Source organism: Martinezella rhizogenes (genome assembly GCF_000799715.1).
GTDB lineage: Bacteria > Pseudomonadota > Alphaproteobacteria > Rhizobiales > Rhizobiaceae > Rhizobium > Rhizobium rhizogenes_C.
The window spans coordinates 400,916-457,220 of record NZ_JUHG01000013.1; the positions used below are offsets into that span (position 1 = coordinate 400,916).

53 protein-coding genes and 1 pseudogene (2 of these 54 cut by a window edge) are annotated in these 56,305 nt (G+C 61.4%); 28 read left to right on the plus strand and 26 right to left on the minus strand.

The window, feature by feature from the left end; all coding sequences use genetic code 11:
• Positions 1-584: the end of a trifunctional transcriptional regulator/proline dehydrogenase/L-glutamate gamma-semialdehyde dehydrogenase gene (gene putA, locus EX00_RS13790; RefSeq protein WP_047458586.1), read on the plus strand. It extends 3,121 nt beyond the left edge of the window; the window shows 584 of its 3,705 coding nt (coding positions 3,122-3,705); the start codon falls outside the window, past its left edge; it ends in the stop codon at positions 582-584.
• A gap of 76 nt (positions 585-660) precedes the next feature.
• On the opposite strand, the gene EX00_RS13795 is transcribed toward putA, so the two are convergent.
• From EX00_RS13795 to EX00_RS13825, 7 genes are all read right to left on the minus strand, one after another.
• A complete protein-coding gene (locus tag EX00_RS13795; RefSeq protein ID WP_047458589.1) occupies positions 661-1,077 on the minus strand; it encodes a DUF3830 family protein in 417 nt (138 codons plus the stop codon).
• Positions 1,078-1,208: 131 nt separating this feature from the next.
• Complete coding sequence (locus EX00_RS13800; protein WP_047458591.1) at positions 1,209-1,937, minus strand: amino acid ABC transporter ATP-binding protein; 729 nt, start codon at positions 1,935-1,937, stop codon at positions 1,209-1,211.
• Complete coding sequence (locus tag EX00_RS13805) at positions 1,934-4,852, minus strand: FAD-dependent oxidoreductase (RefSeq protein ID WP_047458594.1); 2,919 nt, start codon at positions 4,850-4,852, stop codon at positions 1,934-1,936. Before EX00_RS13805 ends, EX00_RS13800 begins: the two co-directional genes overlap by 4 nt.
• 10 nt (positions 4,853-4,862) lie before the next feature.
• Positions 4,863-5,753, minus strand: coding sequence for a 4-hydroxy-tetrahydrodipicolinate synthase (gene dapA, locus EX00_RS13810; RefSeq protein WP_047458597.1), 891 nt, complete (start codon positions 5,751-5,753; stop codon positions 4,863-4,865).
• A 16-nt stretch (positions 5,754-5,769) separates the two neighbouring features.
• Positions 5,770-6,465 (minus strand): amino acid ABC transporter permease, encoded by a 696-nt coding sequence (locus EX00_RS13815; RefSeq protein ID WP_047458600.1) that lies wholly within the window; start codon positions 6,463-6,465, stop codon positions 5,770-5,772.
• A 72-nt stretch (positions 6,466-6,537) separates the two neighbouring features.
• Positions 6,538-7,374 carry an ABC transporter substrate-binding protein gene (locus tag EX00_RS13820; RefSeq protein WP_047458601.1) on the minus strand — a complete coding sequence of 279 codons (837 nt, stop codon included), beginning with the start codon at positions 7,372-7,374 and terminating at the stop codon, positions 6,538-6,540.
• A gap of 111 nt (positions 7,375-7,485) precedes the next feature.
• Positions 7,486-8,133 (minus strand): GntR family transcriptional regulator, encoded by a 648-nt coding sequence (locus EX00_RS13825; protein ID WP_047458605.1) that lies wholly within the window; start codon positions 8,131-8,133, stop codon positions 7,486-7,488.
• Between the two features lie 128 nt (positions 8,134-8,261).
• On the opposite strand from EX00_RS13825, the gene EX00_RS13830 reads away from it, so the two are divergent.
• Positions 8,262-8,921, plus strand: a complete 660-nt coding sequence (locus EX00_RS13830) for a GntR family transcriptional regulator (protein ID WP_047458608.1) — start codon at positions 8,262-8,264, stop codon at positions 8,919-8,921.
• Between the two features lie 123 nt (positions 8,922-9,044).
• Here the strand turns inward: EX00_RS13830 and EX00_RS13835 are convergent, their stop codons facing one another.
• From EX00_RS13835 to EX00_RS13855, 5 genes are all read right to left on the minus strand, one after another.
• Complete coding sequence (locus EX00_RS13835) at positions 9,045-9,791, minus strand: ATP-binding cassette domain-containing protein (RefSeq protein WP_007695124.1); 747 nt, start codon at positions 9,789-9,791, stop codon at positions 9,045-9,047.
• Positions 9,784-10,848 (minus strand): ABC transporter permease subunit, encoded by a 1,065-nt coding sequence (locus tag EX00_RS13840; RefSeq protein ID WP_155294065.1) that lies wholly within the window; start codon positions 10,846-10,848, stop codon positions 9,784-9,786. The genes EX00_RS13835 and EX00_RS13840 overlap by 8 nt, the downstream gene beginning before the upstream one ends.
• Before the next feature lie 107 nt (positions 10,849-10,955).
• On the minus strand, positions 10,956-11,945 hold the full coding sequence (locus EX00_RS13845; RefSeq protein WP_047458616.1) for a substrate-binding domain-containing protein: 990 nt from the start codon (positions 11,943-11,945) through the stop codon (positions 10,956-10,958).
• Positions 11,946-12,170: 225 nt separating this feature from the next.
• Positions 12,171-13,586, minus strand: coding sequence for an ROK family protein (locus EX00_RS13850; RefSeq protein ID WP_047458618.1), 1,416 nt, complete (start codon positions 13,584-13,586; stop codon positions 12,171-12,173).
• Positions 13,579-14,520 carry a tagatose-bisphosphate aldolase gene (locus EX00_RS13855; RefSeq protein ID WP_047458620.1) on the minus strand — a complete coding sequence of 314 codons (942 nt, stop codon included), beginning with the start codon at positions 14,518-14,520 and terminating at the stop codon, positions 13,579-13,581. Before EX00_RS13855 ends, EX00_RS13850 begins: the two co-directional genes overlap by 8 nt.
• A gap of 239 nt (positions 14,521-14,759) precedes the next feature.
• Here EX00_RS13855 and EX00_RS13860 point away from each other — a divergent pair, with 239 nt between their 5' ends.
• From EX00_RS13860 to EX00_RS13870, 3 genes are all read left to right on the plus strand, one after another.
• On the plus strand, positions 14,760-15,668 hold the full coding sequence (locus EX00_RS13860; protein WP_007702459.1) for a sugar-binding transcriptional regulator: 909 nt from the start codon (positions 14,760-14,762) through the stop codon (positions 15,666-15,668).
• A gap of 15 nt (positions 15,669-15,683) precedes the next feature.
• Complete coding sequence (locus tag EX00_RS13865) at positions 15,684-16,355, plus strand: HAD family hydrolase (RefSeq protein ID WP_047458623.1); 672 nt, start codon at positions 15,684-15,686, stop codon at positions 16,353-16,355.
• A gap of 201 nt (positions 16,356-16,556) precedes the next feature.
• A complete protein-coding gene (locus tag EX00_RS13870) occupies positions 16,557-17,588 on the plus strand; it encodes a LacI family DNA-binding transcriptional regulator (protein WP_047458625.1) in 1,032 nt (343 codons plus the stop codon).
• Between the two features lie 17 nt (positions 17,589-17,605).
• On the opposite strand, the gene EX00_RS13875 is transcribed toward EX00_RS13870, so the two are convergent.
• Both EX00_RS13875 and EX00_RS13880 read right to left on the minus strand, forming a co-directional pair.
• Entirely contained in the window at positions 17,606-18,559 is a 954-nt protein-coding gene (locus tag EX00_RS13875) for an alpha/beta hydrolase (RefSeq protein WP_047458626.1), read from the minus strand.
• 20 nt (positions 18,560-18,579) lie between these two features.
• On the minus strand, positions 18,580-19,728 hold the full coding sequence (locus EX00_RS13880) for a Gfo/Idh/MocA family protein (RefSeq protein ID WP_047458628.1): 1,149 nt from the start codon (positions 19,726-19,728) through the stop codon (positions 18,580-18,582).
• Positions 19,729-19,906: 178 nt separating this feature from the next.
• On the opposite strand from EX00_RS13880, the gene EX00_RS13885 reads away from it, so the two are divergent.
• The 18 genes from EX00_RS13885 (at position 19,907) to EX00_RS13970 (ending at position 39,022) form a co-directional block, all read left to right on the plus strand.
• Positions 19,907-21,253: an ABC transporter substrate-binding protein gene (locus tag EX00_RS13885; RefSeq protein ID WP_047458629.1), complete on the plus strand. Its 1,347-nt coding sequence runs from the start codon at positions 19,907-19,909 to the stop codon at positions 21,251-21,253.
• A gap of 25 nt (positions 21,254-21,278) precedes the next feature.
• Positions 21,279-22,187, plus strand: coding sequence for a carbohydrate ABC transporter permease (locus EX00_RS13890; RefSeq protein WP_234709015.1), 909 nt, complete (start codon positions 21,279-21,281; stop codon positions 22,185-22,187).
• Positions 22,184-23,020 carry a carbohydrate ABC transporter permease gene (locus EX00_RS13895; RefSeq protein ID WP_047458633.1) on the plus strand — a complete coding sequence of 279 codons (837 nt, stop codon included), beginning with the start codon at positions 22,184-22,186 and terminating at the stop codon, positions 23,018-23,020. The genes EX00_RS13890 and EX00_RS13895 overlap by 4 nt, the downstream gene beginning before the upstream one ends.
• Positions 23,021-23,024: 4 nt before the next feature.
• Entirely contained in the window at positions 23,025-23,843 is an 819-nt protein-coding gene (locus EX00_RS13900; RefSeq protein ID WP_047458635.1) for a sugar phosphate isomerase/epimerase family protein, read from the plus strand.
• A gap of 11 nt (positions 23,844-23,854) precedes the next feature.
• On the plus strand, positions 23,855-24,931 hold the full coding sequence (locus tag EX00_RS13905) for a Gfo/Idh/MocA family protein (protein ID WP_047458637.1): 1,077 nt from the start codon (positions 23,855-23,857) through the stop codon (positions 24,929-24,931).
• Positions 24,931-25,749, plus strand: a complete 819-nt coding sequence (locus tag EX00_RS13910; RefSeq protein WP_047458639.1) for a sugar phosphate isomerase/epimerase family protein — start codon at positions 24,931-24,933, stop codon at positions 25,747-25,749. Before EX00_RS13905 ends, EX00_RS13910 begins: the two co-directional genes overlap by 1 nt.
• Positions 25,749-26,579 (plus strand): alpha/beta fold hydrolase, encoded by an 831-nt coding sequence (locus tag EX00_RS13915; protein WP_047458641.1) that lies wholly within the window; start codon positions 25,749-25,751, stop codon positions 26,577-26,579. Before EX00_RS13910 ends, EX00_RS13915 begins: the two co-directional genes overlap by 1 nt.
• Positions 26,576-27,301, plus strand: a complete 726-nt coding sequence (locus tag EX00_RS13920; protein ID WP_047458643.1) for a ribulose-phosphate 3-epimerase — start codon at positions 26,576-26,578, stop codon at positions 27,299-27,301. Before EX00_RS13915 ends, EX00_RS13920 begins: the two co-directional genes overlap by 4 nt.
• Positions 27,298-28,335 carry an ROK family protein gene (locus EX00_RS13925; RefSeq protein WP_047458645.1) on the plus strand — a complete coding sequence of 346 codons (1,038 nt, stop codon included), beginning with the start codon at positions 27,298-27,300 and terminating at the stop codon, positions 28,333-28,335. Before EX00_RS13920 ends, EX00_RS13925 begins: the two co-directional genes overlap by 4 nt.
• Complete coding sequence (locus EX00_RS13930; protein WP_047458647.1) at positions 28,328-29,413, plus strand: ABC transporter ATP-binding protein; 1,086 nt, start codon at positions 28,328-28,330, stop codon at positions 29,411-29,413. The genes EX00_RS13925 and EX00_RS13930 overlap by 8 nt, the downstream gene beginning before the upstream one ends.
• A gap of 120 nt (positions 29,414-29,533) precedes the next feature.
• Positions 29,534-31,177, plus strand: coding sequence for an ABC transporter ATP-binding protein (locus EX00_RS13935; protein ID WP_047458649.1), 1,644 nt, complete (start codon positions 29,534-29,536; stop codon positions 31,175-31,177).
• A 269-nt stretch (positions 31,178-31,446) separates the two neighbouring features.
• Positions 31,447-31,932: a MarR family winged helix-turn-helix transcriptional regulator gene (locus tag EX00_RS13940; RefSeq protein ID WP_047458651.1), complete on the plus strand. Its 486-nt coding sequence runs from the start codon at positions 31,447-31,449 to the stop codon at positions 31,930-31,932.
• A gap of 24 nt (positions 31,933-31,956) precedes the next feature.
• Complete coding sequence (locus tag EX00_RS13945) at positions 31,957-32,655, plus strand: SDR family NAD(P)-dependent oxidoreductase (RefSeq protein ID WP_047458654.1); 699 nt, start codon at positions 31,957-31,959, stop codon at positions 32,653-32,655.
• 2 nt (positions 32,656-32,657) lie between these two features.
• Entirely contained in the window at positions 32,658-33,989 is a 1,332-nt protein-coding gene (locus EX00_RS13950; protein ID WP_047458656.1) for an NAD(P)/FAD-dependent oxidoreductase, read from the plus strand.
• Positions 33,990-34,069: 80 nt separating this feature from the next.
• Positions 34,070-35,743, plus strand: coding sequence for a peptide ABC transporter substrate-binding protein (locus EX00_RS13955; RefSeq protein WP_047458659.1), 1,674 nt, complete (start codon positions 34,070-34,072; stop codon positions 35,741-35,743).
• An 81-nt stretch (positions 35,744-35,824) separates the two neighbouring features.
• Positions 35,825-36,775 (plus strand): ABC transporter permease, encoded by a 951-nt coding sequence (locus EX00_RS13960; RefSeq protein ID WP_047458663.1) that lies wholly within the window; start codon positions 35,825-35,827, stop codon positions 36,773-36,775.
• Between the two features lie 10 nt (positions 36,776-36,785).
• The gene (locus EX00_RS13965; protein WP_047458665.1) at positions 36,786-37,685 is read left to right on the plus strand and encodes an ABC transporter permease; all 900 of its coding nucleotides are present in this window, start codon (positions 36,786-36,788) and stop codon (positions 37,683-37,685) included.
• A gap of 14 nt (positions 37,686-37,699) precedes the next feature.
• Positions 37,700-39,022: an NAD(P)/FAD-dependent oxidoreductase gene (locus EX00_RS13970; RefSeq protein WP_155294066.1), complete on the plus strand. Its 1,323-nt coding sequence runs from the start codon at positions 37,700-37,702 to the stop codon at positions 39,020-39,022.
• A gap of 15 nt (positions 39,023-39,037) precedes the next feature.
• Here the strand turns inward: EX00_RS13970 and EX00_RS13975 are convergent, their stop codons facing one another.
• From EX00_RS13975 to EX00_RS14005, 7 genes are all read right to left on the minus strand, one after another.
• Entirely contained in the window at positions 39,038-40,681 is a 1,644-nt protein-coding gene (locus EX00_RS13975; protein ID WP_047458668.1) for an FGGY-family carbohydrate kinase, read from the minus strand.
• 2 nt (positions 40,682-40,683) lie between these two features.
• Positions 40,684-41,412, minus strand: coding sequence for an SDR family oxidoreductase (locus EX00_RS13980; protein ID WP_047458671.1), 729 nt, complete (start codon positions 41,410-41,412; stop codon positions 40,684-40,686).
• 24 nt (positions 41,413-41,436) lie between these two features.
• Positions 41,437-42,687 carry a sugar ABC transporter permease gene (locus tag EX00_RS13985; protein ID WP_047458673.1) on the minus strand — a complete coding sequence of 417 codons (1,251 nt, stop codon included), beginning with the start codon at positions 42,685-42,687 and terminating at the stop codon, positions 41,437-41,439.
• Positions 42,684-43,505 carry an ATP-binding cassette domain-containing protein gene (locus tag EX00_RS13990; RefSeq protein WP_047458675.1) on the minus strand — a complete coding sequence of 274 codons (822 nt, stop codon included), beginning with the start codon at positions 43,503-43,505 and terminating at the stop codon, positions 42,684-42,686. Before EX00_RS13990 ends, EX00_RS13985 begins: the two co-directional genes overlap by 4 nt.
• Before the next feature lie 91 nt (positions 43,506-43,596).
• Positions 43,597-44,682: an ABC transporter substrate-binding protein gene (locus EX00_RS13995; RefSeq protein WP_047458677.1), complete on the minus strand. Its 1,086-nt coding sequence runs from the start codon at positions 44,680-44,682 to the stop codon at positions 43,597-43,599.
• Positions 44,683-44,844: 162 nt separating this feature from the next.
• Complete coding sequence (locus EX00_RS14000; RefSeq protein WP_047458679.1) at positions 44,845-45,729, minus strand: AraC family transcriptional regulator; 885 nt, start codon at positions 45,727-45,729, stop codon at positions 44,845-44,847.
• A 514-nt stretch (positions 45,730-46,243) separates the two neighbouring features.
• On the minus strand, positions 46,244-47,227 hold the full coding sequence (locus tag EX00_RS14005) for an AraC family transcriptional regulator (RefSeq protein ID WP_047458681.1): 984 nt from the start codon (positions 47,225-47,227) through the stop codon (positions 46,244-46,246).
• A 533-nt stretch (positions 47,228-47,760) separates the two neighbouring features.
• On the opposite strand from EX00_RS14005, the gene EX00_RS14010 reads away from it, so the two are divergent.
• From EX00_RS14010 to EX00_RS14020, 3 genes are read left to right on the plus strand one after another with little or no spacing between them, the layout of a single operon-like run.
• Positions 47,761-49,257: a sugar ABC transporter ATP-binding protein gene (locus tag EX00_RS14010; RefSeq protein ID WP_047458685.1), complete on the plus strand. Its 1,497-nt coding sequence runs from the start codon at positions 47,761-47,763 to the stop codon at positions 49,255-49,257.
• A 16-nt stretch (positions 49,258-49,273) separates the two neighbouring features.
• A complete protein-coding gene (locus tag EX00_RS14015; protein ID WP_047458688.1) occupies positions 49,274-50,341 on the plus strand; it encodes an ABC transporter permease in 1,068 nt (355 codons plus the stop codon).
• A gap of 43 nt (positions 50,342-50,384) precedes the next feature.
• Complete coding sequence (locus EX00_RS14020) at positions 50,385-51,479, plus strand: ABC transporter substrate-binding protein (RefSeq protein ID WP_047458691.1); 1,095 nt, start codon at positions 50,385-50,387, stop codon at positions 51,477-51,479.
• Between the two features lie 66 nt (positions 51,480-51,545).
• On the opposite strand, the gene EX00_RS14025 is transcribed toward EX00_RS14020, so the two are convergent.
• The 4 genes from EX00_RS14025 to EX00_RS14040 all read right to left on the minus strand — a co-directional run bounded on the left by EX00_RS14025 (position 51,546) and on the right by EX00_RS14040 (position 54,791).
• Positions 51,546-52,532 (minus strand): LacI family DNA-binding transcriptional regulator, encoded by a 987-nt coding sequence (locus tag EX00_RS14025; protein WP_404944018.1) that lies wholly within the window; start codon positions 52,530-52,532, stop codon positions 51,546-51,548.
• Positions 52,533-52,696: 164 nt separating this feature from the next.
• Positions 52,697-53,029, minus strand: coding sequence for a hypothetical protein (locus EX00_RS14030; protein WP_047458697.1), 333 nt, complete (start codon positions 53,027-53,029; stop codon positions 52,697-52,699).
• The gene (locus EX00_RS14035; RefSeq protein ID WP_047458699.1) at positions 53,026-53,913 is read right to left on the minus strand and encodes an NAD(P)-dependent oxidoreductase; all 888 of its coding nucleotides are present in this window, start codon (positions 53,911-53,913) and stop codon (positions 53,026-53,028) included. The genes EX00_RS14030 and EX00_RS14035 overlap by 4 nt, the downstream gene beginning before the upstream one ends.
• 119 nt (positions 53,914-54,032) lie before the next feature.
• Positions 54,033-54,791 carry an SDR family oxidoreductase gene (locus EX00_RS14040; protein WP_047458701.1) on the minus strand — a complete coding sequence of 253 codons (759 nt, stop codon included), beginning with the start codon at positions 54,789-54,791 and terminating at the stop codon, positions 54,033-54,035.
• A gap of 170 nt (positions 54,792-54,961) precedes the next feature.
• Here EX00_RS14040 and EX00_RS31065 point away from each other — a divergent pair.
• Together EX00_RS31065 and EX00_RS14050 are read left to right on the plus strand one after the other, a co-directional pair.
• A pseudogene (locus tag EX00_RS31065) lies at positions 54,962-55,153 on the plus strand (2-hydroxyacid dehydrogenase); the annotation flags it as partial.
• A gap of 10 nt (positions 55,154-55,163) precedes the next feature.
• Positions 55,164-56,195: an L-idonate 5-dehydrogenase gene (locus tag EX00_RS14050; protein ID WP_047458705.1), complete on the plus strand. Its 1,032-nt coding sequence runs from the start codon at positions 55,164-55,166 to the stop codon at positions 56,193-56,195.
• 72 nt (positions 56,196-56,267) lie between these two features.
• On the opposite strand, the gene EX00_RS14055 is transcribed toward EX00_RS14050, so the two are convergent.
• Positions 56,268-56,305, minus strand: the end of a protein-coding gene (locus EX00_RS14055) for a GlcG/HbpS family heme-binding protein (RefSeq protein ID WP_047458707.1). 382 nt of this gene lie beyond the right edge of the window; 38 of the gene's 420 nt are visible here — the last part of the coding sequence; its start codon lies beyond the right edge, outside the window; it ends in the stop codon at positions 56,268-56,270.

Genomic DNA, 56,305 nt, shown 5'->3' on the forward strand with positions numbered 1-56,305 from the left:
GGGATGCGAGCGTCAAGACGGATCAGGCCGCAAACGAGTTCCTGACCTGGCTCGACGGCAAGGGAGTACCGCAAGCAGCCGAGCGGGCGCGCGCTATCGCCAGCGGGTCATCGCTGGGCCTTAACATCGAAATGCCCGGTCCCGTCGGCGAGCTGAACCTTTATCAACTGCATCCTCGCGGGAAAGTATTGCTCATGCCGCAAACGGCGCTTGGCCTCTACGTTCAGCTTGCGGCAGCCCTTGCCACCGGCAATTCCATCGTGGTGGACGCCTCGTCGGCGCTTCAGGACGAGCTTCGCGGTCTGCCGGAAAAGGTCGCCAACCGCATCTCCTGGTCGAATGACTGGGCAGCGGATGGCCCCTTTGCGGGCGCGCTGATCGAAGGAAATGCGGATCGGATAAAGGTAGCGGTGCAAGCGATTGCAGCTCTTCCGGGACCGTTGGTTCTTGTCCAGGGCGCATCGAGCGACGAGATCGCGAAAGGACCTGATGCCTATTGCCTGAACTGGCTGCTGGAGGAGGTAACGACCTCCATCAACACGGCAGCAGCGGGCGGGAATGCAAGCCTGATGTCGATCGGATAGTGCGCGTTATACGCACCGATCAAGCAAGCCGATCACGGACGTTGGATGGTCCGTGATCGTGTTCGCTAGCGAAGCCTCAGCCCTCGACCGTCTCGAAGAGGATTTTCTGTGCGCCTTCCCACAGGGTCAGGCGGCCAAGTTCCGGCAGCTTGTCGAGGTTGGACGTTACCGTAATGAAGTGATTGCCGGCAAGCTGGCCCATTTTCGACGAGAAATCGACGCCGCCATAGGCAAGCAGGATTTCGGTTTCGCTGATGCCGCCCGGATAGAGAATGATATGCCCCGGCGCGGGATGGCTGGTGTGGTTTTCATATCCGACGCCGAAATCAAGGTCGCCGAGCGGAATCCAGACGCCCTCACCCGACCAGCGAACGTGCACGATCTGGCCTTCGAACGGCATCTGCTTCAGGAAAACCTCCGAGGTTTTCGGGGCCTTTGCGGTTTCAAGCACGGCATCGAATTCGAAGGGGCCGGCGGTAATCTTCAATTTCATCGGATGTCTTTCCTTACGTTGGTAATGTCATTTGTCGGTCCCGTCTGAGCGGGGCAATATCAGCGGTGTCCGGACACGGTCGCAACGGTGCCCTTCTGAGTGATGAAGTCGAAGGCGGTCATGTCGCCTCCTCAGTGCTGCAGGATCTTGCCGAGAAACGCTTCCGTCCTCGGATTATGCTTGCCGGCGAAGAAGTCTTCGCTCGGGCGGTCCTCGACGATCTCGCCCTGGTCGATGAAGATCACGCGGGTGGCGACGCGACGGGCAAAGCCCATTTCGTGGGTGACGACCATCATCGTCATCCCATCTTTCGCAAGGCCGGTCATGACATCGAGCACTTCCGAAATCATCTCCGGATCGAGCGCCGACGTCGGCTCGTCGAAGAGCATCGCCAAGGGATCCATGGCGAGCGCCCGCGCAATCGCCACGCGCTGCTGCTGGCCGCCGGAAAGCTGGCTCGGATACTTGTTGGCATGATCAGCCAGCTCGACGCGATCGAGAAGCTGCATGGCCTTGGTCTTGGCGATCGTCTCGCTGCGCCCGAGCACGATCTTCTGCGCCAACATCAGATTGTCGATGATGGTCAGATGCGCGAAAAGCTCGAAATTCTGGAAGACCATGCCGATGCGGGTGCGCAGGTTCGGCAGATCCGTCTTCGGATCCCCCACCTCGATGCCGTGGACGCGGATGGAACCCTTCTGGAAAGGCTCCAGTCCGTTCACGCATTTGATTAGCGTCGACTTGCCGGAGCCCGACGGACCGCAGACGACGACAACCTCGCCGCGATCGACCTTGACGGAGCAGTTCTTCAGGACTTCGTAATTGCCGTAGAATTTGGAGACGCCACTGATTTCGATCATGAGCGGCCTTTCGCGAAACGAGTGATGGAAAAGGGTTGCAGCGCCCTGCCGGTTTCGCGACCAAGGACGAGCTGCGCGGTCAGCTGGCCGACGATCGGGCCGAGCGTATAGCCGTTGGATGTCACGGCGCTGAAGTAGCCGGGCTGCGACGGATGCTCGCCGAGGATCGGCGCTCCGTCGATATTGATATTCATCGCCGCCCAGCTACGGATGACATGCAGCTTGCGCAGCGCCGGGACCACATGCTGGGCAACCCAGAGATTGCCCTCAAGGCTCGACAATAGCGGTCTTGGATGCTGATGCACCGGATCAAGGCCGGCCGTCCAGCCTCCGCCGATGACGAAATTGCCGTTGGCCGCCTGCTTCAAGGTCAGATGACGATCGGCATGGGCAACGAGGCAAGAGATCAGCGGAGCGGCCGCTTCCGTCACCACCATCTGCAACGGCGCGCCGAAGACGGGAATATCGAGGCCAAGCATCGATCCGATCCGCGCTGAGAAGGCGCCGGCCGCATTGACGATGCGTTTTGCCTGGATAGTCCCGCGCGATGTCGTGACCTCAAAGCCGGCCGGACCGGGCACGATGCCGAGGACCTCGCATGTTTCGAAGATGCGCGCGCCCTTCGCCCGTGCGGCTTCGAGAATGTGCTGGGTGGCGACGAGCGGATTGATCTTGCCTTCCTGCGAGCAATAGGCGGCACCCACGAACTGAGGCGACAAAGCCGGTTCCAGCGCGCGCAATTCCTCTTGGCCAATCAGCCTGCAATCGATGCCAGCCCGCTGCTCGACGCCGACTTTCTCGGCGAGGAAGCGCATATGCGCCTCGGTCTCGGCGACCATCAAGCCGCCCGTCACCTTCATCTCGAAATCGCAGCCAAGTTCATTCTGTAGAGCGGCCCAGAGAGCAATGGAATCACGCTGCAGCGGCAGCGTCTGCGCCGCCGCACTACCACCGCCTTCGGCACGCGCGCCGTGATCGAAGGAGAGAAGCTGCGCATGCAGGCTGCCGGCATTGCCGCCCGAGGCCAGCGAATTCGGAAAGGCGCGCTCCAATACGGTGACCTCTTCGCCCTCGCGGGCGAGAAAGAGGGCCGTCGACAAGCCGGCGATCCCGGCGCCGATGACCAGTGTCGAGGTCTGTGACACGGGCAACGGTTCGCGGCTTTCCAGCGGCGGTCTTTCCGGCAGCATCGCCCGCTTGTGGCCGCCCCATTCCGGTTTTTCGACCGCGAGTGCTGCCAGCGGCACCGGCCGCAGGGGCATTTGCGGCGCCAGAAAGCCGCGCGTCTCTCCGGCGGTGCGTTTTTCTCCCGCAACGGCCGCAATCGCATGTCCGCAATAGCGGCTCTGACAGCGCCCCATCCCGGCACGCGACAATCGCTTCAGTGTCGCAATGTCCTTGGCGCTTTTCTCGCCAAGCGCCCTCAGCGTGCCATAGGTAACGCCCTCGCAGCGACAGATGACGGTGTCGTCGGGTGGTAGTTTGTCGCCAACTGGACGAGCCGATTTGAAGACGGTCCAAAGCATTGCCTGAAAGGCCCGGTGCCGCGCCAGCCTGCGTTCAGCGAGCGGATCGGACGCGACGTCGAAACCCAATTTGCGGGCCACAGCAATCCCGGCAAGCCGGCCCTGCGCCATGGCAATATGCGCGCCGCCAAAACGGGCGGCTTCTCCGACCACATGGATATGGGTAAGCGTGCTCTCCCCATCATCCTTGGTAGTGGCAACGAGATCGCCATCGATGACGTCGTGGCCGCAACCGAGCAATCTGGAAAGTTCGTTTGAGGATGCAAAACTGCCACCGATCAGAACCGTGTCGACCTCAAGCCTGGTTTCGCCATCCGGTCCAATGACCGTGATGGTTTCGACGCCCTCTTGTCCGTCTATCGACGCAATCCGGCTTTCCCACAGGATCGGAATACCAGCCGCCCGCAAGGCCGCGACCTGCCACAATCCACCTGTTGCCAGTGCCTTGTCGGCGGCCAGAAGCTTGAGCGCCGCCAGCGGTTGCTTCCACGGCGCCGGAGCAGTTTCCACCAGTGCGACGACGGAGCCACCCGCCTTGCGGATCTCATTGGCGACCTGGATGTTGAGGGGGCCGTTGCCGGCAATGACGATCCGTCCGCCGGGCACCGTGCCGTAGCTTCTGAGCAGCGTCTGCGCCGCTCCGGCGGTCATGACGCCGGGGCGTGTCCAGCCGGGAATTGCCGGCGGCCGTTCATAGGCGCCGGTGGCGATAACGATCATTCGCGGCTTGCAGTAAAAGGCACCTTGCGGACCGTAACAGGCGATCCTTGCGCCGTTCTCCTCATTGGCAGCACCCCAGACGAGCGTTCCGCCGATCATCGACACGCCGGCGGCTTGGGCGCGCCGGATCAGATCGGCACCCGATCGAGCCTGTTCATCGCCGCCAAGACGCAATGCCGCCTTCGAGGTCGAGGGCTGCTTGAAATATTGCCCGCCGGCGATAGCGCGCTCGTCGACCAAGGTCACGCTCGCTCCGACGCTCGCGGCCACCTCGGCGGCAGCCAGACCGGCAGGCCCTGCGCCGATCACCAGCACGTCCATCTCGAGACAGGGGATCGCTGTCGGCACGTCGCAAAGGTCGGCATGGTCTGCCGTGGGCGCCGGTTTTGAGGCCGGTCGGCGAACCTGCATTCCTTCCTTGACCGATGTCATGCACGCACGCTGGCTAACCTTGCCGTCAACCGTGACAAGGCAGTCCTGACACGTGCCCATGCCGCAGAAGAGACCACGAGCCTCGCCCTTGAGGCCCCGTGAAAAATCATGCCGTCCGCCTGCCTCGATCGCCGCGGCGATCGTCATCCCGCGCTCGGCATGCAGAGCCACACCGTCGACGAAGAACTCGACGGGTGGTTCCGATCCGGAATAGGGGTTGGCAAGGGAGGCGGACATTTCTCGATCCTCAGGCGCTGAACGTCAGACCAAAGTCCGAAACCAGCTTTTTCATGGCTGCATCCTGCTCGGGCGGCAGCGGCAGGCGCGGCGGCCGTGGTATTCCCGCAGCAAAGCCCATATGCGTCAGCAGTGACTTCGACCCGGCAACATAGGCCTGCCCACCCACCGCCTGGATGACCGGCAGCCACTTCAGGTAAAGCGCGCGCGCTTCATCGGTATTCTTCTCATCGGCAGCGAGCTCGAAAATGCGGGCCATCGGCCCCGGCGCCACGTTCGAAGCGACAGCAACCCAGCCTTCCGCTCCCATCACGAAGGATTCGAAGCCGAGAATACCGCCGAAAACGGTCATATTCTCGCCCGCCAGACGGATGATGTCACGCACCCGCGTCACTTCGAGAGTGGATTCCTTGATATAGTCGCAGCCCTTGATCTCGGCGATACGCTTCACCAGCTCCGGCTTCAGATCGACATTGGCCGTTGCCGGGTTGTTGTAGACCATGATCGGAATGGAGATCGCGGATGCCACAGTGCGATAATGATGAACGAGCTCGTCATCCGTCGGCGTAGAGTAGAAGGGCGGAATGATCATGACGCCATCGGCGCCCATCGCCTCGGCCTTTTGGCTCAGACGCACACATTCGCGCGTATCTTCCGCGCCGGTGCCAATCAGCACCGGGACGCGGCCGGCAACGGTCTCGATGACCGTCCGTGCCACGCCATCGCGCTCCTCTTCGCTCAGCGACAGGAACTCGCCGGTCGACCCCAGCGGGATGAGGCCATGAATGCCCTCGCGCACCTGCCAGTCGGTGAAGGCGGCCATCGCCTTCAAATCCACGGCGCCGTCTGCATCCAATGGCGTGATCATCACGGTATAGACACCGCGAAACTTCCTAGTCATGTCAGATATCCTGGTTCTAGCGCTTTTCGGTGATGGAAAGCCGGGGGTTGGTGGCTTGACCGAAGCGCTTCTCGATATGGTTCTGGACGAAATCCCAGAGCGTGGTCAGAAGAAGGTAGTAGATGGCCGCCACCGCGAAGAGCTCCAGCACCATGAAGTGCTCCTGGATGAGCACCTGGGTGCGCCGCAGAAGCTCCTCCATCGAGATGACCGAGGTCACGGAGGTCGTCTTCAGCAGGCCGTTGACGGAGTTTCCAAGCGGCGGAATGATCACCTTGAAGGCTTGCGGCATGACGATGTGGCGCATGATCTGCCGCTCCGTCATCCCGAGAGCCCGGGCAGCACGAGCCTGCCCTTCCGGGACAGCCTCGATGCCGGCACGGATGATTTCGGCGAGATAGGCGGCTTCGTTGAGCGCAAGCCCGATCAAGGCCGCCTCGATCACGGTGAAGCGAATGCCGAACTGCGGCAGCGCCGTGTAGAGGGCGATGAGCTGGACGAGCAACGGTGTGCCGCGAAACAGCCAGATGTAGATCTTGGCGAGGATCTTGGCCAACCGGAACGGTGATCGCCGCATCAGGGCAAGGACAAATCCGAGGATAAGACCCGCCGTCAGCGACACGACGGTCAGCCAGATGGTCGTAAAGACCCCACCGAGGATGAAGGGATTAAACAGGTATCCGAAGAAACCCGACCAGCTCCAAAGCGTCATGAACGTAACTTTCTGCTCAAGGCGAGCGCGGAAGATCCGCGCATCGCCATTTCGATGAACCGATCAATCCGATCAGCGGCCGGGACCCTTCACGGAATAATCACTGGACACCATAGGCAATCCGTATTTGTCGAACAGCGCCTTCAGCGATCCGTCAGCCTTCATCTCCTTGAGCGTCGCCGATACGGCATCGGCAAGCGCCGGGCTCTTGAAGGCGACGGCGACCGGTGCGGGATAGAGACCGCTCAGAGCGCGCTTGAAGTCGCCCCGCGCATCATAGTCCTTGGCGACGGCATCGATCGACACCACGCCGTCGACCTGACCGGCACGCAGGGCCTGATAGGCGAGCGCGAAATTGTCGAAGGTCTGGATCGTCAGGCCCTTCTTGCCGGCATCGCGCAATTCCTTGTCGAGGAGGCGCGTCTTGGTTTCCTCGAAACCGCCGATCTCGACGCCGATCGTCATGCCGTCCAGATCGCCCTTGCTGGCAACCTTCTTGTCGGATTTCGGTGCGATCGAAACGCTGATCGCCTGATCCTCATAGGGGATCATCTGCATGATCTTTGCGCGTTCCTCGGTGAAGAAGATGCCGGTGTTGATCATGTCCCAACGGCCGGCCTGCAGGCCGGGCACCATCGCGGAGAATTCGATGCGGACATATTCCGGCTCAAGGCAGAGACGCTTGGCGATCTCGGTGCCGAGCTCGACGCGCATGCCCTTCAGCTCGCCGCTGGAGTCGATGAACTGCAAGGGTGGCAGCGTCGGATTAGTCGACATGGTGAGCTTGCCGGGCGTGATCAGCTCGCCGGCCGCGACCTTCGGCGTGCAGGATTGGGCAAGGGCAAACGATGTTGAGAGCGCTAGGAACGATGCGGCGAGAACGCCGCGGGACAATTGAATTCGGAGCATGATGACCTCTGGAGCTGGTTTTCTTATTGGCGTCCCAAAGTTTGCATTCATATGGGATCCCACTTTTATACAAAACTTTACCGCCGATGCAAGAGCTGTTGGGACGGACCATCAGTAATTTGTCAGAACGCCCTGCCGAACCGCCTCGAGATGGCGCGCCATCGCTTGCCGCGCCGCATCGGAATCATGCGCCGAAAGTGCTATCAGGATCGCCCGGTGCTCGGCGACACCGGGCTTTGCCCGGACCACCGCCATCTGCCTTTCGAAGATCGTCGTATAGCGCCGCATTTCGCCGATCGTGGCGGCCATGAAAGAATTGCCGCTGGCGGCGGCGATGGATCCATGCAGCGCATCGTCGAACTGCCAGACGAGCTCCGGGTCCGGATCCGGCTCGACCTCAATCGCATCCAGCATCACCGAGAGCGACATCAACTCCTCCTCGGCCATATGCGGAGCCGCCAGGGCAATGGCGCTTGGCTCAAGCAGCAGCCGCATCGCGAGGCTGTCGAGATAGTCCTTCAGCGTTATGACCCGGACGCAAAGTACCCCCTTGTCGTTGCGGACCAACAGCCCCTCCCCTTCGAGGCGGCCGAGCGCGTGGCGCATCGGAGAGCGCGACACGGCATGCTTGCTTGCAAGCCGCCTTTGCTGCACCACCGATCCGCCCAGCAGCCGGGCCGAGAGGATGTCGGCTAAAAGCAGACGATAGGTTTCCTCGGCAAGGCTTGCCTCTCCCTCGTCGTTCAGGCGATTGTCCATGAGTTCCCTTTTTGCTTCTTTGCGAGATCGGCTATCATATGTAACAGCTGCCTATACGAAGAAAGTGCGTTGTCGTGCGAAATGCGGGCGGCACGGGAAATGAGGTAAGGGTGACAGATATTTCAATCATGCCAGCGACGCCGTCGTCCACGGGCGGACAGCACAATCTTGCCTCGCTGACCTACAAGGCCGTTTCCGACATGATTCGCCATCGCCGGCTGAAGGGCGGACAGGTCATCGTCGAGGCAAGGCTCGCCGAAACCCTCGGCATTTCCCGCACCCCATTGCGGGAGGCGCTACAGCGGCTGGAAGGCGAAGGGCTGGTGCGCAAGGGCGATGGCCGCAACTACGTCGTGCGCCAGGTGGATATCGGTGAATATTTGCAAAGCCTGCGGCTGCGATTGCTGATCGAGCCCGAGGCCGCCGTGCTGGCGATCCCCAATATTCCGCGCCGGCAACTGATCGCCGTCAGGCGCGAGATCCATGAGCTTCTCGACGCGACCGCCTATCATACCGACGCGCATTGGGTCTCCGACGATAACCTGCACAATCTGATCATTGACCATTGCGGAAATACCGTCATGGCGAAGGTGCTACGGGAGCTGCGCGCCACCACGCGCCTGTTCGAGATCGACCGCCTGAAGGATCGCCTGAAGCCCGATTCCACCGAACACCTCGTCATCATAGAGGCCGTGGAACGTGGCGACGCCGAGCAGACCCGTGCCGCCGTCGCCCTCCACATAGAAAGCCTGATCGCCTTTACCCGCCAGCATCTGGGCGTCGCCTGACGATAGACATGATCGGCGGGCCCAGAGCAATTCCAGGAAAAGTGTGCTGCGGTTTTCCGTCCGGAATTGCGTCAGAACAAAGAGCTAGAGCGTTTCTGCGCTTCCGTGAAGCGTTGAAACGCTCTAGCCGCCGATCATCAGCTTGACGACTTCCTCATGCGTGGTTTCGCTGATCTGGCGTTCTCCCGCGACGATACCGCGACGAAGGACGACGATGCGGTCGGAGACGGCAAAGATGTCCTGCAGGTTATGCGAGATGAAGATCACTCCGCGTCCCTGCGCTTTCAGCGACTTGATGAGTGCCACGACCTTGCGCTGTTCCGGCACGCCAAGGGCCGCGGTCGGCTCGTCCATGATAAGGATGCGGGCATTCCAATAAACCGCTCGCCCGATCGCCACCGCTTGACGCTGACCACCGGAGAAGTTGCTGACCGGCGCGTCGAGCCTTTTTACATGGAAATCGAGCTGCGCCATCGTCGCGCGCGCCGCCTCCGCCATCGCCTTCCGGTCGATGACAGGCAGAAAGCCGAAGAGCTTCTTCATCGGCTCGCGGCCAAGGAAGATGTTGGCGCCGATTGTCAGATTGTCGGCAAGCGCCAGATCCTGATAGATCGTCTCGATCCCCTTTTCCCGCGCATCCTGCGGCGAGGAGAAGGTGACGGGCTTTCCTTCGATCAAGATTTCGCCTGATGTCGGCGGATAGACGCCCGAGATCGCCTTGATCATCGTCGTCTTGCCCGCACCATTGTCTCCCGCCAGCGCCACGACTTCGCCGGGGCGGACGACCAGGGAGCAATTGTCCAAGGCATGGACGGCACCGAAATAGCGCGAGAGGTTGCGGACTTCGAGAAGGGGCGTTGCGCTATTCATCCTGTTTTGCTCCGCTGAACCGGCGCTGCGCCTGATCGATAAGCACCGAAATGATGATGACGACGCCGACGGCAATGAACTGCCAGAAGGGCTCGACATTCATGAAAACCAAACCGTACTGGATGACGGCAATAACTAGCGCCCCGGCGACCGTGCCGATGATCGTTCCCGAACCGCCGAACAGGCTGGCGCCGCCGATGACGACCGCGGCGACGCTGTCGAGCAGCAGCGGCTCGCCGGCCTGGGCAGCGCCGGCCGTGAAGCGGGCGGCATAGAGCGCGCCGCCGAGACCGGCGCAGACCGCCGAGAGCATGTAGAGCCGCAGCAGATGGGACTTGATATCGATACCGGCGCGGCGCGCGGCCTGTGCATTGGCGCCGATTGCATAATTGTGCTGGCCGAAGCGCGTCTGGCTCAGCAGGTAGTGCATGATCAGCACGAAGATAAAGGCGACAATGACGAGATAGGGCACGCCATAGAAGCGGCCGTTGCCGAGTTCGGCGAAATAGGAGTTCTTGACCGGAACGGTGGTGCCGCCGGCCAGCAGAAAGGCCGTGCCGCGGGCGACGCCGAACATGCCAAGCGTGCCGATGAAGGGCGGAACCTTGAGGCGGGAAATCAGCATGCCGTTAATAAAGCCGGGCACGGTGGCAGCGAGCATCGCGACAAGAATGCCGAGCACCATCGCCATTGGCAGCGGCATATAGAGGCCGGCAATATTGGTGACGTGGGCGGCGACGACCGCCGCAAGACCCATGATGAAGCCGGTCGAAAGGTCGATGCCGCCGGATATGATGACGAAAGTCTGGCCGATTGCCAGCAACAACGGCGCCACGGCAAAAACCGCGACCGACTGCCAGTTGAAGGATGAGCCGATAAAGGTGCCACCAAAATCGATGCGCGCCCAGATCTCGAACGTCACGATCAGCGCGGCAAGGAAGAGCCACGCGCGCAACTGCGCGATATAGTTGATAATGGTTTTTGCCTGATCGCCGTGGTCCGCCTGTGGCGCCACATGCTGGTCCGCCTTGCGGGCCTCGGTATCTTCAGTCGTCATGGATGAATCCAAATTCGAGCGAGGACGTACAGAAGTCGTCACGCCATTTCCTCCATTATGATCAGAGACGTGCCCCGCCCCTTGGACGAGGCACAGACTTCATCCGATTAGTCGGAGTAGATGAACTTCGCGACGTTCTTGTCGGCGACGTTCGATTTGTCGATGACCGTGAAGCCGGTGCCGATGGCAGTCGGGATCGAGTTGCCGGTCAGATGGGCATAGGCCGCCATCACGCCGAAGTAGCCGATTTCGGCCGGGTGCTGGGCAATCGCCAGATCAACGAGGCCGGAATTGATGTTGTCGACGATCGTGGTCGGCGCATCGAAGGCGACGACGCGGATCTTGCCTGTCTGGCCCGCCTGCTGGACGCCGTTCGCGGCGCCAAGAGCGGAAAACAGGTTGGCGCCGAAAACGCCATCAAGGTCCGAGTTGCGGGCATAGACGGCCTGCAGCTGCGACGCCGCCTTGTTGGCATCGTCGTCATTATACTGCGTGTCGAGAACGGTGATGTTTGGAAATTTCTTCATCTCGTCCTTGAAGCCCTGCTCGCGCTGGTCGGTGGTCGAGATGCCGGGCTTGACGTTCGAAACGTAGACCTTGCCCTTTTCGCCCACGGCCTTGGCCAGCGCACGCGCTGCGATCGCGCCACCAAGCAGATTGTCCGAGGCGATGTAGGAAAGCGGAAAATCGGCATCGCCGCTTCCCGTCTGGTAGACGCCGCTTCCGATGAAGGTATCAACCGTGATGACCGGGATACCCGCATCCGCAGCCTTCTTCAGCGGCTGGACCAATTGATCCTTGTCGGTCGGCGCGATCAGGATCGCGTCAGGCTTCTTGGCGATGATCGCGTCGAGAACCGGAACCTGCGTGACCGGGTTGAAGTCCGGCGCGCCCTGAAACACCAGCGTCGCACCCACCGCTTTGGCGGCGGCCTCGGCACCCTTGCGCATGGTGATGTAGAAGGCATCCGTCGTCAGCCCCGGAATGAGGGCGATGGTAAACTTTTTGTCCTGCGCCTTGACGCCTCCGGCAACAGCCGCCACGCCGGTGGCAAGCGTCGCCACGGCGCTAGCCTTGAGAAATGAACGTCGTTCCATAATTTCCTCCCTTGAAAGCCGAACATCTCCCTTGTCCGGCGGAATGGATAATCAGTGGCTTATAGCGGGTCGTCAAGTAATATTTTTCTGCAACGAATTTCCGCCATCTATTTGAAATAGCTTGCCAATCAGGAGGATCGGCAAAGCGATGCGCTTCGTCGGCAACGGAGCGTTGCGCGACGTTTTGAAGTCATATCAAGCTTTCATCTGCCGCCGGGGCGGCGGCTACTTTCTTGGCCGGCCAAACATCTCCGAAATCCAGGCCATTATGCTGTCCATGTCCGGTTCCTTCGTCTGGTCGACCGTCCTCAGCGCGCCGCACGCCATAGGCTCGGCGCGATCGGCAAGCACCGCCAACTCCGCGACATATTCGGCTCCCGGATGACCCGGCAGCCGGTCTTTCAGCCGGCTGGCATAGCGTTCCGCGGCCACCACGCCAGGCACCTTGCACCAAAGCTCCGCGACTCGATCGACGCCGGCATCCTCGATATAGGTTTCAAGCAGCGCCTTCGGCTGAAAGCCGAACCATGCGTCGACGATGAAGGTGGACCCAGCCGGCGCCTCGCGAATGAACGACCAGATCGCCTGGTAGCTCGCCTTTCCCAAAGTCCGGTTGAAATCCCGGTCGACGTCGCCGATGTGCTCCAGGAAAGGATTCTTGATGCCATCCAGAGAAAGGACCGGCCAACCGGTGCGTTGCGACAGCGATTTTGCCAGCCGGCTCTTTCCCGAAGCCGGAACGCCGTTGACGAGCACGACGCGCTTTTCGGCGGCCGCGCCCATATCGAAGGTTGATAAGGCTGCTCCGATGACGCCGGCGTCGTCCCCGAGTTTCGCGGGCAGGATCGTCGGCCGGAACCATGGTGCCACCGCTGGAAGATCGGCAAGGGCGCGCGCCGCATCGCAGCCGAGCCCCCCTCCCAATAGGATGACGTCCGGATCCATCGTTGCCGCGATATTGTCGAGCGCGGTGCGCAGGGGGGATGCCCATGCGCGCAAGACCGCTCTCGCCGTGCCGCTTCCCTCGGCCGCCATTTCGAAAATCTCGCCGATGGACGTAGCCGAAAGCCCGGCTTCGTTCATATGCCGACGCAGCGCCGTTCCCGAGCTGAAGGTTTCGACGCAACCGCGCCGTCCGCACGCACAAAGCGGACCATCCTGCAGCACGGAGATATGGCCCAGTTGCCCGGCCGTCATATGGCCATGATAGATGCTGCCATTGTGGGCGACGGCGCCGCCGATGCCCGTTCCGATGGTCAGCATCGCGACGCTCTGGTATCCCTTGGCGCCACCGACGCGCATTTCGGCGATGAGCGCCATGTTGCAATCATTTTCGATGACGACCTTCTTGCCGAGGCGCGTCTCGAGCCGATCGGCAAAGTCGATGCCGGCCAGGTTGAGGATACCGCCGGAGAGGATCGTGCGGCTGGCCGCATCGACACGACCGGGAATGCCGACACCGATGCCGGCTGCTCCCGTCACATCAAGCGCTTCGACCATCGCCACGACGCGTTCGACCACATGCAAGGGATCGGCGGGTGTCCGATCCGATAGCTTCTTCAGAATCTCGCCTCGATCGGAGACGAGAGCGGCACGAATATTCGTGCCGCCAATGTCCACGCCAATGGCTGTCTCAGGCATGTTCTTTCTGTCCCCGGCCGACGGTTTCAGACTTGCTACCCTTGAAATGGGTGGCGATCACAGCCTGAATTTCGCGAAGACGCGGAACCGCGACGGTTTCCAGTCTATCCCTCGTGACGGCGCGGTCGAGCGAAATGCAATCTTTCCACAGCGAACGGCCGGCAATCACGCCGGAAGCGCCGTTGCGCATGGCATCTTCGACCTGCGTCAGGAAAGTCGAATGATCGACACCGGCAGACAGGACCGCCCAGGGGACGTCTCCCGCAAGCTTGGTGACTTCTGCACAGGCCTGCGGGCTTCCCGGGTACGGAATCTTCAGAACCTTTGCTCCGTAATCCAGGCAAATCCGGCTTCCGCCGACGATCAGGGACGGGATCTTCGCCTTGTACTCGGCTTCATCCTCGTCATCGAACCTGTATGTCAGGAACTCAACGACAAGCAGCAGGTCCTCGCGGGCGAAATCCTCGATGCATTGGTGCAGGATCTTGATGTTGTGAACATTGGCTTCATCCCGGTCCGAGCGCAGATAAACCATGATCTTGCCGCCGGTCGCCCCGAGCTGGCGCACGCGACGAGCCGTGATGCCGGGAACCAGCTTGGACAGGCGATACCCCTCCGGCGACGTATCCCAGCCGGATGCATCGAGGCCGATCAGAAGTGCCGTATCGCGCTGAATGATGCGGTCATCGACCAGAGCCGGAACGGCGCAGATCGGATCGACCAGGACGCAGGATGCCTGGCTGGCAAGGAACCGGGCAATATCGGCCTTGGTGTCGCCGAGGGTCTTATCGGAGATCGCGGCCTGCGCCTCCGGTTCCTTGGCAAGCAGGCTGCGCATGCCGCCGCGCTGATCGCAGGCGATCACCATCATGGCGCCATCGCTCCCGCAAATCTGCTGGTAGCCGCGCATTTCGGCGGTGGTTAATCTGGACATATATGCTCCTCCCTATAGCGTGCCCGAAACGGGTTGCTGAAAGTACATCCCGCTCCAAGGTTCGGAAGGGATGGCCAATGAATGTTGAGAGTTCTCCTCCGCCGCATAACCGTTGCGAAACCGGCTATTTTGAGCGATAACTCCCTCAGCGCCCAAACATGTAACACATTGCAGAAAGGAATTTCAACCTGAATTCGTCTCAGCCGCAGGAGCCTGCAACAAACCGTGCATTGCTGCATATGGTTGCAAAGCTGCACTACCAATCCGACATGTCGCAGGTCGACATCGCTAAAAAGCTAGGATTATCAACGGCTACGGTTTCACGCCTGCTTCAGAAGGCTCGGCTGGCTGGCATCGTGCGAATTGAGGTAATTGATCTTTCCCCGTCGGAAGACCTGAGTGCGGCACTGATCGACGGCCTGAAACTGCGCAACGCCGCCGTGATCGATACGCCGTCCTCCAATGTTCTGAGCGCACTTGCCCCGCCGGTCGGCTCGATGTTGCAGCAGGCGGGTCTGCACTCCGGCTCGACGCTTGGCATCGGCTGGGGACGCGCCGTTCGGGAAGTCACGCTTGCCGGCCTGCCGCAACTGCCCGGCATCGTCACCATCGCCCTCAACGGCGGCATGCAGCAGGCGGCAGCGCATTTCCAGACCAACGAATTCGTACGCCAGGCGGCCGAACAGATGGGCGGATTGCCGCATTTCCTGCACGCGCCATACATTTCGTCCTCCGAGCTACGCGATGCCTTCCTCGCCGATCCCACGGTGCAGCAGGTCACCGCGCTCTGGAACAAGCTCGATGCAGCGATCGTCGGCGTCGGTTTGACGCACGCGGCCAATCCGTCGGAAGCAACTGCAGCGCTTCCGGGAGAAAAAGCCCTCAGCCAAGCGGCGGGCGACGTGTTGCGGCACTACGTCACCGAAGCCGGCGAGATCCTGCATTGGGACGGCGAAGAGCGCATGATCGCCGCCACTCCCGAGCAGCTGCGACGGGTTCCCCTGTGTATTGCGGTTGCAGCCACTCCGGCCAAGGCACCCGGCATCATCGGTGCGGCGCGGTCGGGCATGATCAATGCTCTCGTGACGGACGCCAATACCGCGCAGGCGATCCTCGATCGTCTGTCCGCCGCTCCCCAGAAAAGCTAAGAAAGAATTCTCAAAATGGCCCTGCCCCTGCACCCCGATCGCTCCTTCGGCGCCTTCCTGTTCGATATGGATGGAACCCTGCTGAACTCGATCGCGGTCGGCGAGCGGGTCTGGACGGACTGGGCCTTGCGGCACAATGTCGATGTCGAGAGCCTGCTGGCGATTGTGCATGGACGCAAAGCGGCCGAAACGATCACACGGCTTGGTCTTTCCGGAATAGATCCTACCGAAGAGGCCCGACTTCTGACACTCGCGGAGATCGCCGATGTCGCTGGTGTCGTACCGATCCCGGGCGCGGTCGATTTCCTGAATGCCCTGCCCAGGGATCGCTGGGCAATCGTCACATCCGCGCCACGGGATCTGGCGGCGGTCCGCCTCAAGGCCGCCGGCATTCCCTGGCCGCCGCTGCTGATCACCGGCGAGGATGTGCAAAACGGCAAACCCGCGCCGGACTGCTTTCTGCTTGCCGCAAAAACCCTGGGCCAGCCTATAGAGGAATGCCTTGTTTTCGAGGACGCTCCGGCCGGAATAGAGGCGGCTGAAGCATCAGGCGCCGCAGTGGTCGTGATCAGCGCGACCCACAAGACCGTGCTGCCGACACGGCATCCGAGCGTCGCGAGCTATGAGGATCTCGTCGCGAATATCACGTCCGCCGGATTCCTACGGTTCTCCGCCAAGCGAGACTGAAGCCCAGCCTCCGGCCTCATCGGGCATATTTCCAGCCGTTGGACTATGACGTATAATTTTATGCGCTAATTAATAAATTTGCGCATGTAATATTTTTTCGTAACATGAGGTGCGGAGGAACTTCGCCGGTTGTGCTTCACGTCCTGTGGACGCATAACAATCGCAGGTGGGCGGATCGGCTCGAGAGATGGTCGACTTTTGATGGAAAAAATGACGCATAAGACGATGGAGGATTTCGCGAAATCCTGTGGCGTCTCCCGCCCGACCCTCTCGAAATATTTCGATGATCCGACGAGCGTCAAGCCGGTGACGCGCGCGCTGATCGAAGCGGCGCTGCGCTCGTCCGACTATCAGCCCAACATCTATGCGAGAAACCTCAATCGCAAACGGACCCGCAATATCGGCATCCTGGTTCCGGCCCTGACCGACCCCTTCTACGCAGAAATGGTCAACCGCCTGGAATTGCGCCTGCGCCACGAAGGCTACTGGCCGATCGTATTTTCCTCACACGGACTAACGGAGCTGGAAATCGAGGCCGTCAACACGATGCTGTCGTTGAAAGTGGCGGGCGCGATCGCAGCGCCACTGGGGCAGAAATCCGATCCGCGCGCATTCGAGAAGCTCGCGCAGAACGTGCCCCTCGTTTATTTCGACACCTATATCGAGGGAAACACGCCGTTCATTGGCAACAACAATTATCAAAGCGTCGCGATGATCGTCGAATATCTCTGCCGATCCGGAGAGGCGCCAGTCTATCTCGACATCCCCCATGTCAACCACAACTCGCCGGAGCGACTGGCGAGCTACATCGCCACGATGGAGGCTTCGGGCTACGAGCCGGCGGTGATCAAGACCAACGCGACCTACACCTGGGACTTCGAGCGCATCGGATACGAGCAGATGGACGAAATGCTGAGCGCAAAGGCGTTACCCGGCAAAACCATCCTCTGCGCCAACGACCGTCTGGCTTTTGGCGTGATGGCAGCCGCCTTCGCGCATGGACTGAAGGTCGGGCGAAAGAAAGGTGACCTGCGCGTGGCTGCCCATGACGACCATCCGCTCAGCCGCTACACCTGCCCGCCACTAACGACAATGGCGCAGGATTTTGCCGCGATGACAGCAAATAGCGTCGACACGCTTTTGACGCTGCTCGGCGATACGGATGCGCCGGTTCAGACGATCGCCGACAAAGTCAGACTCGATGGGACGCTGGTCATGCGGCAATCGGCATAAGGCAGCGTTTCTTCCGTTTACGCGGGAGCGCCTTCAAAGCTGCGCCATGCCTCCACCGCCTCCTCCACAGCCTGGCGCGCGACCGGTATGTATCGTCCCATCGACACGAAGCCATGAATCTGCCCCGGCCAGTGGCGGAGTACCACGCGCACTTCCTCCTGCTGCAGCCGTTCGACATAGGCCAGGCCCTCCTCCACCAGAATATCGTGCCCGGCGGTGAGCACGAAGGCCGGTGCAGCGCCCACGACACTTTCGGCCCGCAAGGGCGAGACCCGCCAGTCTGCGATATCGGCCTCGGTGCGGACATAGTGATCGCGAAACCACTTCATCGCCGATGCGGTCAGGCCATAGCCTTCGCCATAGCGACGATAGCTGTCAGCCGTCTGCGCGGCGTCCGTGTTCGGATAGATGAGCAATTGCGCCGCAAGCCTCGGCGCCTCACCGGAGCGCGACATCAACGCCAGCACGGCGGCAAGATTGCCGCCGGCGCTGTCGCCGGCCACCGCGATCCGCTCGGGGTCGATGCCGAGATCGGCGGCGGCCTCTGCCATGAAGGAAAGTGTTGCGACGCAATCCGTCAATCCTGTCGGAAACTTGTGTTCCGGCGCCAGGCGATAATCCGGGCAGACCACGGTGCATTGCGCGAGATTGGCGAACCAGCGGCAGATCTCATCGTGAGAGTCGAGATTGCCGATCACCCAGCCGCCGCCGTGCAGATAAAGAAGACCCGGCCCATCCTTCTCGGTCACGCCAATGCCGCGATAGATGCGCAAAGGGATCGGGCCGTTCGGGCCGGCGACCTGGAAGTCCACAACGGAAGCGACGGTCTCCCGGACACCCTGAACGGTCGGAAAGCCCGCATTATAGTCGATACGTGCTTCCGCGGGTGTACCGGCTTCAATCGGTCGAGCGTTCGACTGATTGCTCAAGTCAAGAAGGCACCGGGCGCTCTCATCGAGCTGTTCTGTCATGTCGGCTCTCCCTTCCGCAATCAGGCGAGGAGACTGCGGGCTTCGTCTTCGCCAAGAAGCGGCGGACGTACCAGATCTCCGCCGATACGGACCGACTGGCCGCTTTCGCCGGAGGCGAGAATAGCCTCCATGATCTCAAGCACATGAAGCGCAAGCTCCCCGGATGCGCGCGGCGGCCTCTTCTCCTCCAGTGACCGCGCAAGATCGGCGACACCGAGCATGCGGTAATTCGCCCGGTCAGGTGCTGCAAACGGCCAATTCCTCTTGCCGTAAAGCTCGCCGTCGCTGTCGAAATCACGCCAGTCGGCGCCGCGCTCCGACAGCGAGACCGTGCCGCCGAACGTATCGGGATCCGGCAGGCGCAGGGAGCCTTCGGTGCCGTGCAGTTCGATCGGATGGTTGGAGTGGCGGAAGACATCCCAAGATGCGCCGAAATTGACAGTCGCGCCGGACTGGAATTCGAGCAAAGACAAGACGTTGGTCGGCGTCCCAACCTTGAAGGTCGTGTTCTTGAACGGACCGTCCGCGGTGATCAGGCGTTCCTCCTGTCCCTTCGTCGCCATCGCCATGACGCGCACCACCGGGCCAAGCAGGTTCACCATCATTGTCAGGTAATAAGGCCCCATATCGAAAACCGGGCCGCCGCCCGGCTGATAGTAGAATTGCGGATTGGGGTGCCAGTGCTCCATTCCGCGTCCCATCATGAAGGCGGTGCCGCTGACCGGCCGGCCGATTGCGCCTTCCTCCATCAAACGGCGGGCGCGCCTGCCGGCGGCACCGAGGAATGTGTCGGGTGCCGAACCCAGAAGCAGGCCACGGGCCTTGGCTTCCGCCACAAGGGTCCGTCCTTCGGCGGCCGAGGTCGCAAGCGGCTTTTCCGTGAAGACGTGCTTGCCCGCCGACAGGGCCGACATGGTGACATCGAAGTGCACGGCCGGAATGGTGAGGTTGAGAACAAGGTCGACTTCGGGATCTGCGAGCAATTGATCGACTCTCAGCGGCCGAATGCCATATTCGCGGGCGCGAAGAGCCGCAGCATCGGCGGAAATGTCGGCGCAAGCACGCAACTCGACGCCGGCGAACAGCGTCGCGTTACGCAGATAAGTCATTGAAATATTGCCGCAGCCGACAATGCCAATGCCCAGCTTTGCCTTTGTGTTCCCAGTCATATTCCTCAATCCTCCCTGGATCCGATAACCCGCACGTCACCGATAGCTATATCAGCCCGACGCGCTTTAAAGTGAGTTAAAGCATCTTATTTCTTGACGCGCGACAATTTTTTATGAAACATACGACAATACTGGCGCGGAGATTTTGGAGGTCGCCAGTTTTCCTGGGAGGGAAATCATGTCTGATGTCAAGAAGACGCCGGCCGGCTCAAACGTGGCCGTATTGTCCACACTGCTCGACCGCCGCCAGATACTGATGGGTGCTGCAAGCGCTGCAGTCGGCGCGGCGACCCTTGCTACCACAACGGGACTTGGCATGCGCGCGGCGCGCGCTGCCGATCGCACCGAGATCAGCTTTGCCAGCGCCAGTTTCTTCGGCAAGGAAGGCCTCGGTGATCTCGTCAAGGCCTATAACGAATCGCAAGACCGGATCACGGTCAAGTTCATCGAACTGCCGCCACCAAGCTCGTCGACCGAGGTCTATCAGGGCCTTGTCCAGCAATTGGCCCGCCGCAACGGAACCCCCGACGTCTTCACCCAGGACGTGGTCTGGATCGCCGGCTTCGCGGCTGCTGGATGGGCGTTGCCGCTTGACGAATATTTCCCGAAGGAAAAGCGCGCCGATTATTTCCCCGGAACGGTCGCTGCCTGCACCTACAATGAAAAGCTGACCGCGCTCCCGTGGTTCGTCGATTCCGGCATGTTCTACTACCGCAAGGATCTGGTGGAAAAGCACGGCGGCAAGGTTCCCGAGACCTGGGAAGACATGGCGACCATGGCAGCAGCCGCGCAGAAGGCCGGTGACGCCAAGTTCGGCTATCTCTGGCAGGGTAAGCAGGCCGAAGTCCTGATCTGCGATGCCGTGGAAATCATCACCTCGAACGGCGGCTCTATCCTCGCGCCAGACGGCAAATCCTCCGTGATCGGTGACAAGGCGGCGGTCGAGGCGATCCAGTTCCTCTACGACACGATCAACAAGACCAAGATCAGCCCACAGAACGTTCTGTCATGGGACGAAGAGCCGTCGCGCCAGCCCTTCACCTCCGGCGAAGCGATGTTCATGCGCAACTGGTCTTACGTCTATCCGATCGCGCAAGACCCGAAAGCTTCGCATGTGGTGGACAAGGTCGCCGTTGCGCCGCTGCCGCATTTTGCCGGCGGGAAGAGCGCTGCCTGTCTTGGTGGCTATCAGCTCGGCGTCAATGCCAACTCCAAGAAGCGCGAAGCGGCGATCGAGTTCCTGACCTGGATGTCGTCTCCGGAAACCCAGACCCGTCTTGCCCTGAATTTCGGTCTTGCGCCCTCGCGTCCGGCGATCTTCCAGGATGCGAAACTGAAGGCCGAACAGCCGTTCATGGCGAGCCTGCAAAGCGTTTTCACCGGCGCCACGCCCCGGCCGATCACCCCGCAATACGCCAAAGTGACGCTGGCGCTGCAGTCGAGCATTTCCAAGGCGCTGGTCAGCGGCAATGTTGAGGCCGAGCTGAAGGCCGCCGCCGAACAGATCAACAAGATCGTTGCCTGATATGGCTGCCGCAGTCACGGTCCCCATGTCCGACCGAACCCCGAAAACGACGAGGGCGCTTCCAAGCGCCCTCTGGCCCTGGCTCCTGCTATTGCCGGCCTTCCTGTCGCTTGCATCGGTGTCCTTCTATCCGATCGTCAATGGCGTCTACCTCTCCTTCACCAACCGTTCCCTGATCACGCAGGACAATGATTTTGTCGGCATCGCCAACTATGTGCAACTGCTGGCCGATCCGCCGTTCTGGAATGCCTGGTGGCATACGATCTGGTTCACCGTTATCTCGACCGGTCTGGAGACGCTGATCGGCCTCGCTATGGCGCTGATCCTTTGCGAGGCCTTCGCCGGCCGTGGCGTCATCCGCGCGGCGATGCTCGTTCCCTGGGCGATGCCGACAGTGGTCACCTCGAAAATGTTCGGATGGCTGTTCGACGGGCAGCACGGCATCATCAATTTCATCCTCCTCCATCTCGGGCTGATCGATCAGAATGTGAACTGGTACGGCTCGCCCGATACGGCGCTGATAACGATCATTCTCGCCGATGTCTGGAAGACGACGCCCTTCATGGCGCTGTTATTGCTGACAGGCCTTCAGACCGTACCGAGATCACTGATCGAGGCCGCGCGCATGGATGGCGCCAGGGCCTGGACGATCTTCTGGAACATTCGACTGCCGCTGCTGCTGCCGACCTTGCTGATCGCCGGCCTTTTCCGGGCGCTCGACGCATTCCGCGTCTTCGATCTGGTCTATGTCCTGACCGGTGGCGGTCCGGCCGATTCCACCGAAACGCTGTCGACACTATCCTACAAGGTTCTCTTCTCGACGCTGCAATTCGGCTACGGCTCGGCCGTATCGACCGCAATGTTCATCACCGAAGGGCTGATCGCCGTGGTGTTCTGCCTCTTCCTCGTCCGACAGATCAGGAAGACGACATGAACGACACCCGCTCCATCTTTCAAAGCGTGATGATCTATTTCGGCGCGTTCCTCATTCTCGTCTGGTCGGCCGGCCCATTCCTCTGGCAATTCTCGACGTCGTTCCAGCTCGACAGGGCGCTGACTGAGGGAACGCCGTCTTTGATCCCGAGCCCGTTCACGCTGGAGCATTACTACAATGCCTTCATCGAAAAGGGCCTGCATCATTATCTATGGAATTCGCTGGTGGTTTCGCTGGCGACCACGGCCCTTTGCCTGATCGTCGGTTCGCTCGCCGCATTCGCGCTGTCGCGTCTCGATGTGAAGGGGCGCTTCGGGATCCTGACAGTGATCCTCTCTGTGTCTATGTTCCCGCAGATCGCGCTGGTCGGCCCGCTCTACCTGCTCGCCTCCGATCTGGGGCTTCTGGACACTTATACCGCGCTCATCATCACCTATCTGGCGCTTGGGCTGCCGCTGGTGACCTGGGTCCTGTTCGGCTATTTCGAGACCCTGCCACGCGAGATCGATGAAGCCGCGCGCATGGACGGCGTCGGCGTCATCGGCCTGCTTTGGCATATCATCCTGCCGATGTCGCTGCCGAGCCTGGTGACGACAGGCTTGCTCGCCTTCATCACTGCCTGGAACGAGTTCCTGTTCGCGCTCGCCTTCACATCGGATAGCGGCACCCAGACCATTCCGGTCGGCATCGCCAATTTCACCAACCAATACTACGTGCCCTGGGGAGACATTGCCGCAGCTTCGGCGGTCGTCACCGTGCCGCTGATCGTGTTGGTCCTCTTCTTCCAACGACACATTATCGAAGGCCTGACACAGGGCGGAATCAAGGAATAGTGACATGACTAGCGATCTGAAGGTCGGCTGCCAGACGTTTACATGGGAAATGCTCGGCAAGACCTGGACCGGAACACCCGACGATCTACTTTCGGCAATCTCGGCCAGCGGTTATTCGGGCATCGAAATCACCGACACGATGATCGGCCACTACGCCGCAAAGCCCGACGACTTCGCCAAGGCGCTGAAGGATAGCGGCTTGCAGCTGGTCTCCTTCGCCTTCGGCTCGAAAAGCGGTTTCACGGTTGCCGAGGCGATCGACGACGATCTCTCGACGACGCAGCGCTGGATCGACTACGCCGCACAGTTTCCCGGCGCGCTCGTCTCGATCGGATCGGCAACGGTGGTCTCCGAAGGACCGCGTGACGACAAGTTTGCCATTGCCGCCGAGTTCTACAATCGCGCCGGCGCGCTCGGAAAGGCATCCGGCGTCGATATCGCCGTCCATCCGAGCTCGCACCACAATACCCTGCTCTTCGACCGCGCCGACTACGACCGGATATTCGCTTTGCTCGACCCCACTCTAGTCGGCTGGGTTCCCGACACCGGTCATATTCTGCGTGGACACGAGGACATCCTCGACACGATGCGAACCTATCAGGACCGTATCCGCTATCTGCACTTGAAGGACGTCGATGCGAACGACCGTTGGGCGATGCTCGGCAAGGGCGTCCTCGATACGCCCGCAGTGATCGATCTCGTCGCGAAGGCGCAGCACTTCAATGGATGGCTGGTGCTGGAAGAGGAATCCGAGACGGCAGGCGCAGATCCCGCTGCTGCCGTGAAGACCAATCGCGAAACCATGCGCAGCTACGGAGCCTGAGGAAGAAGACCATGATCCAGAAGGAAAATCGCCGTCTTCGTGTGGGTGTGCTCGGCTGCGGGCCGATTGCCCAGTTCGCGCACCTGGAATCCTGCGTGAAAGCCAGGAATGCCGATCTCTACGCAATCTGCGACGCGGCACCCGATCTGCTGGCGCGCATGGGTGCCACCTACGAACCGCAGAAGATGTTCAGCGATTATGACGCCATGCTGGCCGACCCCGAGCTGGAAGCCGTCATCGTCGCCACTTCGGATGCCTATCATGTTCCGATGTCCATCAAGGCGCTCGAAGCCGGCAAGCATGTGCTCTGCGAAAAGCCGATCGGCGTGTCCGTCGAGGAGGGGCAGCAGCTGGCGGATGCCGTCAAGTGCTCCGGCAAGATCCTGCAGGTCGGGCATATGAAACGCTTCGATCCGGCGCTGGAAGCCGCACGCGACTTCGTGCGCGACGATATCGGCGAGATTTTCGCGCTGAAGGCATGGTATTGCGATTCCACCCACCGCTATACCAACACCGACGCGGTGCAGCCGCTGCCGGTTACCAGCAAACTTGCGCGCAAGCCGGGCGGCAATCCGAAGGCCGATCTCAGGCAATATTTCATGCTGGCGCATGGTTCGCATCTGGTCGACACCGCCCGCTTCCTCTGCGGCGATATCGTTGCCGTGCGCGCGCGCCTGCTGGAGCGCGCCGGCGCCTATTGCTGGTTCGTGGAAACCGAATTCGCCAATGGTGTCCTCGGCCATCTCGACCTCACGGTCGCTGTCCGCATGGATTGGCACGAGGGCTTCCAGCTCTACGGCGAGAACGGCTCCATACTCGCGAAGACCTTCAATCCCTGGTACTTCCGCTCCAGCGAGGTCGAGATCTTCCACGAGAAGGATGCGACGAGCCGGAAGCCGCTTGGCGCAGATGGACATTTCTTCCGCAGGCAGCTTGAGGGCCTCGCCGATACGGTGCTGAACGGCGCACCGATGCGCGGCGCCAATGTCGAGGACGGCATCGCTTCCATCCGCGCGATGGTTGCGATCGCCCGGTCGGTGGAGACCTGCGAGCGGGTCGAGCTTGCATCCGTGACGGGAGCCGTTTGATGCAGCTCGGGATCTTCGCCAAGACCTTTCCGGGGACAGATCCCCTGAGCGTGCTGTCGGCAGTGCGCGACAGCGGCTATGCGGCCACCCAGTTCAACCTCGCCTGCTGCGGGCTGCCGTCCATGCCCGACACTGTATCGGGCTCCGTCACAACAGCGATCCAGGCGGCAGCGGAAACGACCGGTATTTCGCTGGTCGCCCTCTCCGGAACCTACAATATGGCCCATCCGGACATTTCGGTGCGGCAAATGGGGCTGCGCCAGCTTGCCGTCGTGATTGAGACCGCGGCCGCCCTTTCCATTCCGCTCGTCACGCTCTGCACCGGCACCCGCAATGCAGCCGACCAATGGGCGCATCATCCTGATAATGCCGATCCCTCAGCCTGGGCGGAGATGGCGACGGAGATGTCGAAAGCCTTGGCGCTGGCGGAAAAGCATGGCGTCGATCTCGGTATTGAGCCGGAACAGGCCAACATCGTGACCTCGGCTGAGGACGCCAAGCGGCTGATTACCGAGATGGGATCGAAAAGACTGCGGATCGTCCTTGATCCGGCCAATCTCTTCGAAAGCGCAACGCCGCCGGAAGCTCGAGATATCGTCGAGCGCGCGGTTGAAACCGCAGCCGGGCATATCGCCATGGCGCATGCCAAGGATCGCTATGCCGACGGGCGTTTCGCAACTGCCGGCCAGGGCGTTGTGGATTTTCCCGATTTCATCGCACGACTGAAAGCCGTCGGTTTCGATGGCCCGCTCGTCACCCACGGCCTCTCCGCAGCGGAAGCACCTCAGGTCGCGGCCTTTCTCAAGGACTTGGCCTAATGGGCGAAACGGCAACTCTCATGCGTGGCGATGCCAGTCTGTCCGTCTTCGATGGCGGCCAAGGGCTGCCGGTCGTTTTTCAGCATGGCTTGGGCGGGGATGAGGCGCAGGTTGCGCAAACCTTTCCACCAGCCGACAGCGTGCGGCGGATCACGGTGGAATGCCGAGGACATGGCGCGTCGTCGCTTGGCTCAGCGCGGCCCTTTTCGCTCCAGATGTTTGCCGAGGATGTGCTGGCAGCGGCGACCGTGCGCGGGCTTGATCGCTTTGTCGTCGGCGGCATTTCCATGGGCGCGGCACTTGCCCTACATCTCGCCCATCATCACCCGGAGCGCGTTGCCGCGCTCGTTCTCGTCCGTCCCGCCTGGACCTTTGCCGCATCCCCCGACAATCTCGAACCGATCCGCGCCGTTGCGGCGCTGCTTCGTTCGCATCCAATCGATGAGGCACGGGCGCTGTTTACAAGCTCCGAAATCGGCCTGCGGATAAAGGCGGATGCGCCCGACAATTTCGCGTCCCTGCTCGGCTATTTCGACCGGCCGGATGCGGTCGCTTTCGCATCCGTGCTGGCCGACATCGCCGCTGATGGACCTGACGTGTCACAGGCGTCAGCGGCAGCGCTTGCCATCCCAACACTTATCATCGGCAACCAGCAGGACGCGATCCATCCGCTCTCCCATGCGCGGACGCTCGCCGACACCATTCCCGGCGCAAGCTTCGTCGAAGTCACCCCCAAGGCCGCCGACAAATCACGGCATTTCGCCGAAGTCCAAGACGCCATCACTCGTTTTCTCGCATCCAAGACAATCCGGAGCCTCGTCCCATCATGACGTCCAAAACTCTTTCAGGCCCGGCGGCCATCGCCGCTCTGCCCCGCAACCGGCTGCTGGGCGAATTCTCGCTCTGGTCGGCTGATCTCGCCAATATGGAGACCGATCTCAAGCGCATTGAGCCCTATGTCGACCTGCATCATATCGATGTCGCCGATGCGCGCTTTACGCCGGGCTTCCTGTTCTTTCCGGATTTCGTCGCGCGCATCGCGAAGGCGACCGCCAAGCCGATCCATGTTCATCTGATGGTCGAGGCTGAAATCGTAGAGGAACAAACACGCCAGTTCATCGAAGCAGGCGCAGATCTTATCAGCGTTCATGCCGAAAACGGCGAAGCGGGCTTGCGCGCCGTAGCACTTGCAAAGGAGCTCGGTGCCGAAGCCGGCGTCGTGTTGCGGCTGGAAACACCCGTCTCGGCGGTCGCGCCCTTCATAGACCATGTCGCCTTCGTGACCCTGCTCGGCACCTCGATCGGGGTCAAAGGGCAGAGCCTTTCCGAAAAGGCGTGCGGCCGGCTGATTGAGGCGCGGGCGTTGTTGAAGCAGGCGGGCCGGGAGGATCAGGTGATCCTGGCGGCCGATGGCGGCATTCGTGAGCAAACGGTGCCGGAGCTGCGTGCAGCAGGTGCCCAGACGGTCGTTCTCGGGTCGCTCGCCTTCGGCGACAAGGACCTGGGCAAGCGGATAGAATGGCTGCATGGACTGGAGAGCCGGATTCCGTGAAAAAGGTCGCTCTTGCCTTCGATCTCGGCGGAACCGAGCTTCGCGCCGCACTGGTGGACGAAGAGGGAAACCTTCTGTCGTTTTCCGCCGTGCCAACGCAAGCAGCCGGAGGGCCGGATGCGGTCATCCGGCAGATCGAGTTGCTGGCGGCGGCTGTGCTGGCGGAAACGCCTGATCTTCTGCCCATCGGCATCGGGATCGGTGCCCCCGGCCCTCTCGATCCGGAAGCCGGCGTCGTCATTGCGGCGCCGACGCTCACCGGATGGAACGAGGTTCCACTGGCCGACATTCTTTCCAGCCGGTTTCAATTGCCGGTTCGGCTGGAAAACGATGCGAATGCGGCAGCGGTTGGCGAATGGCGATATGGCGCCGGCCGTGGTGCAAGATCGATCGTGTTCGTCACCGTTTCGACCGGCATCGGCGGCGGCGTGATCGGCGATGGGCGGGTCCTGCACGGCAGGCGGGGTCTCGCCGCCGAAATCGGTCACATGACGATCACCAACGAGGGTGAACGATGCTTCTGCGGCGCGGTCGGCTGCTTTGAAGCCGTCGCCTCCGGAACGGCGCTCGGCAGGCGGGCAACGGCGCGGACCCGGCAATCCGATGGCTCTATGCTACGCGCACTATCGGCCGACGCCGATGTGACCGGGCGACATGTGGTCGACGCAGCGCGAAACGGCGATGCGCTGGCGCTGGAGTTGTTGCATGCCGAGGCGCGATGGCTGGGGATCGGTTTCACCAACCTGCTTCACCTCTACTCCCCGGACATTCTGGTGATGGGGGGCGGCATATCGCATGGCTTCGATCTTCTCTACGACACCATGATCGCGACAATTCACGACCGGGCCATGCCGGCCTATCGCGACGTGCCAATCGTTCCGGCACAGCTCGGACGACATGCGGGCTTGATCGGTGCTGCCAGCCTCATTCTCGGAAGCGAGGCGCAAATCAGCTCTGAACCATCGAGCCTTCAGGGCTCGAATAATCTTGGCGCGGATATTTCCGCCGGCACAAAGGAGGTCAGCAATGGCTAATCTCACGCTCCGCGACGCCCGTAAGACCTACGGCGCCCTCGAAGTGATCAAGGGCATCGATCTGGATGTGGACGACCGCGAATTCGTCGTCTTCGTTGGCCCTTCCGGCTGCGGCAAATCCACGCTGCTGCGCATGATCGCCGGCCTAGAGAAAATCAACGGCGGCGACCTCGTAATTGACGGCACACGCTCCAACGATATCGATCCCTCGCAGCGCGGCCTGGCGATGGTGTTTCAGTCCTATGCGCTCTATCCGCATATGACGGTTGCCGAGAACATGGGCTTCGCGCTCCGGATTGCCGGTATTCCGTTGGCCGAGCGCGACCAGAAGGTCAAAGACGCGGCCCAGATTCTGGAACTGTCGCATCTGCTCGACCGCCGGCCGAAGGATCTGTCGGGCGGCCAGCGCCAGCGTGTCGCTATCGGCCGCGCCATCGTGCGCAATCCGAAGATCTTCCTGTTCGACGAGCCGCTTTCCAATCTCGATGCGGCGCTGCGCGTCAACATGCGGCTGGAACTGATGCGCCTGCATGAGAGACTGGCCGCGACGATGATCTATGTCACCCATGACCAGATCGAAGCCATGACCATGGCCGACAAGATCGTTGTTTTGAACAGCGGGCGCATCGAGCAGGTCGGCTCGCCGCTTGAGCTTTACAATCGCCCAGCAAACATCTTCGTCGCCGGCTTCATCGGTTCGCCAAAGATGAACCTTCTGACGGTAATCGTCGAAAAGACCGGCCCAACCGGTATCTCGGTCGCGCTGCCGGGCGGAAGCACAATCACCGTTCCGGTCGCAGCCAGAGCATTGAAGGCCGGCTCGACGCTGACGCTGGGCATCCGTCCAGAACATATCCGCATCGGCCAGGGCGGCCAGTTCACCGGGGAAGCGATCCTTGCCGAACGTCTTGGCGGCCTGACCGTTCTTCATGTCGATATCGCATCCAACCAATCTCTCGTCGTGCAAACGGAAGGCACCGACACGACCCCGCTACACACGCCGATCTCCCTCCAGATCGACCCTGCCGCCTGCCATCTCTTCGACCAAGAGGGAAGAACGCTTGCCAGGCTGAACTGATCAGTGAATTGTACGCGGGCGCGGACCGGCACGCTTCTTGCGTTTTAGTTCACGCCCGCGATCGGCCGCCCAGGCCGGTCGGGAGCGCAGGCAGACATTCCATGCAAAGGAAGGCTCCCCATGACGCAGATCGATGCCGCTCCACCCTCAAAGATCGAGGCCGTTCTCTCGGTCAAGAACCTGACGATCAGCCTGCCGAAAGCCATGGAGCGCGCGCATGCGGTGAATGATGTCTCCTTCGATCTGATGGATGGCGAGATCCTTTGCATCATCGGGGAATCCGGCTCGGGCAAATCGGTGACCGCCAGTGCGGTCATGGGCTTGCTGCCGTCGATTATCCAGGTGACGGCAGGCTCGATCTGGTTCAGAGGCGTCGACCTGGTAAGCGCGGACGACGTGACGCTTAGAGGTCTGAGGGGCCGCGCCGTCTCGATCATCTTTCAGGACCCGCTGTCGGCGCTCAACCCGCTGATGACGATCGGCGACCAGATTATCGAGGTGCTGGATGCCCATAAAGTCGGCACACCGGAGAGCCGGCGGCAGAAGGTGAAGGAACTGCTCAACGAAGTCGGCCTGCCCGATCCCGAGCTCCTGCAGCACCAATATCCCTTTCGGCTGTCCGGCGGACAGCGGCAGCGCGTGATGATCGCCATGGCCCTGGCGCTTGATCCTGACATACTGATCGCCGACGAGCCGACCACTGCCCTGGACGTCACCACGCAGGCCCAGATCCTGGAACTGATCCGCAAGATCCAGAGGCGCAAGAAGATGAGCGTCATGTTCATCACCCATGATTTCGGGGTGGTGGCGGAGATTGCCGACCGAGTGATCGTCATGGAGAAGGGCCATCTCGTCGAGCAGGGAACGGCCGACCAGGTGCTGAACGCGCCCGTGCATCCCTATACGCAGCGCCTGATTGCGGCGGTGCCGCGGATGACAACGAGGGATCGCGATGCCATGGCCGATACACCTGTCGTGCTGGAAGTGGAGAAGCTCAATAAGACCTATCGTTCCGGCGGCGGCTTCCTGTCCAAGGCGCGGACAGTTCAGGCGGTGAGCGACGTCAGTTTCTCGATCCGCAAGGGGCGCACGCTGGGCGTCGTCGGCGAATCCGGTTCCGGCAAATCGTCCCTCGGCCGGGTACTGCTGAAACTTCTGAAATCCGACAGCGGCAGGATCCTGTTCGACGGCCGCGATATCGCAGCACTGACGGACGAACAGTTCCGGCCGCTGCGCCCCTATATCCAGATGATCTTCCAGGATCCGTTCGCCTCGCTCAATCCGCGCCACACGATCGGCCGGATCCTGACCGTCGGGCCGATCGCCCATGGTTTGCCAATACATGAGGCAAAGGCCAAGGCGCTGCGGCTTCTGAAACGCGTCGGCCTCGATGAAGGCGCCTTCGACCGCTTCCCGCATGAGTTTTCGGGAGGCCAGCGCCAGCGCATCGGCATTGCCCGGGCCTTGATGCTCGACCCCGTGCTACTGGTGGCGGACGAGGCTGTGTCCGCCCTCGACGTTTCGATCCAGGCTCAGATCCTCAAGCTCCTCGCGGAGATCCAGCAAGATACCAAGGTGGCGATGATCTTCATCACACACGACCTGCGCGTCGCAAGCCAGATCTGCGACGAGGTCGCCGTCATGTACAAGGGCGAGATCGTCGAATGCGGGCCACCGTCGCAAATCTTCCGTGCGCCGGAGCACGCCTATACGCAACGCCTGCTCGCCGCCATTCCCGGCAGCGACTGGGAGGCGACGGGCTGACCCGTAAACTCCCTCACCGGCCATGCGGATGATGCACATTTACTGTCGTCGATGCCCGCGTCGAGAGGTCTGCTTGTCTCAGAAATAGGCATCTTTTCTTTCTGCTCAAAAACTTATCGCCTGACGAAAGAAAATAGTTGCATTCGTCCACTATCCGTCCTTTCATACGATCATTAGTTCCAGCGACGATCCGCCGCCGACAATAATGAACCTGCTGCCTACTGGGCCTGCGGGAACGCTATTTTGTTGCCTTTCGAAGGTTCCGAGCAATGCTGCCGCCGACCAAGAGTCCGCCGACTTCTGTAAAGGACATCGATATCGATGTCCTTGAGGATACGCTGAGCTTCTACATCCGCAGCATCAACCTGGCCGTTTCGCGCGATCTGGATGAGAAGCTCGAAGGCCTGGATGTTGCGCGCGGAACCGGCAAGATCACCACCCTTTTTCTCGTCGACGGCAATCCCGGCATTCGGCCCTCCACCATCGCCAAGCTCATCTTGAAAGACCGCTCGGCGACGGGCCGGCTGGTCGACCAGATGGAGGAGCACGGGCTGCTGTTCCGCGAGACGTCGGCAGACGACAGTCGCGCACAAGAACTCTACATCACCGAAAAAGGACGCGAACTGGCCGAGCGCGTGCGCGGCATCGTCACCCGGCAATCGCGCGAGTTTTTTTCCGACATCAGCGACGAGGAACACAAGCTCCTCATCGACATCCTACGCCGCACCTATCGGCGCGTCGCCGCACAGTCGTGAATGACCTGGCCATGGAGAACGGGCATGAATGAAGAACGGGTCGCAATGATATCGGGAGCCAGCCGGGGGATTGGCGCGGCACTCGCCGAGGAGCTTGCCGCCAAGAGCTGGCGGCTGTCGCTTGGCATGCGCCAGCCGGTGATGCCCGCCTGGGCCGATCCCGCCCGTGTTCGCGTCTTTGCCTATGATGCCGTCGATCCCGATGCATCGTCATCATGGACCGAAGAGACGCTCAGCGCCTTCGGCCGGATCGACGCCGTCGTCGCCAATGCCGGCATCATCGTCGCCAAGACCGTGATCGAGGCCAACGACGCGGATTTTGACGATCTGCTCGAGGTGAACGTCAAGGCGCCGCGACGGCTGGCAAAGTCCGCGTGGAGCGCGCTTGCCTCAAGCGGTCGCGGCCGGGTGATCATCGTCGCCTCGCTCTCGGGAAAACGGGTGAAATCCGCGAATTCCGGGCTCTATGCCGTCTCCAAATTCGCGGCCGTCGCGCTCGCCCATGCCATACGCCATACCGGCTTTGATCTCGGCATCCGCGCCACCGCTGTCTGCCCCGGTTTCGTGGCAACCGATATGGCGCGCGCCCTGACAAGCAAGGCCGATAGCGAGATGACCGATCCGCGCGATCTTGCCCGCGTCATTGCCATGCTGATCGACCTGCCGAACGAGGCGAGCGTCGCGGAATTTTCTATCAACTGCCAGCTAGAGGAGTCTTTCTAACCATGCCCGGCCCCTATGTGGTCCCCGTTCACGGGGACGCTGAACTGCCTAAGGAAGTCGACGTCGTCGTCATCGGTGGCGGCATCATCGGCACGTCGACCGCCCTGGAACTGGCCGAGCAAGGCCTGCGCGTCGCACTGTGCGAGAAGGGCGGTATCGGCCAGGAACAATCGAGCCGCAACTGGGGTTGGGTCCGCATATCACGACGCGATCCGCGCGAAGTGCCGCTGATGGCGGAAGCCCTGCGAATCTGGAGCACGCTCGACACCCGCATCGGCCGCGACACCGGATACAAGCGCGCCGGCATCATCTTCACCTGCGCCAACGACAAGGAATATGCCGACCACGAGCGCTGGAACCACAATCTCGAAGGCTATCAGCTCGAAAGCCGCATGGTCAGCGGCGCTGAATTCAGGAACCTTGCTCCCGGTTCGCAGATGGACATCAAGGGCGCGCTCTACACCGCCGCCGACGGCCGCGCCGAGCCGCAGCGTGCAGCACCGGCGATTGCCGAAGCCGCCCGCGACAAGGGCGCCTCCATCCTCACCGAATGCGCCGTGCGCGGTATCGAGACGGCGGCCGGCCGGATCTCCGGCGTAATCACCGAGCGCGGCCCGATTGCCTGCAAGGCCGTCGTTCTCGCCGGCGGCGCCTGGTCGAGCCTGTTTGCCGGCATGTTCGGGCTCGATCTGCCGCAATTGAAGGTGATGAACTCCGTGCTACGCACCAAGCCGCTGGAAGGCGGTCCCGAGCAGGCGATCTGGGCCAACGGTTTTGCCCTGCGCAAGCGCCAGGACGGCGGCTACACCATTGCCTCCGGTCACGAGAACATCGTCGATATCGTGCCGAAATCCTTCCGCTATGCCGGCAAGTTCTTTCCGGCGCTGTCCAAGGAATGGCGCTCGCTGAACTTCCGCCTCTCCGGCCGCTTTCTTGACGAGGCCCGCATTCCCGACCGCTGGGCAATGGACGAGGCCAGCCCCTTCGAATATTGCCGCGTTCTCGATCCGAAACCGTCGACCAAGCTTTCGAACATGGCGCTCGCCAACCTCAAGAAAGCCTTCCCGGTGTTCGAGAAGGCCGAGATCGCCCAGCGCTGGGCAGGCTATATCGACGTCACGCCGGATGCCGTGCCGGTGATCGACGCGATCGACAGCATTCCGGGTTTCCACATCGCCACCGGTTTTTCCGGCCACGGCTTCGGCATCGGCCCGGCGGCCGGGCGGCTGATGGCCGATATCGTCACTGGCAAGCCGCCGATTGTCGATCGCAAGAACTTCCGTTTCTCCCGCTTCCACGACGGTTCGAAGATCGAACTGATCAGCGGTTTCTGACCTGCCCGCCAAGAGAAGACAGCAAAAATAATAAGAGAGAAGAACAGCCAACGTCCTACCAACAAAAAAGGGGAACCAACATGTCCGATGCAAACGACACTATCGTGCTGAAACCCACTCGCCGTCAGGCGCTGACCATGATGGCGCTCGGCGCCTCCGGGCTGATCATGCCCAATATTCTCGGTCGCAGCGATGCTTTCGCGGCACCACCCACCAAGCCGGCCGGCCAGCTCGTCATCGGTTTTTCGCAGGAGCCAACCGTCTTCAACCCGCATCTGATCCACATCGAAGTCGATGAAGGCATCCATTTCAGCGTCTTCGATCCGCTCTTCACCGTCACCCCGGAGGGCAAGTTCTCGCCTTCTCTTGCAACCGAAGTCCCGACCGTCGAAAACGGCGGCATCTCGGCCGATGGCCTCAACTGGAAGATCAAGCTGCGGGACGGCGTGAAGTGGCATGACGGCACGCCGTTTACCGCCGAAGACGTCAAGTTCACCCTCGAACTCATGGTCGATCCAAATTTCCGCAGCTGGCGCAAGACCGGCCACGAACTGGTGCGTGATCTCACCGTGGTCTCTCCGACGGAAATCACCTGGCGGATGGAAAAGCCGTTTGCGCCCTACCCGTCTATCCTCGCCATGACCTTCATCGTGCCGAAGCACATCCTCGGCGCGGAGAAGGACAAGAACACCGCACCCTTCAACAACGCACCAGTCGGCACCGGCCCATTCAAATGGGTCGAGCGTATCCCCGGCGATCACATCACGCTTGCGGCCAATACCGACTATTTCGGCGACGGCCCCTATCTCGAAACCCTGGTCTACAAATATGTTCCCGACCTGACGGTGCTTTATACGCAGTTCAAGACCGGTGATATCGACGTCGTCGGCCTGCAATGGATCACGCCGGACCACTATGAGGAAGCCAAGGCGCTGGATGGCAAGGCCGTCGCCGTCGTTCCGGCCGCCACCGTCGAATCCATCGGCTTCAACATGGAACGGCCGCAGTTCAAGGACCCGGCGGTACGCGAGGCGCTCTATCACGCGATCGACAAGCAGACGATCATCGACGCGCTCTACTACGGCTTGCCGACGCCGACCGAGAGCTACATGCCGCAGCAATCCTTCTATTACAATCCGGACCTGCCGAAGCAGGAATTCAGCACCGACAAGGCCAAGAAGATCCTCGACGACGCCGGCTGGAAGCCTGGAGCCGACGGCATTCGCGAGAAGGATGGTGTCCGGCTTGCCTTCACCAACTCCACCACCGCTGGCAACCATATCCGCGAGCAAGTGCAGCAGTTCATGCAGCAGACCTTCAAGGATATCGGCGTGGAGCTTACCATCTCCAACCTGCCGCCGGCCGTGATGTGGGGCGACTATTGGACAATGTCGAAGTTCGATTCCGTGGTCGTCGGCATCAACTTCCAGACCGGTTCCGACCCCGACACATCGGATTACTTCCGCTCCACCGCCATCACTGCCAAGGGCGGCGCCGGTCAGAACTCCTGGCAATATGCCAATCCGGAGGTCGACAAACTCCTGGCTGAAGGCGGCCAGATCTTCGTGCCGGAGGAGCGCAAGAAGGTCTACCAGAAGATTCAGGAGGTCATGCGCCACGACCTGCCCTTCCTGCCGCTGTTCCAGTATGCGACCGTGCGCGGCCACAAGGTCGGGGTCGAGAACGTCACCCCCAATATCAACGTGCGTATCGACACATGGAACGTCGCCACCTGGTACTGGGCCAAGGCCTGATCGTTCGGTTTCAGCCCTCCGACCCATAAAGTGCCGGAGGGCTGGCTGCTTCCCATCTCGCAACCATCGGAGACGAAAGCCATGCTGCGCTATCTCCTCAGTCGCCTGTGGCAGAGCTTGATACTACTGCTGCTCGTATCGATGATCGGCTTTGCCGTTCTCACCCTCGCACCCGGCGGCCCGCTGTCGCAATTTACGCTGACACCAGGCATGACCAAGGAGGCGCTCGACCGGATCGCCGCGCAGATGGGCCTCGACCGGCCGCTGCCTATCCAGTATCTCGACTGGCTGCGGCACATGCTGATGGGCGACTGGGGCCACTCCTATCGCGACAACCAACCGGTGCTGTCGATCATTCTCGGCCACCTCTTCGCCACGCTGCTCCTGATGGGCACATCGATGGTGATCGCGATCGCGGTCGGCACCTGGATCGGCATCAGGGGTGCAACCAAGCGCTATTCGATCTTCGACTACAGCGCCACCATCGGCGCTATGGTGGCGCTGTCGATCCCGACCTTCTGGTTCGGCCTTATCGCCATCTATATTTTCTCGCTGAAACTGAAGTGGTTGCCGGCCGGCAATATGTACACGGTCGGCAACGGCTCGTTCAGTGACTACGCGATCCATCTGATCATGCCGAGCCTGGTGCTTGCCCTCGTCAACATCGCCGTATGGAGCCGCTATATGCGCACCGCCACGCTCGATGTGATCAATCAGGATTTCGTGCGTACCGCCAAGGCCAAGGGCTTGTCCCCCCGGCGCGTCCTGATGAGGCATGTCGTCGGCAACGCGCTACTGCCGATGATCACCCTTGCCGGCGTGCAATTGCCGACGATCCTCGGTGGCGCGCTGGTCGCCGAAACGGTCTTCACCTGGCCGGGAATGGGGCGGCTCTTTCTCGATAGCCTCGGCTACAGCGACTACCCCGTCGTCATGGGCCTTTTGATGTTCTCGGCGATCTTCGCGCTGATCGGCAATCTGCTCGCGGATCTGCTGGTCGCCTTCGTCGATCCGCGCGTCCGGCTCGGTTAGGAGAAACGCCATGTCTTCCTCGTCCCCCGCAACTCTCTCTCCGCCCGTCTTCGCGCATAGCCGCTGGTGGCAGAACCGCACGCTGCGCCGCTTTGTCCGCCACAGGCTCGCGCTTCTCGGCGTCGCCATGATCACGGCCATCATCCTAGCCTGCCTGATCGGGCCGTCACTGCTTCCCTATGACGAGCTCTTCATCGATCTACGCGCCCGTTTCGCGCCGCCCTTCACGGCCGGCTACCATATTTTCGGGACAGACCCGCTTGGTCGTGATGTTGCGGTGCGCCTTTTCATGGCGGGTCGCATCTCGCTTCTAGTCGGCTTCTTCGCCATGGTGCTCAGCACCCTGATCGGCACCACGATCGGCGTCGTCGCCGGCTATTATGGCGGGCGCGTCGGCATGTTCCTGATGCGCTTCGTCGATGCCTTCCTGTCGTTCCCCGGCATCTTCCTGCTCTTGGCGCTCGCCGCCTTCATCAAGCCGAGCCCCTTCATGATCACCGTCATCATCGCGGTAACGAGCTGGATGGAAACCGCGCGCATCGTCGAGGCGGAAGTGCGCTCGCTGCGGGAACGCGATTTCGTACTCGCCGCACGCATGCTCGGCCTCACCAACAGATGGATCATGTTCCGCGAGCTCTTGCCGAACGCCAGCGGCCCGATCATCGTCGCCGCCACGCTGACGGTCGCGCGCGCCATCCTGCTCGAAGCCTATGTCAGCTTCCTCGGCTACGGCATCCAGCCGCCGCTGCCGAGCTGGGGCAACATGCTGAACGGCGCACAGCAATATCTGGCCAGCGCACCCTGGCTCGCCATCGTCCCCGGCGTCGCCATCACGCTTGCGGTCACCAGCTTCAACTTCATCGGCGACGGCCTGCGCGACGCGCTCGACGCGCGCAGCGACCTCAACTGAGAAAGGCGATAGCGGTGACGGTCTTTTCTCCCTTCGCAACGTCGCTCTGGTATGCGACCGCGATCGCAGCTCCGGTAACGACACCACTCGAAGGCCGCGTGGAGGCCGATGTCTGTGTGGTGGGCGGCGGCTATACCGGCCTCACCACAGCGCTCGCCTTGGCCAAGGACGGCGTGCGCGTCGTGCTGCTCGAAGCGCAAGAGATCGGTTTTGGCGGTTCGGGTCGCAATGCCGGCCACTGCACGCCGACCTTCACGCATTACAGCCTGCCGGAGCTTCGCCGCATGCTGGGCGAACCTTGGGCCGAGCGGCTGATCGCCCGCCAGACCAGGGCCAACGATCAGGTCTCCGACATGATCCGGCACTACCAGATCGAATGCGAGTGGCAGCAGAACGGCTACGTCATGGGCGCCCATACGCCCAAGGCTGTCAAAACGCTCGAAACGAAAGCCCGTGACTACAACGCCGTCGGCGCCCGCACCCGGGTTATCGACAGGGCCGAGACCGAGGCGATCACCGGCAGCCCTCGTTTCTACGGCGGTTGGCTGCACGAAGAGGGCGGCCACCTCAATCCGCTCGGTTACGCGCGCGGACTGGCGCGCGCCGTCATTCAGGAAGGCGGCCACATCTACACGCGCTCGCCGGTCACCGGTTGCGAACGCGAAGGTGCTGGCTGGGCGGTGAAAACCGAAAAAGGCTCCGTGCTTGCGGACAAGGTCATCTTCGCTACCGGCGCCTATACGGTCGGTGGCTGGCCCAAGCTCGATCGCACTTTCAAGATCCAGCGGGTCTTCGTCGCGGCGACCCAGCCGCTTTCCGAGGACGAGCGGCAAAGCGTTCTGCCGCGAAACACCACGATCCATGACGGTCGCGGCGATATCTACGTCTACAAATACAATGCCGAAGGCCGGATCGTCGCCTCGATGTTCCCGATGGGCCGACGCGGACGCGATCTCGCCTATACCCATCAGGTGATGTCGGACCGGCTGCGATGGCTGCATCCGCAGATCAAGCGGGATATCCGTTGGGACTATCTCTGGTACGGCGAGTTGGACATCCAGTACAGGACGGTGCCGCGACTTTACGATCTGGCGCCGGGCGTTGTCGCCTTGACTGGGCTTTCCGGCCGCGGCGTCCCGACAGGCAGCATGCTCGGCGGCATTCTTGCCGAGTGGGCCAAGGGCGTCCCCGACAAGGATCTCGCGCTGAAAGTCGAGCCGCTCTCGGCCGCCCCTTTCTATATGGGTTTCGCGCCGCAGATGACGCTACGCTATTATCGCGTTGCCGACTGGGTCAGAACGAAGCTCGCCGGGGCGGCATTGCCGCCGCATGCCTGACCCGGCAGATCCGCGTCATCCAGCGGATGCGGCACCGGCAAAGAGCGCCCGCACCTCTCTCTCGGCGCGCTGCAATCGTTCGAACGCCTCATAGCGCTTTTCATGAAGAGAAGCCGTCGCACTTCCGACGGGCTCGAAAACCTGCGAGAATCGCGACATCCCTTGCATGGCAGTATCCAGCGACTGGTAGCGCCCGGACGCAAGAGCGCCCAGCATGGCCGCGCCGAGAAGCACCGGCTCGTCCGTATCGGTCACCGCAACGGGTATATGCGTCGTATCGGCAAGAAGCTGGCGCACCAGATTGCTTTGCGCCGCCCCGCCGCTGGCGACGATAGTGTCGATGCGGATGCCGTTGACGGCGAGCGTTTCGATAAGCTGCTTCAGGCCATAACCGATGCCGCAAAGACCGGCGATATAGAGCGAAACGAGATCCGAAACATTATTCTCCAGGCCAAGTCCTGCGATGACGGCACGGGCATCGGGATCGGCGTGGGGAGACCGGTTGCCCAGAAACTCCGGCACGACATGGATCGATTTCGCAAGCGTCGCCGCCTCTTTCGGATCAGGGCAGGCTTCGCTTGCCCGACGATCGAGCCAGGCGACCAGCGACAGGCCGGCGGCCTCCGCCTTGGACTGCGCCTCGGCGGAAGCCGGGTGCATGGTGACGAGATGGTCGATGGCGGCACCTGCCGCCGATTGGCCTCCTTCGGTGAGCCACAGCCCCGGCACCATGGCCGAATAATAAGGTCCCCAGACGCCATCGACGAAGATCGGGGACTGGTTCGAAGCCATCGAGCAGGCAGACGTTCCAAAGATATAGGCGAGACGGCTTTCGAGATTAACCTTACCGTCTGCCCCCTGCGCGCCGAGTGTGCCGATCCCGCCGGCATGGGCATCGATCAACGAAGCGGCAACCGGCGTGCCGGCCAAAAGGCCGAGATCATGGGCGGCACTTTCGATGAGCCCGCCACCAAGGGCCGAGCCCGGATCAACAATGTCTGTGCCGATCCTTGAGAAGCCTTCATCGGCAAGCTCAGAAAGGCCGATATCCCGGAAATAGGCCGCATCCCAGCGCTTCTCGTGGGCGAGATAGGTCCATTTGCAGGTGACGGTGCAGACCGAACGGCTGAGAGAGCCCGTGGAGCGCCATGTCAGATAGTCGGCAAGATCGAAGAAATGATCGGCAGCCGCGAAGGATTGCGGCAGGTTCCGCTTCAGCCACAGGAGCTTCGGCGTCTCCATCTCCGGCGAGATACGCCCGCCGACATAGCGCAGTACCTCGTGATCGCCGGCATTGATCTCAGCCGCTTCGCCGGCGGCGCGGTGATCCATCCAGACGATGATGTTGCGGGCGGGATCGCCCGAAGGGCCGACCGCGACCGGCGATCCGTCGGCCTTGACGGCAACCAGCGAGCATGTCGCATCGAAGCCGATGCCTGTTATGTCGGAGGCCGCGATCCCAGCTTCAGCGACGGCATCGCGAACGCTGCCGCAGATGGCTTGCCATATCTGCTCGCTCGATTGCTCGACGATATGGCCGGCCTCGTGCCAGATGGTGATTTGCCGTTTCGCGGAGCCGAACAGCTTACCGCTGCCATCGAAGACCCCTGCCCTGGCGCTGCCGGTGCCCACGTCGATGCCGATAAAATACGATGTCATTGTCAAAGGTCCGTGCTGAGCGGCAGGATGACGAGGTCGCGGATGACGATATTACGCGGCCTCGACAGCATGAAGATCACCGCTTCGGCGACCTCGGTTGCCTCCATCAATCCACCAGCCGCGATGGCTTCGTCAAGCTTAGCCTGCGGCCAATCGCTGATGAGTGCGGTAACCACCGGTCCGGGCGCTACTGCGCCGACACGAATTCCGTGCTTAGCGACCTGACGTCGCACCGTATGGGTGAACGCCTGCACCGCATGCTTCGAGGCGGTGTAGATCGGCTCCCACACCACCGGAACCAGCCCGGCGATGGAACTCGTCATGATGATATCCCCGGTCTTTCGCTCGACCATATGCGGCAGCACGGCTTGCACCGAGCGGAAGGCGGCATTGATGTTGAGGTTGAGCATCCGGTCCCAGGCATCGGGATCGCCCTCCACAACCTCGCCGCCGATATAGGAGCCGGCATTGGCATGGAAGATGTCGAGCTTGCCGAACTTGTCGAGGACCCGCGGCAGCATCATCGCGACGCTATCCGGATCGGTGAGATCGATGACGACGGGAAAGGCGCGAGGGCCCAATTCGGCGCAAAGTTCCTTCAGCCTGTCCTCGGCCCTGTCGACAAGGGCGACGCTTGCGCCCTCGCTCAGCAATGCTTTGGCGCATTCGAGCCCGATGCCGGAGGCGGCGCCGGTGATTGCCGCGACTTTACCGGAAAGATCCTGTCTCATGATGGTCCTACTTTTCTTGATGTATCAGGCTCGCCCATGCGAAGCGCGAGAGCGGCGAGCGACGGAATCGACGATGACGGCGATGGCAAGGACTGCGCCGGTGATCATGTAGCGAAGGGCGGATGACAGATCCAACATGGTCAGCCCGCTGGCGATCGACTGGATGACGATGATGCCCAGCAGCGAGGAATAGGCACTGCCGCGTCCCCCGAAAAGGCTGGTTCCGCCGATCACAGCGGCCGCGATCGCATTCAGGTTGACGTCGCCGGTGCCTGCCTGCTGGCTGGCCGAGGCAAGGCGCGCGGCGGCCATCACGCCCCCAAGTGCTGCAAACATCGCGCAGAGGACGAAGGCGCTGGTATAGATGCGCCGGACATTGATGCCGGCGCGCCGCGCCGCCTCGCGATTACCGCCGACCGCCGCCATCGACCGGCCCCATTGGGTCCGGGTCAACGCGTAGTTCATGATCATGGCGAGTGCGACGAAGAATGCGAACATCCAGGGGATGCCGCGTTCCTGGTTGAGGTAGAAGGCGACGAATTCGAGGGCCGCCGTCAGCGCGACCGATCGCGCCACCAGGCCGCCGATGGAGCGGGCCGACAGATTGGCATTGCGGCGGCGCTCCGCAACACGATAGCCCGTCCACAGCATCGCAATGCCCGGAAGCAGCGCAAGCAAGTAAGCCAACGGCTTCGGAATGACCAGCAACTGACCGAAGTTCACAACCGCCGAGCCGTAGGGCAGGTTGATGGAGCCGGTATTGCCGAGCAGATAGAGCTGCATGCCGAGCACAGCGAGCAACCCCGCGAGCGTCGAGACGAAGCTCGGCATGCCCAACCGGTTGAAGAGCAAGGCGTAGAGCGACCCGATGACGCCGCCAACGATCAGGGCGGCGAGGATGGCGGCGGCCACCGGCCAGCCCTCGTTCACCCAGAGCATGCCGACCATGGCCGAGGCGAAGCCGCTGATCGAGCCGACGGAAAGATCGATTTCGCCGACCATCAGCACACAGACGATGCCGAGCGAGATTACGCCGACGGTCGAGGCGTCGAACAGCAGATTGGCGAGGTTGCTGCTGGACAGGAACGTCGGATTGAGTGTCCCGAAGACGGTCCAGATGATGACGAGACCGACGACGACCGGCAGCGATCCGAGATCGCCGGAGCGCACCTTGTCGATCGACGAACGGATCGTTGCCGCCAGCCCGGCATCGTGATTGACACGGATATCGCTGCGGTCGAGCAGCGTCGTGGCTTCTTTTGCATTGCCGGTCATATCTGACCCTCCTGGCTGATATCCTGCTGCGCCTGGCGGCGGTTGGCGCGGCGCGAAACGGCATTCTCCGTCGCGCCTGTAATGGCGCTGACGAGTTCCTGGTTCGACGTGTCGGGGTAGAAAACGCCGTTGTTGCGCCCGAGCCGGAGCACGACGATGCGATCGGCAACCGCTCGGACATCCTCCATGTTGTGACTGATCATCACGACGCCGAGGCCGCGATCGCGCACGCGCTCGATCAGATTCAGTACCTCCGCCGTCTGGGCGACGCCGAGTGCTGCCGTCGGCTCGTCGAGCAGGATGATCTTCGGCTCCAGAAGCAGCGAGCGCGCGATCGCTACCGTCTGGCGCTGTCCGCCCGAAAGCGAGGCGATCGGGATGCGCACGCTTGGAATGCGGGCCGAAAGCTCGTTCAGCAGCGTCCAGGCGCGCACCTCCATCGCCGTTTCGTCGAGCTTCAACGGCGCAAGCTCGCGACCGAGAAAGATATTGGCAACGACATCGAGGTTCTCGCAGAGCGCCAGATCCTGAAACACGGTGGCAATCCCGAGGGAGAGGGCTGCGCTCGGATCGTCGAGCGTGACCGTCTTGCCGCCGAAGGTGATCGTGCCCGCGCTCGGCTGGTGCACGCCGGCCAGAACCTTGACGAGCGTCGACTTGCCGGCGCCGTTGTCGCCGACCAGGGCGACGACTTCGCCCGCATGGACGTCGAGATCGATGTCGGTGAGCGCGGAAACCGCGCCGAAATGTTTGGAGATGCCCTTGAGGCTGAGAATGAGCTCGCCGGTCGGGGTTATCTGATCGCTAGCGCCAGTCATGTGTCGCGAGCCTTTCCTTGATTGGGCCTGCTTCCGTGAGCGGTTCCCCGGCCGCCGCGCTGGGCGGCCGGGGTTTTGGCTTGGGAGGGTGTTACTTGATGATCCCGAGCGTCTTGCAGCCTTCTGCGTAACGATCGCCGCACAGTTGCTCCGGCGTCTGGATCGGCTTGCCGTTGACCTGCTTGTCGATGATCTCCGCCTTCAGGTTTTCAGCGGTTACCAGCGCCGGAGTGAAGAGCTGCGTCGGCGTGTCGAAGAGCTTGGTGTCGGCCTTCGGCGTTTCACCCGACAGCAGCTGGATCGCGACATTGGCCGCAGCAGCAGCCACGATTTCACTGGGCTTGGAGATCGTGTTGTATTGATCGCCCGCAATGATCAACTGCAGGCCGGCGATCGTCGCGTCATTGCCGGTTACCGGCGGAACCGGGTCAACGCCGGCGGCCTTGAAGGCTGCGACGGCAGCGCCACCCGTGCCGTCATTGGCCGCGACGACGCCGAGGATCTTCTTGCCGAAGCGGGTGATCTGACCACTTGCCCATTGCTGTGCCTTCGGCGGCGCCCAATCCGGCGTGTCGAATTCGGCAAGCACCGGATAGCCGCTATCGGCGAGACCGGCATGGACACCCTTCTTGATGAGACCCGCGGCGGCATCGGTCGGAGAGCCGTTGATCTCCAGAAGGCCGCCTTCACCCGCCTTCACGCCCTTCGATTTCAAATGATCGACGAGCGACTTGGCGATCGACTTGCCGATTTCCTCGTTGTTAAAGGACACATAGTAATCGGCGGGGACCGAGGGGATCGGCCGGTCGTAAGCGATGACCTTGACGCCCTGGCTCTGCGCGAGCTTGACGAGCGATGCCGCGGCCGTGGAATCGACCGGGTCGAGTACGATCGCCTTGGCGCCTTGCGAGATCACCGAGTTGAACTGTTGCTGCTGGCGCGAGGCATCGCCGTTGGCGTTTTGGTAGATCACCTTGCAGCTGGCGCAGAGTTTCTTCATCTCCGCCTGAAAGCCCGGATAATCATGCTCTTCGTAACGGGTAGAGCCCTGGTCGGGCATCAGGAAAGCAACGGTCGCGTCCGTCACTTTTGCGGTTTGCGCGAAGGCGGATGCACCGCTCAGAAGGCCGGCGGCAAGCACCGCTGCACCTGTTAGTTTCCATGCGAATTTGGTCATTAGATATCTCCGTCCCTACTGGTAAAGTTTTCGATGAAACCCCAAGTTCGTCGATCGAGCTCGAGGGCTAATTTTCAGACAAGACTTCTCCTTCGAGCGCCTAGCTGGTCGCCCGTCTCATCCTGCCCGGATTGTTGGTTTCTCCTCCCTGTCCTCCCCTTTTTAGGCGGCCTCCACCGCTCCCATGTTTTGCGCCAGCAATGCTCTGAACCGTGAGGGCGCCATGCCCTTCTGCTCCAGAAAGCGGCGATTGAAATTCGAGATATTGTTGAAGCCGGTCGCAAAGCAGATGTCGGTGATCGACATGTCGGACTGGCTCATCAGCAAATGGCAGGCAAAATTCACGCGCAGGCGGTTGACGTATTGCACCAGCGCCATGCCGGTATGCCGGCGGAAGCTGCGGGAAAACGAGCTCGGGCTTTGCCCGGTAAGCTCGGCCAGATCGCTCTCGCTGAACGGCTCGGTCAGATGTGTGTTGATATAGGAAAGCGCCTTGTTGACGCCCGCCGACATGAAGCCGGACGGATCGGGATGATAAAGCGCGCTCGCAAGTGTGCGGGTGCCCTGCGCCGAACTCAGCGCATTCAGCACATTCATGAAGAGCTCGATGCGGCGGATACCCTGCGCCTCGACCAGATCGCCCAGGATCGGGCCGACGATAGCAGCGGTTTCGGGTGTGAAGAGTGCGCCACGTCGGCTCATTTCCAGAATGCCAGCGCAGGCGGACAGCTCCGGAAAGATCTTGGTCGCGTCCGCCAGGAAGAATTCGGAAAATTGCAACACGCGGCAACGCAGCGGCAGGCGGGTGCCGGGCGGCACGTCGCTAACCCAATTGTGCGGCAGGTTCGGTCCCGTCAGGATCAGGTTTCCGGGCTCGAATTCGCCGATGAAATCGCCGACGAAATATTGCCCCGTGGTGGCAACCACATGATGGATCTCGTATTCGGGATGAAAATGCCAGCGCACCGTGCGGTAGGGATAGCCATGCTCCCAGGCCTTGAAGGATTCGCCGCTGCCGATGGCGACCACTTCCAAATCGGGGTTCATCCTGCACACCTCCCTTCGCCTTCGATCATTGTCTCGTCGCACCTCCTCCCAGAGATACGGCTCGATCTAGTAACCAGAAGTTACGCGCGGACGTCACAGATCGCTACTACGCCCTGCACCTAGAACTGATACTTTTTTGACATTTGGCAAGGTTTATGGCGCATTGGCATGGATCAATGAGGGTTTCACGCCAGTGGTGATTGTTCCGGAGTCGGTGAGGCCAGGTGCTTACGGCACACTAAAAACGATAGCCGATAAGGAAACCCCGCCCATCGAAGTTGGGGTGCCGACGGGCGGGGGATGCTGTCGTTGGGAGCAGTAGCTACCGATGACAGCATCCGCTGCATAGAAAGGGCAATACACCTAAGACTTCAATGCAATCATGAGATCGCAATTGCCCGCGCCCCTCTTTCTTGCGTGTTCGGTATAAGATCTGCGCTTGTTGAACAGCGCCTTGGTGTTCAACCCAACGATCAGATCTCTGCGACATCGCATCGCTGCTCGCGGCGCACGACTAACTTCCGCCTCTCCCCATCTTCGCCGTGTTCGAGGGCATTTCGCCGAAGGATTGGTGATAGAGCGCTGCGAAACGCCCCATATGGGAAAATCCCCAATTGCGAGCGATTTCGGCGACCGGCAGGGAAACGGCTGGGTCCGTGAGGGCCTTGCGAGCGCCTTCCAGACGGATCGTCCGCAGATAATTGAGGGGCGTTGTGTCCTTGAACTGCTGGAATGCCGCCTGCAATGCACGCACGCTTGCACCGGCCTCCCGCGCGATATCCGCGACAGCCATCGGCGACGAGATATTGGCGTGCATATATTCGATCGCTCTCTTCAGCCGCTTCGGGATCGCTGGAGAAACCGGCTTGGCCAGTCGCGCCGAGTAATTGTTGGGGACGGTCTCTAGCAAAGCGATCATCATCGCCTGCAACATGCGCTCGATAAATGCCGACGAGGGTTGGTCCGCCTCTTCGACATCCAGACAACTCCAGACAAAATGACTGAGCGCCGCTATCCGCCCGCCTTTTGCCGTTGCCAGGTCAAGTGTATCGGCAAAATCGATGCCGCCGACAACAGGAGCATCCAGCAATTCGCTCAATTGCTGGATCATTGCGGATTTCTCGAAGGCCACGCCCATATGGCCGCGCGCCTCATGGAGTGTCAGCTTCTCAAAATGCGACATATCACCGAGAAGACCAGTCGCTGGCTTCGAAGTGAGCCGCTTACGACCCGTGTCTATTTCCATCACCCCAGAGGATGGCAGATAGAGAACGTAGGCGTCCGGCGCCTGCGCAAGCGTTACCCGCATTCCGGAATGACATCTTCCGTTCCAGATGCTGCAACGTCCAATGGCGAAATGGCGGTCTTCCACCGAGATCAACGAATGTTGGTAAAGGGGCTCCACCTTCGCGGGAGACAAGGTCCTGGCATAGTGCTCCGACATTTCATCAGCATCGGCTTCCACAATCTTGAAAACTGATTGAGTAACGTACCTCATCAAAGCTCCTGAACAGGCAATCCTTTGGAAAGCACTCAAGGGCGCCACCCAAACCACAGAAAATCAGATCACAGATTGCAATTATCCCAGCAAACAATACTAGATCATGAATAGCGAGGATGCACGATCGATCTAAACATTATCCAATGCGTAGCAGTATTGTCCACAATGAGGCGTCAGCTCTTAAAATTTCACTCAGGATGTTTTCCGAAATTCGATGATTAACTCTCACCAATTTGCCATTGATTCTGATTTCGAATGGCGATATTGCGGCAAACCCATTCATAATATGTAAGGATTGTCTATTTAAGGCCCTGTATTGCTTTAAGTTCAAAGTATATCTTTTCTCATAGATTGAATTCCCATTCGCTAGTTTCAACCGTAAGCCAGCCTCGGTCCCCAGCGGCTTTGGCACAGCAACAATAGCGGCGGCGAGGCTATACCGCTCGCTTGGGCGCGTTGTTGCCCGAGCCTCTTGACGGAATGTTATCGATAACATAGCCTTCCCTCATCGAAGCTTTGGGAGGAGCAGGATGAACGACGGAAAGCTGCTCGAGTTTTGCGATATCACCAAGGAATTTGGTGGAACGCGCGCCCTTTCGAACGTCTCTCTGGATTTGAGGCCTGGAGAAATCCTGGCGCTTCTCGGCGAGAACGGCGCGGGTAAATCGACCCTCATCAAGACGCTCGCGGGCATCTACAAGCCGGATGGGGGCCAGATCCTGTTTCGCGGCAAGCCGTATCAGCATCGCCCGCCGAAGCCCAATCAGCGCCAGCCGGTCGCCTTCATCCATCAGGATCTCGGGCTGATCGAATGGATGACCGTGGGCGAGAATGTCGGCCTGGCGCAGGGCTATTCGCTGCGTGGCAAGCTGATCGACTGGCGGGCGACCGAGCGCCGCACGGCTGAGGCCCTGAAGCTTGTCGGATGCGATTTCGATCCCTCGACGCGGGTCCAGGAGCTGACACGAACCGAAAAATCCCTGGTGGCGATCGCCCGTGCCCTCGCCGTCGAAGCAGACGTTCTCGTTCTCGACGAACCCACGGCAAGCCTGCCCGCCGATGAGGTCGAAAAGCTGTTTGCAGCCATTCGCCCGCTAAAAGAGCGTGGCGTGGCGATGATCTATGTCTCGCACCGGCTGGACGAAATCTTCAGGATCGCCGATCGGGTCGCCGTGCTGCGCGACGGGCAGCTGGTGGGGCAGAAGCCGGTCGCAGACACCACGCCGGACGAGCTGATCCGCATGATCGTCGGCCGCAAGGCCGACCAGCTTTTCGTCAAGGCCGAGAAAACCGCCGGCCCTGCCATCGTCACCGTCAAAGATCTCGCCTGCCGTGGCGCTGGTCCGGTATCCTTCGACATCCGGCAGGGAGAGCTGCTCGGTCTTGTCGGCCTCAGAGGCGCCGGCCAGGAATTGATCGGACGTGCACTGTTCGGTTGCGAGCCATCCAGCGGAACCGTCCGGCTGAATGGTGCTGAGCCCGATCTTTCGAGCCCCGTTGCCGCCATGGCTGCGGGCATCGGCCTGATCGCAAGAGACCGGACCGAAGAGTCGGTCGCCATGTCGCTCAGCCTCCGGGAAAACACCTTCCTCAACCCCGGCGCGTCCGGGCGGGGGATGATGTCCTTCCTGCGGCCGCAGCGCGAGGCTGAAATGGCCTATTCGCTGGGGAGCCGGGTCGGCCTCAGGCCCAATGACCAGGCACTTGCGATCGAGGCCTTGTCCGGCGGCAATCAGCAGAAGGTGGTGGTCGGCCGATGGTTGGCCACCGGCCGCAAGCTGCTGATCGCCGAGGATCCGACAGCCGGCGTCGATGTCGGCGCCAAGGCGGACATCTACAAGCTGATCGCCGAGGCCGTGGAGGATGGGCTCGCCGTGCTCGTCGTCTCCACCGACTTCGAGGAAATCGCCCACATCTGCCATCGCGCCCTGGTGTTCTCACGCGGTCAAATCGTGCGGGAACTGAGCGACGCGGAGCTGACGACACCCGCGGTCATCGCCGCCGCGTCTGCATCCGAAGCCGCCTAAATCGGAGAGAAACCCCATGCAATCGATCGAATCCAATGCGCTCGAACCCACCCGGGCCGAACTGGCGGGAATGAGCTTCGGCCAGAAAATCCAGAGACTGCTGCCGGTCTACGGCCTCGTCATCCTGACGGCCTTCCTGATCCTGCTGTTTTCCATCCTGCTACCGCAGACCTTTCCGACGCTGCTCAATCTGCGCTCGATCATCTCGGACAAGACCATCATCGCCATCCTGTCGCTGGCGGCGATGATCCCGATGGCGGCTGGGCGTATCGACCTGACGATCGGCTATGGCATCGTGCTCTGGCATGTGCTGGCGATCAGCCTGCAGACGATGTTCGGCCTGCCATGGCCAGTCGCCGTCCTGATCGTTCTCCTGCTTGGCGCGTTCACCGGCTTCCTCAACGGGCTGCTCGTCGAGATCGCCAAGATCGACAGCTTCATCGCAACGCTCGGCACCGGCACCGTCCTTTACGCCATTGCCCTTTGGCACACAGGCGGACGACAGGTGGTCGGCATGCTGCCGCAGGGCTTCTACGCGCTCAATGGAACCATGATCTTCGGCCTGCCGATCACCGGCCTCTACGTCCTGGTTCTAGCTTTCGTGATGTGGATCGTGCTCGAATACACGCCGATGGGCCGTTACGTCTACGCGATCGGCGCCAATCCAAAGGCGGCCGCTCTCAACGGCATCCCGGTTCGCCGCTTCGTCATCGGCGCCTTCGTCACTTCCGGCACACTTGCCGCGGTAGCGGGCGTGTTGCTCGCCTCGAAGCTCAGGATCGGTCAGGCCAGCGTTGGTCTGGAATATCTTCTGCCGGCGCTCGTCGGAGCGTTCCTCGGCTCCACCACCATCAAGCCCGGCCGCGTCAATGTCTGGGGAACCATGATCGGTGTCATCATTCTGGCCGTCGGTATTGCCGGCATCCAGCAGATCGGAGGCTCCTTCTATGTGGAACCGCTGTTCAACGGCGTGACCCTGCTCGTCGCCATCGGAATTGCTGGCTATGCCCAGCGTCGCCGTAGCCTCGCCGGCCGCATGGCGCCCGCGCAAAAACCGCAACTGTCCGCCAAGGCAGCCGAATAGTGAAGATCATATTGTTTTGATTACCAAAGGGAGGAGACAGACAATGAAACGCAGATATTTCCTGCAGGCAACCACGGGCCTGTTGATGCTATGCGCAAGCCACGCCTATGCGGATCCACTGGCCGACGCGAAGGCTGTCGTCGACAAATATGCTTCGGCGGTCACAAAATGGGATGGCCCCACCACCGGTCCCAAGGCGCAGCCCGGCAAGACCATCGTCGTGCTGGCCGGCGATCTGAAGAACGGCGGCATCCTCGGCGTCAGCAACGGGGTCGAGGAAGCAGCCAAGACAATTGGCTGGCAGGTCAAGGTTCTGGATGGCGCAGGCTCGATCGGGGGACGAACCGCGGCCTTCGGCCAGGCCATGGCTTTGAAGCCCGACGGCATCATCATCGACGGCTTCGACGCGATCGAGCAGGCACCGGCGTTGGAACAGGCGCAAGCCGCAAAGATCCCGCTGGTTGCCTGGCATGCCGGGCCCGTCATCGGCCCGGACGAAAAGAGCGGGCTGTTCGCCAATGTCAGCACGGACGCGATGGAAGTCTCGAAGGCTGCCGCCGACTGGGCCTATGTCGACGCCAAGGGCAAGCCCGGCGTCATCATCTTCACCGACTCGACCTATGCGATCGCCATTGCCAAGGCCGACAAGATGAAGGCCGAGATCGAGCGCCTCGGCGGCAAGGTGCTGGAATATGTCGACACGCCCATTGCCGAGACTTCACAGCGCATGCCGCAGCTCACCACCTCGCTGTTGCAGAAGTACGGCGATAGCTGGACCCATTCGCTGGCTATCAACGACCTCTATTTCGACTTCATGGGACCGTCGCTTGCATCCGCCGGCAAGGGCGGCACGGACGCGCCGATCAACGTGGCCGCCGGTGACGGTTCGGAATCCGCCTATGCGCGAATCCGTGCCGGCCAGTATCAGAAGGTAACGGTCGCCGAGCCCTTGAACCTGCAAGGCTGGCAGCTGGTCGACGAACTCAACCGGGCTTTTTCGGGGGAGAAATGGTCCGGCTATCTGTCGCCGCTACATGTCGTGACGGCAGACAATGTCGAAACGGACGGAGGCCCGAAAAACACCTTCGATCCCGGCAATGGCTACAAGGATCAATACCAGAAAATCTGGGGCAAGTGATCCCGTCTTGATATGAAAACGGCGCGGCCTTCGGGCCGCGCTTTTGCATTCAGCTACAAGAAAAGCCTAGCGGCTGCTGTCGCGCACGATCAGCTCCGGCGTAATCCGGACATCCTCGACAGCCGGCCGCTCATCCAGAATATCCAGGATCAGCCGGGCTGTCTTTTCACCGATCTCGCGCGCGAAAGCGTTGATCGTCGTCAGCGTCGGCACGCAGACCTCGCCGATTTCATAATTGCCGAAGCCGCCGATCGCAAAACGCTCCGGCACGGGAACGCCGAGCCGGCGACATTCCGTCAGTGCGCCATAGGCCGCGAGATCCGATACGCAGACCACGGCCTGGGTATCCGGATGGATTTCGATCAGCCTTGCCATCGCATTGGCGCCTTCACGCATCGAAATGGGCGGCACTCCGGCAGCGATCAGACGGGATGCATCGAGCCCATGCGCCTCCATTGCGGCAATGAAACCGGCCCGGCGCTCGCTGCCGCGGGTATCACGCCCGACATCGCCGCCGATGAAGGCAATGCGGCGATGGCCGACGCTGACGAAGTGATCCACCATCTGGCGAACGGCGCTGGCATTGGAAAAGCCCACATAATGCCCGATCGGCTCGGTCGGAATGTCCCAGGTCTCGATCACCGGGATATTGACCGTCTCCAGCAGGCGCCGCGCGCGCGGCGTATGCCTTCCGCCGGTCACGACGATTGCCTGCGGCTTGCGGCGCAGAAGCTGCTCGATCAGCCGCTCCTCCTCCTGCATGTCGTAATTGGTGTAACCCAGCAGAATCTGCATGTTGCGCGCGGCGAACGTATCGGCAAGCCCGCCAACGGTATCGGCGAAATTGGCGTTGTTGATCGAGGGAATGGTGACGGCGACGAAATCCGACTTTTGTGAGCGCAGATTGGACGCCGTGCTGTCGAACACATAGCCCAGATCCTCGGCGGCCTTGAGAATGGCCTCCCGGGTCTCCGTGCTGACCAGACTGTCCGCCTTGAATGCGCGCGACACGGTCATGGGGGAGACCCCCATGACGCGAGCGATGTCAGCCATGGTCGGTGGCTTGCGTATATTGCTCATCGACAGCCTATGTTATCGTTACCACGAGAGTAATATGTATCGCCTTTAAATAGCAAGGGCGCACCCTTCGCTTATCCTGAGACGAGAAGACCGGGTCTTTCCGCTCCGCGTTGGGCAGCCGTCATGGCAGAGGAGGTTCAAAGCACGAATTCATTGGCAACCGTCACATGATGATGGATGCGCCCCTCGAAAAACCTCGAGAGCACCGCTTCCGTCGCAGCACGCGCCTCGGCCCGAGCTGGGCTTGCAAGAGCGGCCTCAACCGCGGCCGTGTCGGGATAGTTGATGGCAAGGATCATCGGATATTCAGGAGCGCCTTCGTCCCGGGCCTCCGCGAAAGACACGCGAACATCGAGAGCGCCGGGAAATTGCTTCCATTTCGGCAGAATGGCTTCCATGACCGCCGCGCGAAACGCCTCGGTCTCGCCGTCCCTGACCTTGCCTTCGAATAGTGCATATCGGGTAATCATTCGGCGATCTCCTTGTTCGGCCCCTTGAAGAATTCCATCAGAACCGCCTGATCCTCGCCGCCGAGGCCCGCTGCCGTCAGCATGCGGTGAACTTCAGCGCAGACGGCGGTCAGCGGCATGGCGGTGTTCGTGCGCCGGGCAAGGTCCTGCGCACCGTTCAGATCCTTGACCATGTTGTCGATCCGGCCGGTACGGCGATAATCCTTGGCCACGTAACGCGGCATGTATTCCTGCAGGAGCGCGCTATCGGCCCGCCCGCCCTTCAGCGCCTGCGGGATCTTGGCGGCATCGACGCCGGCGTCGAGCGCCAGTTGGGTCGCTTCCGCAACGGCAAGGAAGTTCAGTGCACAGAGCACCTGATTGATCAGCTTCGTGGTCTGCCCGGCGCCCGATGGCCCCATATGGGTATAATTCGAGGCGACATGTTTGAGCACCTGATGGGCGTCGGCGACGTCCTGCTCGCTGCCGCCGGCCATCAGCGTCAACTGGCCGATCAGCGCCTTGGGAGCACCGCCGGACAGCGGGCTGTCCACCCAGCGCAGCCCCTTTGCCGTTGCGTCCGCGGCCAGTGCCTTGGTGGCGTCCGGATCGATCGAGGACATGTCGATGATCAAGGTGCCAGGTCTGGCGCCTTCCGCGACACCGCCGGTGCCGAACACAGCAGCACGCACGATCCCCGGAGAATTCAGGCTGAGAATGACATAGTCGGACACTGCAGCCGCTTGCGCCGCGCTAGGTGCGGCACTCGCGCCCTTGGCCGTCAACACCGCCACCTTCTCCTTGTCGAGGTCGAAGACCGTCAGGCTGTTGCCGGTCTCGGCGAGGCGCGTGCCGATAGCTCCGCCCATTGCGCCCGCGCCAATCAGCGCCACCTTGTTGCTCATGGCTGTTCCTCCTCCAATGCCGCGACATCAGTCGCGGCGCCCATTTCGAACGATGATCCATATCCGCTGTTATGGCCCGCGCGTCCTCGTCGCGCCGACCAAGAGCCTGCAACACCCCTTTAAAGCGACGCCGTGATCCCGCCGTCGACGTAAAGCACATGCCCGTTGACGAAGGAGGAGGCGTCGGAAGCCAGGAAGACGCAGGCGCCGACCAACTCCTCGACACGTCCCCAGCGGCCGGCCGGAGTACGTTTCTCAAGCCATGCGGAGAAATCCGTGTCGGCAACGAGCGCAGCATTCAGCGGTGTGTCGAAATAGCCCGGCGCGATGGCATTGCATTGCAGCCCATACTTGGCCCAGTCCGTCGCCATGCCCTTGGTGAGATTGCCGACAGCGCCCTTGGTTGCCGTGTAAGGAGCGATCGAGGGCCGTGCCAGCGCGGTCTGAACGCTGGCAATATTGATGATCTTGCCCGCACCGCGCTTGATCATATGGCGCGCGGCGGCCTGGCCGACGTTGAAAACGCTCGATATGTTGGTGCGAAGAAGCCGCTCGAACGCATCGGCGGGAAACTCTTCCAGTGGCGAGCGGAACTGCATCCCGGCATTGTTGACAAGGATATCGATGGCGCCGGTCCCGGCTTCGAACGCGTCGACGGCGTTGCGGACAGCTTCATGATCGGTCGCGTCGAAAGGCAATGTGTGAACCTTGCCTTCGAACAGGGCCGCGGTCCTGGCGAGCTTTTCCGCGTCGCGACCGTTGAGCACCAGTTCGGCGCCCGCCGCCGCCAATCCTTTGGCAAGAGCAAGCCCGATGCCCTGGGATGAACCCGTAACGAGAGCACGCCGCCCTTTCAGATCAAAGAGGCCAAGAGACATCGTTTCCTCCGTTTTTTATCTCGACAAATGCTGTTCCCCTTGTTTATGTTATCGATAACATTCGATGTCAAGGGAGGATGCAAAAAGATGGACAAGCCGATAATTCTTCAGGTCGGACCTTATCCGCAATGGGATCAGGAGCCTCTGAATGCGTTCGAAACCCGCAAGCTCGATCGGCAGCGCTCGACGTCTTCGAGGGCGAGCCGAAACTCAATGAGCGCTTTCTGGCGCTGGACAATGTTCTTTTGCAGCCCCACCACGCCTCGGGTACTATCGAGACCCGCAAGGCCATGGGACAGCTCGTCCGCGACAATCTCGCCACTCATTTTGCCGGCCAGCCGTTGCTGACACCCGTTCTGTAAGGAGAATGACATGAAAGCCATCGTCGCTCACGCCGCCAAGGACTTGCGGATCGAGGACTATCCGGAGGAAGAGCCGGGTGCGGGAGAGGTCAAGCTGAAGCTCGCCACTGGCGGGGTCTGCGGCAGCGACCTGCATTATTACCATCACGGCGGCTTCGGCGCGGTCCGCCTGAAGCAGCCGATGATCCTCGGACACGAAGTCAGCGCGACTGTCACGGCCCTCGGCCCCGGCGTCGAAGGGCTCGAGGTCGGCCAGCTCGTCGCCGTTTCCCCGTCGCGCCCCTGCCGAACCTGCCGTTACTGCCAGGAAGGCCTGCACAATCAGTGCCTGAACATGCGCTTCTATGGGAGCGCCATGCCCTTTCCGCATATCCAGGGTGCATTTCGCGAAACGCTGGTTGCCGATGCCATCCAATGCGTTCCCGCCGATGGCCTGACGGCTGGCGAGGCGGCCATGGCCGAACCGCTCGCCGTGACGCTGCATGCCACAAGGCGTGCCGGCGAGATGCTCGGCAAGCGCGTCCTCGTGACCGGCTGTGGACCGATCGGCGTACTGTCTATCCTGGCCGCCCGTCGTGCAGGTGCTGCGGAAATCGTCGCGACCGATCTGTCGGACTTCACGCTCTCGGTCGCCAAGCAAGCAGGTGCGGATAGGGTTATCAACACGAAACAGGAGCCGGAAGCGCTTGCCGCCTATTCGACCGACAAGGGCACCTTCGATGTCCTCTATGAATGCTCAGGCGCTCAGGCCGCCCTCGTCGGAGGGATCGCGGCGCTCAGGCCGCGCGGCATCATCGTGCAACTGGGTATCGGTGGAGAGATGACGCTGCCGATGCTAGCCATCACCGCCAAGGAACTGGACCTGCGCGGCTCGTTCCGCTTCCACGAGGAATTCAGCGTCGGCGTATCCTTGATGCGCAAGGGCCTGATCGACGTAAAGCCGCTGATCACCCATTCCGTACCGCTGAATGACGCGATCAGCGCCTTCGAGATTGCCTCGGACCGCAGCCGCGCCATGAAGGCTCAGATCGTCTTCGCCTGACGCATCAAATAAACAGGGCCTGCCAGCGAGGATGATTTGCCGGCAGGCCCTGTTCGCAAATAACCAGGATTTTTAGTCCAGATCCGCCCCGATTGCTTTCAGCGCAACAA

Excerpts from the sequence above, each read along its gene's own strand:
- EX00_RS13950 (WP_047458656.1), top strand. The coding sequence starts at position 32,658 with ATGCCCGGCCCCTATGTGGTCCCCGTTCACGGGGACGCTGAACTGCCT.
- EX00_RS13865 (WP_047458623.1), top strand. The coding sequence starts at position 15,684 with ATGGCCCTGCCCCTGCACCCCGATCGCTCCTTCGGCGCCTTCCTGTTC.
- EX00_RS13795 (WP_047458589.1), bottom strand. The coding sequence starts at position 1,077 with ATGAAATTGAAGATTACCGCCGGCCCCTTCGAATTCGATGCCGTGCTT.
- EX00_RS14015 (WP_047458688.1), top strand. The coding sequence starts at position 49,274 with ATGCAATCGATCGAATCCAATGCGCTCGAACCCACCCGGGCCGAACTG.
- EX00_RS13800 (WP_047458591.1), bottom strand. The coding sequence starts at position 1,937 with ATGATCGAAATCAGTGGCGTCTCCAAATTCTACGGCAATTACGAAGTC.
- EX00_RS13900 (WP_047458635.1), top strand. The coding sequence starts at position 23,025 with ATGACTAGCGATCTGAAGGTCGGCTGCCAGACGTTTACATGGGAAATG.
- EX00_RS13885 (WP_047458629.1), top strand. The coding sequence starts at position 19,907 with ATGTCTGATGTCAAGAAGACGCCGGCCGGCTCAAACGTGGCCGTATTG.
- EX00_RS13840 (WP_155294065.1), bottom strand. The coding sequence starts at position 10,848 with ATGACGACTGAAGATACCGAGGCCCGCAAGGCGGACCAGCATGTGGCG.
- EX00_RS14005 (WP_047458681.1), bottom strand. The coding sequence starts at position 47,227 with ATGAGGTACGTTACTCAATCAGTTTTCAAGATTGTGGAAGCCGATGCT.
- EX00_RS13860 (WP_007702459.1), top strand. The coding sequence starts at position 14,760 with ATGGTTGCAAAGCTGCACTACCAATCCGACATGTCGCAGGTCGACATC.
- EX00_RS13915 (WP_047458641.1), top strand. The coding sequence starts at position 25,749 with ATGGGCGAAACGGCAACTCTCATGCGTGGCGATGCCAGTCTGTCCGTC.
- EX00_RS13830 (WP_047458608.1), top strand. The coding sequence starts at position 8,262 with ATGCCAGCGACGCCGTCGTCCACGGGCGGACAGCACAATCTTGCCTCG.
- dapA (WP_047458597.1), bottom strand. The coding sequence starts at position 5,753 with ATGACTAGGAAGTTTCGCGGTGTCTATACCGTGATGATCACGCCATTG.
- EX00_RS13945 (WP_047458654.1), top strand. The coding sequence starts at position 31,957 with ATGAATGAAGAACGGGTCGCAATGATATCGGGAGCCAGCCGGGGGATT.
- EX00_RS13965 (WP_047458665.1), top strand. The coding sequence starts at position 36,786 with ATGTCTTCCTCGTCCCCCGCAACTCTCTCTCCGCCCGTCTTCGCGCAT.
- EX00_RS13820 (WP_047458601.1), bottom strand. The coding sequence starts at position 7,374 with ATGCTCCGAATTCAATTGTCCCGCGGCGTTCTCGCCGCATCGTTCCTA.
- EX00_RS13975 (WP_047458668.1), bottom strand. The coding sequence starts at position 40,681 with ATGACATCGTATTTTATCGGCATCGACGTGGGCACCGGCAGCGCCAGG.
- EX00_RS13990 (WP_047458675.1), bottom strand. The coding sequence starts at position 43,505 with ATGACTGGCGCTAGCGATCAGATAACCCCGACCGGCGAGCTCATTCTC.
- EX00_RS13835 (WP_007695124.1), bottom strand. The coding sequence starts at position 9,791 with ATGAATAGCGCAACGCCCCTTCTCGAAGTCCGCAACCTCTCGCGCTAT.
- EX00_RS14040 (WP_047458701.1), bottom strand. The coding sequence starts at position 54,791 with ATGTCTCTTGGCCTCTTTGATCTGAAAGGGCGGCGTGCTCTCGTTACG.
- EX00_RS13960 (WP_047458663.1), top strand. The coding sequence starts at position 35,825 with ATGCTGCGCTATCTCCTCAGTCGCCTGTGGCAGAGCTTGATACTACTG.
- EX00_RS13855 (WP_047458620.1), bottom strand. The coding sequence starts at position 14,520 with ATGTCCAGATTAACCACCGCCGAAATGCGCGGCTACCAGCAGATTTGC.
- EX00_RS14050 (WP_047458705.1), top strand. The coding sequence starts at position 55,164 with ATGAAAGCCATCGTCGCTCACGCCGCCAAGGACTTGCGGATCGAGGAC.
- EX00_RS13920 (WP_047458643.1), top strand. The coding sequence starts at position 26,576 with ATGACGTCCAAAACTCTTTCAGGCCCGGCGGCCATCGCCGCTCTGCCC.
- EX00_RS13935 (WP_047458649.1), top strand. The coding sequence starts at position 29,534 with ATGACGCAGATCGATGCCGCTCCACCCTCAAAGATCGAGGCCGTTCTC.
- EX00_RS14030 (WP_047458697.1), bottom strand. The coding sequence starts at position 53,029 with ATGATTACCCGATATGCACTATTCGAAGGCAAGGTCAGGGACGGCGAG.
- EX00_RS13890 (WP_234709015.1), top strand. The coding sequence starts at position 21,279 with ATGTCCGACCGAACCCCGAAAACGACGAGGGCGCTTCCAAGCGCCCTC.
- EX00_RS13815 (WP_047458600.1), bottom strand. The coding sequence starts at position 6,465 with ATGACGCTTTGGAGCTGGTCGGGTTTCTTCGGATACCTGTTTAATCCC.
- EX00_RS14025 (WP_404944018.1), bottom strand. The coding sequence starts at position 52,532 with ATGGCTGACATCGCTCGCGTCATGGGGGTCTCCCCCATGACCGTGTCG.
- EX00_RS13910 (WP_047458639.1), top strand. The coding sequence starts at position 24,931 with ATGCAGCTCGGGATCTTCGCCAAGACCTTTCCGGGGACAGATCCCCTG.
- EX00_RS13825 (WP_047458605.1), bottom strand. The coding sequence starts at position 8,133 with ATGGACAATCGCCTGAACGACGAGGGAGAGGCAAGCCTTGCCGAGGAA.
- EX00_RS14010 (WP_047458685.1), top strand. The coding sequence starts at position 47,761 with ATGAACGACGGAAAGCTGCTCGAGTTTTGCGATATCACCAAGGAATTT.
- EX00_RS13955 (WP_047458659.1), top strand. The coding sequence starts at position 34,070 with ATGTCCGATGCAAACGACACTATCGTGCTGAAACCCACTCGCCGTCAG.
- EX00_RS13995 (WP_047458677.1), bottom strand. The coding sequence starts at position 44,682 with ATGACCAAATTCGCATGGAAACTAACAGGTGCAGCGGTGCTTGCCGCC.
- EX00_RS13985 (WP_047458673.1), bottom strand. The coding sequence starts at position 42,687 with ATGACCGGCAATGCAAAAGAAGCCACGACGCTGCTCGACCGCAGCGAT.
- EX00_RS13940 (WP_047458651.1), top strand. The coding sequence starts at position 31,447 with ATGCTGCCGCCGACCAAGAGTCCGCCGACTTCTGTAAAGGACATCGAT.
- EX00_RS13850 (WP_047458618.1), bottom strand. The coding sequence starts at position 13,586 with ATGCCTGAGACAGCCATTGGCGTGGACATTGGCGGCACGAATATTCGT.
- EX00_RS13895 (WP_047458633.1), top strand. The coding sequence starts at position 22,184 with ATGAACGACACCCGCTCCATCTTTCAAAGCGTGATGATCTATTTCGGC.
- EX00_RS13805 (WP_047458594.1), bottom strand. The coding sequence starts at position 4,852 with ATGTCCGCCTCCCTTGCCAACCCCTATTCCGGATCGGAACCACCCGTC.
- EX00_RS13905 (WP_047458637.1), top strand. The coding sequence starts at position 23,855 with ATGATCCAGAAGGAAAATCGCCGTCTTCGTGTGGGTGTGCTCGGCTGC.
- EX00_RS14000 (WP_047458679.1), bottom strand. The coding sequence starts at position 45,729 with ATGAACCCCGATTTGGAAGTGGTCGCCATCGGCAGCGGCGAATCCTTC.
- EX00_RS13880 (WP_047458628.1), bottom strand. The coding sequence starts at position 19,728 with ATGACTGGGAACACAAAGGCAAAGCTGGGCATTGGCATTGTCGGCTGC.
- EX00_RS13930 (WP_047458647.1), top strand. The coding sequence starts at position 28,328 with ATGGCTAATCTCACGCTCCGCGACGCCCGTAAGACCTACGGCGCCCTC.
- EX00_RS14035 (WP_047458699.1), bottom strand. The coding sequence starts at position 53,913 with ATGAGCAACAAGGTGGCGCTGATTGGCGCGGGCGCAATGGGCGGAGCT.
- EX00_RS13845 (WP_047458616.1), bottom strand. The coding sequence starts at position 11,945 with ATGGAACGACGTTCATTTCTCAAGGCTAGCGCCGTGGCGACGCTTGCC.
- EX00_RS13870 (WP_047458625.1), top strand. The coding sequence starts at position 16,557 with ATGGAAAAAATGACGCATAAGACGATGGAGGATTTCGCGAAATCCTGT.
- EX00_RS13980 (WP_047458671.1), bottom strand. The coding sequence starts at position 41,412 with ATGAGACAGGATCTTTCCGGTAAAGTCGCGGCAATCACCGGCGCCGCC.
- EX00_RS13875 (WP_047458626.1), bottom strand. The coding sequence starts at position 18,559 with ATGACAGAACAGCTCGATGAGAGCGCCCGGTGCCTTCTTGACTTGAGC.
- EX00_RS14020 (WP_047458691.1), top strand. The coding sequence starts at position 50,385 with ATGAAACGCAGATATTTCCTGCAGGCAACCACGGGCCTGTTGATGCTA.